The organism is Streptomyces sp. NPDC057474 (genome assembly GCF_042802555.1).
Lineage (GTDB): Bacteria > Actinomycetota > Actinomycetes > Streptomycetales > Streptomycetaceae > Streptomyces.
Map to the genome: position 1 here is coordinate 1 of NZ_JBHVDX010000043.1, position 53,134 is coordinate 53,134.

Below are 53,134 nucleotides of genomic sequence, written 5' to 3' on the forward strand. Positions count from 1 at the left end.
CACCAGCCCCTTCGGCCTGCTGGTCAGAGATACAGGCCCGTGGAGTCCTCCGACCCCTCGAACCGGTCCGCGGCCACGGCGTGCAGATCGCGCTCGCGCATCAGGACGTACGCCACGCCCCGGACCTCGACCTCCGCGCGGTCCTCGGGGTCGTAGAGGACTCGGTCACCGGGCTCGACGGTCCGGACGTTCTGGCCGACCGCGACGACCTCGGCCCAGGCGAGGCGCCGGCCGACTGCCGCCGTCGCGGGGATCAGGATGCCGCCGCCGGAACGCCGCTCGCCCTCGGCGGTGTCCTGCCGCACGAGCACACGGTCGTGCAGCATCCGGATGGGCAACTTGTCGTGCTGGGTCTTCTCGCTCACACCCCGAACCTACCTGTCTTCGTCCCTGTCCTCGTCCCTGTCCTCGTCCCTGTCCTCGTCCCTGTCCTGTCCCTGTCTGTCTGCGTCAGGCCCTACGACGCCGAGTGCCGAGGGCGAGGAGCCCTACGACACCGATGACCAGGAGGGCGACGGGCACGATGCGCTCGACCCTGGGCCCCCCGTTCTCGTCGACGAACTGGCCCCTGACGTCACTGACCACACGATTGACCGAGACGTACGCCTTGCCGAGGGTGTGGTCGATGTTGGAGACCACCTTGGCCTTGGCATCGCCCACGATGGTTTTCGGGTGCACGCGGACGCCGATCTCGTCGAGCGTCTCGGCGAGGTTGTCGCGGCGGCTCTTGATGTCCGCCTCGATCTCGGCCGGGGTCCTGGTGTCCGAGGTCTCCGCCACCGCGCTGCCTCCGTTGTCGGTGAAATCTCTTGTTTGCGGACAGTCTGTCAGCTCAACCCGGCGCCGCACCGCCAGGGCCCGCCATTACGCTGGAACGATGAGCGAGCGACTCCAGCCCGGGGACGTGGCCCCCGCCTTCACCCTCCCGGACGCCGACGGCAACGAGGTGTCCCTGTCCGACCACAAGGGCCGCAAGGTCATCGTCTACTTCTACCCGGCCGCCCTGACCCCCGGCTGCACCAAGCAGGCCTGCGACTTCACCGACAACCTGGAGCTCCTCGCGGACGCCGGGTACGACGTCATCGGCATCTCCCCCGACAAGCCCGAAAAACTCGCCAAGTTCCGCGAGAAGGAGTCCCTGAAGGTCACCCTTCTCGGCGACCCCGACAAGACGGTCCTCGACGCGTACGCCGCCTTCGGCGAGAAGAAGAACTACGGCAAGACCTACATGGGCGTCATCCGCTCCACGATCGTCGTGGACGAGGAGGGCAAGGTCGAACAGGCCCTCTACAACGTCCGCGCGACGGGCCACGTAGCGAAGATCATCAAGGACCTGGGCATCTGAGCCCCGCGCCAGCCGGCCACCCCCACGGCCCGTACCGGAACGATCCGGTACGGGCCGTTCCACCTGTACCGCTGCTCTGCACAACTGCCATGCGGTCACCCAGCACCTGGGGCAGGGGAGGCAGAGCCGGCGCACAACTCCCGGTACGATGGCAGGCGGCTAGCGGTGGTGGCGCAACAGGCGACGCAGCAGACTTAGGATCTGTGGCCCTTGATCGGGCTTGAGGGTTCGAATCCCTTCCGCCGCACGCAAACGGCCTGCGAATCGAAGGATTGACTCGCAGGCCGTTCTTGCGCTCACCTCAGCCCAGCAGCTCCCGCAGCACCGGCACCAGCCCCCGGAACGCCTTGCCCCGGTGGCTGATCGCGTTCTTCTCCTCGGCGGTCAGTTCGGCGCAGGTTCGGGTGTCACCCTCGGGCTGGAGGATGGGGTCGTAGCCGAAGCCGTTCGTGCCGGTGGGGGTGTGGCGGAGGGTGCCCCTCAGTCGGCCCTCGACCACGCGCTCCGTGCCGTCCGGCAGTGCCAGGGCCGCCGCGCAGTTGAAGTGGGCGCCCCGGTGTTCGTCGGCGATGTCGCCGAGCTGGGCCAGGAGCAGGTGCAGGTTGGCCTTGTCGTCGCCGTGGGTGCCGGCCCAGCGGGCGGAGAAGATGCCGGGGGCGCCGTTCAGGACGTCGACGCAGAGGCCGGAGTCGTCGGCGATGGCGGGGAAGCCGGTCGCCCCGGCGAGGGCGTGGGCCTTCAGCAGGGCGTTCTCGGCGAAGGTGACGCCGGTTTCCTTGACGTCGGGGATGTCGGGGTAGGCGTCCGCGCCGACGAGTTCATGGGCGAGGCCCGCGTCGGCGAGGATGGCCTTCAGCTCGGTGAGCTTGCCGGCGTTGCGGGTAGCGAGGATCAGGCGGGTCATGCCCTCCAGTATCGCGATCCCCGCCCACCCGGTTCGCATGGGTTACGACAGTTACGACGTGCAGACCTTCGTCAGCTCGCCCGCCGCGTCCGTGATGCCGCTGATGTCGGGGGTCGCGTCGCCGTTCTCCACGGCGGTGCGGGTGTCGGTGACGGCCTTCTGGAGGGAGTCGACGGCCTTGTTGACGTCGGTGTTGTCCGTCTTGTCGCCGATCTCGTCGAGGTTCTTGTCGATGGAGTCGAGGGACTCCTCCAGCTGCGTCGGGTCGTCCGCCGCGTTCTGCACGGCCTGCTGGAGGTCGCCCACGCTCTGGGCGATGGCCTCGGCGGTCTGGACGCAGTCCAGGGCCTTGCTCACGGCGTCGCAGCCGGTGGTGAGCCCGGCCGTGAGGGCGACGGCAGCTACGGCTCCGGCGATGGCGGTCATACGACGTCGGCGGCTCGCGGCCATGGAACGGTCCTCCTGGTGGATACAGGCCTGACGGCCCCCTGTGGTGGTGCATGAACGGCTACTGCTGTGTGGCCGGGCGCACGGTGGTGTGCCGTGCGCCCGTATGTGCAAGGACGCGGGCGGTGCCGCCGTGGTTGCCCTCGGCGGCCATCGCTCTTGGGGCGCCCTTTACCTTTCGAGGACCGTATCAAGTGCCTTGCGCTGCACGAGCGCCAGCTCCGTGCAACCGGAAACGGCGAGGTCCAGCAGCGAGTTGAGTTCCTCGCGGGCGAACGGCTCGGCCTCGGCGGTGCCCTGGACCTCGACGAAGCGGCCGTCGCCGGTGCAGACGACGTTCATGTCGGTGTCGGCCTTCACGTCCTCCTCGTAGCAGAGGTCGAGGAGGGGGATGCCGCCGACGATGCCCACCGACACCGCGGACACGGTTCCCGTCAGGGGCTGGCGGCCGGCCTTGATCAGTTTCCTGCCCCGGGCCCAGGAGACGGCGTCGGCCAGCGCGACGTACGCGCCGGTGATCGCCGCCGTACGCGTGCCGCCGTCGGCCTGCAGCACATCGCAGTCCAGGACGATCGTGTTCTCGCCGAGCGCCTTGTAGTCGATGACGGCGCGCAGGGAGCGGCCGATGAGGCGGGAGATCTCGTGGGTGCGGCCGCCGATCTTGCCACGTACGGACTCGCGGTCGCCGCGGGTGTTGGTGGCGCGGGGGAGCATGGAGTACTCGGCGGTGACCCAGCCCTCGCCGCTGCCCTTGCGCCAGCGGGGGACGCCTTCGGTGACGGAGGCGGTGCAGAAGACCTTCGTGTCGCCGAAGGAGACGAGGACGGAGCCCTCGGCGTGCTTGCTCCACCCGCGTTCGATGGTGACCGGGCGGAGCTGTTCGGGCGTGCGGCCGTCGATTCGAGACATGGCGCTGAGCCTAGCGGCACACACGGAGGGGGCCCCTCCCTCGGCGGGAAGGAGCCCCTGTCCAGGAGCGCGCGTGGCTCACATCATGTCTTCGATCTCCGCGGCGATGGGGTCGGCGTCCGTGCCGATGACGACCTGGATCGCGGTGCCCATCTTGACGACGCCGTGGGCGCCGGCGGCCTTGAGGGCGGCGTCGTCCACGAGGGAGGCGTCATGGACCTCGGTGCGCAGGCGCGTGATGCAGCCCTCGACTTCTTCGATGTTGTCGAGGCCGCCGAGCCCGGCGACGATCTTCTCAGCCTTGGTAGCCATGGCCACTCTCCCCTTTTTCCTTTTTTCCTGATCCAGGTTTCCCTGATCCGGCCGCTTGTCGCAGTAACCCACAGTTGGCCCAGCTTCGCGAGCATCGGTGCCGTTTGTACCGAATGATGACGTTCACGACAGCGGAACCGTACGCGGGACAGCTTGCGGGACTGTCCGCGACTGGTCTACACCACCGGACGAACGGTCGCCAAATGAACGCGAGCAGTGCGCTCCGGAGCAGGCATCTGTTCCAGGGCATGCAGAAGATGGGCCGCAGTCTGCAGCTGCCCATCGCCGTGCTGCCGGCCGCGGGCATCCTCAACCGTCTGGGTCAGCCGGACATGTTCGGCGACGAGGGGCTGGGGTGGACGGACGTCGCCAAGGTGATGGACGGCGCGGGCGGCGCGCTGCTGAGCAGTGAGCTGGGGCTGCCGCTGCTGTTCTGCGTGGGTGTGGCGATCGGCATGGCGCGGAAGTCGGACGGTACGACGGCGCTGGCGGCGGTCGCCGGGTTCCTCGTCTACTACAGCGTGTTGCGCGAGTTCCCCCAGGACTGCGCGGACGGTTCGAAGGTTGTCGACACGGGCTGTCAGGCGGCGGGCGGGGCTGTGACGGCGTTCTCGTACGAGAACCCGGGTGTCTTCGGCGGGATCGTGATCGGGCTGCTCACCGCGTTCTTCTGGCAGCGTTACCACCGTACGAAGCTGGTGGACTGGCTCGGGTTCTTCAACGGGCGGCGGCTGGTGCCGATCGTCATGGCGTTCGTGGCGATCGCGTTCGCCGCGCTGTGTCTGTGGATCTGGCCGCCGATCGGTGACGCGCTGGAGAGTTTCAGCGACTGGCTGAGCGATCTGGGCGCGTGGGGCGCGGGTGTGTTCGGCGTCGCGAACCGCGCGCTGCTCGTCATCGGGTTGCACCAGTTTTTGAACGTGCCCATGTGGTTCCAGTTCGGCAGTTACACGAAGCCGGACGGGGAGGTCGTGCACGGCGACATCAACATGTTCCTCGCCGGGGACCCGGACGCGGGGCAGTTCACCTCCGGGTTCTTCCCGATCATGATGTTCGCGCTGCCGGCCGCCGCGCTCGCCATCACGCACTGCGCGAAGCCGAGCCGTCGCAAGGAGGTCGGGGGGCTGATGACGTCGGTGGCGCTGACGTCGTTCGTCACGGGGATCACCGAACCCATCGAGTACTCGTTCCTGTTCATCGCGCCCGCGCTGTACGCGGTGCACGCGCTGCTGACGGGGGTGTCGATGGCGGTGACCTGGGGGCTCGGGGTGCACGACGGGTTCAGTTTCTCCGCCGGGCTCATCGACTACGTCATCAACTGGAACCTGGCCACGAAACCCTGGCTGATCATCCCGATCGGGTTGTGTTTCGCCGTCGTGTACTACGCGGTCTTCCGGTTCGCGATCACGAAGTTCGACCTGAAGACGCCGGGGCGGGAGCCGGAGGACGAGGTGGAGGACATGACGAAGCCGTAGTCCGGCGGCGGCCGGGCCTGGCCGGACACCCGTCCGGGACGGGTAATTCCGGTTGCCTCGCCCTACGGGGGGCGCGGTAGTCGTAGGGGGTTCCGCCGCACGCGGCGTACAGCGACGCCGTACGCGACCTTGTACGCGACGCCGTATGCGGCGGACGACAACGCCGTACGACGACCCGGAAGTTGATGACCATGAACACGCCCCCCACCGGCACCGGCCCCCAGACCGACGGCACCGACCACCGGCCCGGCGGCGAGGACCCGCCGCCGTCCTGCCGCGATCTGATCGGGATCCTCGCCCAGACCGACCGGCGGGACGCCTTCGCGGCGCTCGCGCTCGGTGCGACCTCCGTGGCTCAGGTGGCGGAGCGGGCGGGGCTGCGCCCGGCCGCTGCCGCCGTCGCGCTGCGGAAGCTCGTCGACGGGCGGATCGCCGCGTACGACGCCGACGCCCGCGCCTACCGGCTTCTCGACGACACATTCCGGCTGGCCGTCCAGGCGGAGGTACGGATCTCCGGGCGGGGCGGCGGTGACGGTGCGGGGGCCTACTTCCGCAAAGGACGGCTGACGTCGATCCCCGGCGGGGCGGAGGTCCGCGGCCGGGTGCTCGCTGTCGTGGCCGACTCCTTCGAGGCCGGTGTCATCTACTCCGAGGCCAAGGTCAACGCGCTCTGTGGCCAGTGGTTCGACGACTGGGTGACCCTGCGCCGGGCGCTCGTGGACGAGGAACTGCTGCGCCGCGACGAGTCGGGCACGCGGTACGTACGGGTGTGACCGTTTGGGCGCCCGTGCGCCGAAGTGCCGTACGGGCGTGCCGACTTCGCGCCGCGCACATCGATCGAGTCGCCGCGGACGTCCTCCGAACACTCGCCGAAGACCCTCCGGAGGATCACCGGACGATCACTGGACGCCCCCCGAACGCTCACCGGGCGCTCCGCGAGTCGTCCGGAATCCGGGTAGGAATCGAGGGTTCCTGATCCCCTCCCCCATCTGCTACAACAGGTCTACACCACTGAGTGGTGTAGACCACCACCCGATGGAGGAAGTCTATGAGCACCGCCACCGCGCCAACGGCGGCCCCCGCGAGGAAGTGGGGATCCGGTCTTTTCCAGGGCCTGCAGAAAGTCGGCCGCAGCCTGCAGTTGCCCATCGCCGTGTTGCCGGCGGCGGGCCTCCTGCTCCGTCTCGGCCAGGCCGACGTCCAGGAGAGGCTGAACCTGCCCGACAAGGTCACGGCGGTCTTCGCCACGGCCGGTGGCGCGATCTTCGACAACCTGCCGATGCTGTTCTGTATCGGTGTCGCGATCGGCTTCGCCAAGAAGTCGGACGGCTCCACCGCCCTGGCCGCACTGGTCGGGTTCCTGGTCTACAGCAATGTCCTGAAGGCCTTCCCGGTGACGGAGGCCAAGGTGCAGGCGGGCGCGGACATAGCCGCGACCTACAACAACCCGGGTGTCCTCGGCGGCATCCTCATGGGTCTGCTGTCCGCCGTGCTGTGGCAGCGCTACCACCGCAAGAAGCTGGTGGACTGGCTCGGCTTCTTCAACGGCCGTCGGCTCGTCCCGATCATCATGGCCTTCGTCGGAACCGCCATGGGCGTCTTCTTCGGTCTGGTCTGGGAACCGATCGGTGAGGTCATATCCGACGCCGGTGAGTGGATCACCGGCCTGGGCGCGGTGGGTGCGGGTCTGTTCGGCCTGATCAACCGTGCGCTGATCCCGATCGGCATGCACCAGTTCGTCAACACCGTCTCCTGGTTCCAGATCGGCGACTTCACCAACTCCGCCGGCACCGTCGTGCACGGTGACCTGAACCGCTTCTTCGCGGGTGACCCGACCGCCGGTCAGTTCATGTCGGGCTTCTTCCCGATCATGATGTTCGGTCTGCCGGCCGCCGCGATCGCGATCGCCCACTCCGCTCGCCCCGAGCGCCGCAAGGCCGTGATGGGCATGATGATCTCGCTCGCCCTGACCTCCTTCGTGACCGGTGTGACCGAGCCGATCGAGTTCTCGTTCATGTTCATCGCCCCGCTGCTGTACGTGATCCACGCGGTGCTCACGGCCCTCTCCATGGCGATCACCTGGGCGCTCGGTGTCCACGCGGGCTTCACCTTCTCCGCGGGCGCCATCGACTACGGCCTCAACTGGAGTCTGGCCACCAAGCCCTGGTTGATCATCCCGATCGGCCTGGTCTTCGCGGCGATCTACTACGTCGTCTTCCGCTTCGCCATCACCAAGTTCAACCTTCCCACCCCGGGCCGCGAACCCGAGGAGGAGGTCGAGGACCTCACGAAGGCGTGAGATCCGACCGTCGTACGGCATGACGAAGGCCCCGGGACCGGGAAGGTTCCGGGGCCTTCGCGTACACAGGAGGACTCAGATCTCGTACGACATCCGGGGCACCGCAAGTTCCACCGGGCCGTCGTACACCGCGCGGGCGTCGACGAGGTTGACCTGCGGGTCGGTCCACGGCGGGACGTGGGTGAGGACGAGACGGCGGGCGCCCGCCCGGGCGGCCGTCTCACCGGCCTCGCGACCGTTGAGATGGAGATCCGGGATGTTCTCCTTGCCGTGCGTGAAGGCGGCCTCGCACAGGAACAGGTCGGCGTCGCGGGCCAGTTCGTCCAGGGTGGGGGTGACGCCGGTGTCCCCGGAGTACGTCAGGACCCGGCCGCCGTGCTCGATACGGATGCCGTACGCCTCGACGGGGTGGGCGACCCGTTCCGTGTGGACGGTGAAGGGGCCGATCTCGAACGTGCTCGGCTTGACCGTGTGGAAGTCGAAGACCTCGCTCATGGAGGAGGCGGACGGGGTGTCGGCGTAGGCCGTGGTCAGGCGCTGCTCGGTGCCCTCCGGTCCGTAGACCGGGATGGGGTCGCAGCGGCCGCCGTCGTGGCGGTAGTAGCGTGCGACGAAGTACGCGCACATGTCGATGCAGTGGTCGGCGTGCAGATGGCTGAGGAAGATCGCGTCGAGGTCGTAGAGACCGCAGTGGCGCTGCAGCTCGCCGAGGGCACCGTTGCCCATGTCGAGGAGCAGCCGGAAGCCGTCGGCCTCTACGAGGTAGCTCGAGCAGGCCGATTCCGCGGACGGGAACGACCCCGAGCAGCCGACGACGGTGAGCTTCATGAGAGTCGGAACCTCCGCGCTGGCGTGAAGTCGTGACAGTCGTGTCAGTCGTGACGTGCAGACGGGTTGCGGATTGCAGAGTGCGTTACGGGGTGCGGAGTGCGGATTGCAGTTAGCGGGGGTTGCGAAGGACGGACATGGGTGCAACAAGAGTTGTGCGGTCCGTTGAGCGTAAGGCGCAAAAGGGTGGGTCGCTCCTCCGCCAGGGGCCGTTGTGGGCGAACTCACCTGTGCGGCGCTACCGTCCGGGCTACCTGGCGTTCAGCTGTTCGACCATGATCCGAGGGCACATCCAGGGCACATTCATGCCGCATCCGACAGGAATCCTTCGACCGCCGTACGGGTGTCCTCGTCCTCGTCGGGGAACAGGTGGCCGTACGTCTCCATGGCCACGGTGACCGTGTCGCCGAGGCGCGCGGCTATCGTCTTGGGGCCTTTCCCGTGCCTGATCAGGACTGACGCGTACGTGTGCCGTAGATCGTGAAGCCGAGTGCCCTTCGGGAGGCCAGCGGTCTTGATCGCAGGACGCCACACGTTGTCGCCGAAGTGATCAGCATTGACCGGCCCGGCGAACAGGAAGCCGTCAGGGCCCGCCGGGTACTTCTTCAGGTGAAGGGCGACGGCGTCGATGACGGCCTGAGGCACCGGCACCGCGCGGTAGGACCGCTTCGTCTTGGGCGGGCACACGACGACACCGGGATACGCCCTCTGCACCTGTTGCTCGACCTTCACGGTGCGCCGCAGGAAGTCGATGTGAGGGACCTGGAGGCCGAACAGCTCACCAGGGCGCAGACCGCTTCCCGCGCCGAGGACGAGCAGCAGCCGGTACCGGTCGGGCAGCGCCTTCGCGAGGGTGCGGATCTGCCCTGCAGTGAGCGGGGCGATCTCCTTGTGCGGGACCTCCGGCGCCTTGAGGCCGACGCAGGGGGAAGCAGGTATGCGCTGACTCCGCACTGCCGCGTTGAACACCGCCGAGACCTTCTGCAGCACCTTCCTGGCGGTACGAGGGGCCAGCCCATGGACCTTGACCAGCCCCGTAAGCCAGGATTGCAATTCGTCCGTGCGGATGGACGCAAGTCGCCGGTCACCGAACGCCGGGTACGCGTAGATCCGCAGGCAGGTCTCGACGTCCCGTGCGGTGGTCGGGCGATGCGGCTGCATCTTGCGCCACTGCTCGCCGTACTCGCGGAACGTGATCTTCTGGTCGCGGGGGTCCTGGTATTGACCCCGAGACAGGTCGGCGCCCAGCTCCGTAGCGCGCCGGTCAGCGTCCGGCCAGCGCGCGAAGTGCTCCTTACGCTGCGCTCCGGACGGGTCGCGGTAGCGGACCTGCCACCGCTTGCCCTTGCCGTGGTCGGCGCTCGGTGCGAGGTGCTTGGTCTTGGTGCTGTGCTGCGCACAGGCCCTCGCATCCGCCGGTGGCCGGGACCTGTGCCAGCGGTCAACTACCTGGGCCATCGTCATCACCTTCTGAGTACCAGTCGGGTTCGCCTTCTTTTAGAACCCAATCGGGGGTCAGCTCAGGCCGGCTGAATACTCTCCGCACCCGATCCGGGTTTTCCTCGTCCTCACTGAGCCGCTCATACTCGGCCCGATGCCCCTGCTGGCTGTCAGCCATAACCGTGAACTGGAACAAGTCGTCTTCCGGCGTCTCGGCAAGAAAATCCAACCGATTCATCCCATCCAGCGCGGACATGCCGCAGATGAACTGGCGGACGTCCGTCGCCATGAACCTTGTCTTGGGCGTGATCCAGTAGGTCGCCGTCAGTCGTGACGACGGTGGTACGAGCAGATGCACAGGCGCCACACCCAGAGCCACAGCCAGAGTCAGCAACTCGTCCACAGTCACGTTCCGGGTGCGCTGGCCGCTCTTCCTACGCCCTGTCTCGATGTTGCTGATCGTTGCCGCACTCAGGTGGGGCAACCCCAACTCCTCGCACCTCTGCGCTAGTTGCTGGGCCGTGAGGCCCCGCTTCTTACGCACCTCGACGATCCGCTGACCCACCACGTCACTCACCGACTCGCTCGTCATATCGTTGAGCGTACTTGCTCTATTGCGATGTGTCCACAACGTGCGTACCGTGAGGCGGGTGCGTTGATATGCAGTAGAAACTCAACGATTCGACAAGTTAATAGATCAAGGAGTGTCGGTGACCATCACGACAAAGCTCGCAGCCCCCGAAGAGGTGGCCGACTTTCTCGGCCTTCCCATTGCGACTCTCGCCCAGTGGCGCTACCTGGGTAAGGGGCCACGCTGGATCAAGGTCGGCCGCCACGTCCGGTACCGCGTGTCGGACGTCGAGCAGTGGCTCAGCCAGAACGCGTCCGGCGGCACCGCCACATAGAACAGGCGAGCCCCCGACGTCGAAGCCCTCGGCGGGCACCGAGGGCTTCGAACAAACGAATACACAAAAGAAGAGGAAACTAGAACATGTTTCACCAGTGTAGCACTGGAGCCGCCCCCGCCGGGGTGCGTCCCTGCGACTTCTGTGTCAAGCCGTCCGCGACTTGGGCGTACCCCTGCCAGCCCTTCGACCGCGAGGTCGCTGACGGCATCCACGTCGTCATCGCCGGACCCTGGAATGCCTGTACGCCCTGCCACCGGCTCATCGAGGCCGACCGATGGGCGGAGCTGCGGCAGCGGTCGCTGAGGCTCTACCGGTATGTGCACGGTCCCCTGGCACGCGCCGCGGACACCGCAATCGCCGCCGACCTAGCGCCGTTGTGGCTTCAGTTCCGGGCGAACCGCCCCGGCCCAGCCGAGCGGATCGGGGGCGCGTCGTGAGCCAGCCCTTCGGCCAGGCCGGCGCCGACGGTTTCGGCGGCAGCGACACCGCCCGCCCCGTGTGCCAGCAGCACTTCCAGTACGAGCCCTGCGGCCACAAGGGCCACTTCGCCCAGCAAGCGCAGCAGACGGCCGAAGAGCCTCACTGGGAGAAGGTTGGGATGACCCGCGAGGTGTGGGAGTCCTTCGCCTGGGCGTGCGCTCTGATGGACGTGCGTTCCGCTGACCCTCGCATTGCAGCCGTGTTCGGCCCCAACGAGGAGACGAATCCTCTGTGGGGGGCGAAGCAGTCGTTCATCAAGGGTAAGAACGACTTCGCCCGCGCCCTGAAGGACGATAAGGAGCTGAAGCAGAAGCAGTACGACGAGGAAGCCGCGATGCACCGGGCGGCGAAGGAGAAGGCTGACCGTGACGCCGCCCAGCGGACCATCGGCGGTGAGCTGACCCCGCAGGCCGAGCTCTTCCTGGAGAAGCTGAAGGCTGGGATGATGTCCGGCGACGCCCTGGACGAGCTGCCCGACCCGGCGCCCGTCGTGGACGGTTGGCTGTACGAGGACACCCTCAACTGGATCGCCGGTCCCTCGGGCACCTTCAAGTCGTTTGTCGCCCACGACCTGGCCGCCCGGTACGCCTCGCAGTCGATGTCGTACCACGGCTTCCCGATGGAGCACGGCAAGGCGCTGTACATCGTGGCCGAGGGTGCGGGCCTGTTCAAGTTCCGAAAGCGCGCCTGGGAGTCGTACAACGGCAAGGTGTCCGAGAACATCACCTACTACGCCGCCCCAGTCCAGATCTCCGACTTCGAGCAGCAGATGCCCGCCCTGATCGCCTTCGCCCGTGAGGGGGGCTACACCATGGTCATCTTCGACACGCAAGCGATGTGTACGGTCGGCGAGGACGAGAACCAGGCGAAGGACATGGGCGTCATCATCAACGCCTGTCACTCCCTGAGGATGGCGACCAAGGGGTGCATTATCTTGGTCCACCACTTCGACAAGGGCGGGAACGGCATGCGTGGTTCCGGTGCCCAGTTCGGTGCTGCCTCCACCATCGTCTCGACGAAGCGCGACAAGGACGAGGAGTGGGTGACCCTCTCCACCAAGAAGGCCGACGGCGGCAAGGCGAAGGACGATGAGGGCCGAGCCGACTTGAAGCTGAAGCTGGAGCGGTACGAGCCCGCGGACGGCTCCCGTGGGTCCCTATGCCCCCTCCGTGACGACCCCTACACCCTGAAGGCGAAGCCGGTGTACCCGACCTTCGACGACTCGCGTACGGACCTGCTGAAGCGGATCGCGATGTTCGAGGACATGGGCGGCATGTCCCCCTCGGCCGTCAAGGAGTTCCTGAACGAGGCCCACCCGAAGACCGACGAGAACAGTCTCCCGACCGGCGACAAGTACACGACGTCCGGCGCGGAGATGCGCGTCAAGATGCTGGTCACCGCGAAGGTCGTGGAGAAGAGGTCGTCGAAGTACTGGGTCACCGACTTCGGCCGCGACACCGTGGCGGCCCTGGCAGCGTCCCCGGATGACGCTCAGGACGACGACTGAGCATCCCCCAAGGCTGGAGGGAGGGTTGTAGCTCCCGACTGAGGCCCGCACAGAGCCCCGGCCACCGTTCTCCCGGCCGGGGGTCTCCGTGTGCCCCGAACCAAATCAAACGCCGCGCAAGTGATCGCCTTCATCCTCGCCGGGCCGACGTCGGCGCCGGCGGCCTGGTACGGCCGCAAGGCCCTGGCCGAAGCTGTCAGGCGTCGTGACGGGAACCCGACCAGGTCGCACAGGTTGGGGTGTCATACGACCGCCGACCAGCCAGGGAGTCATAAGTCGACCTATGACTCGATCTTGGAAATCATGCGTCCCGGAGCCGATGAGTCATACCACTCAGTCATACCCTATGACCCCCTCTGACCTGGGGAGTCATAAGCGAGTCATAGATGGGTCGCACCGCCCAGTCATAGAGTCATAAGCCCTGCCCCCGTCTACTTGTAGACGGGTGGCCTATGACAAGACCGATGACACTGAAGGGATGAGTATGAGACGAACCAGGGCCAGGAGAAGGAGGCCGTCACATGAACCTTAACAAGGTCAACAAGCCGGGGCGGAAACGTCTGGGCCGCCCCTGAGCGAGGTTCGCTAGCGCCTACCGGTGCGGCCACTGCTACTCGCTGGTCGCCTTCGGCCGTCGCAAGAGGAGGTCCTCCCGCTCGGCTTGAGCGCCGCCGAGAAATGGGCTCCAGTTGGTGTGCAGTGAGTACGCTCGGCACGCCGTATCCTGGCCCGCCCGTGGCGCCGTACCGCACCCGCCGCTGAATACATCCTCTTAATGTGCGAGGCGGAAGCGAGAGGTAACAATAGTCGACCCCATTTCTCATCACATCTGAACGCATCTGCCCCAACAACATTGCCACGTACTCACCGTTGAGTAGCGGCTGCCACGCGTCACTGCATTTCGCCTTCAAATTCTGCTTTGGGCGCGAGCGTACACAGCCTACTCGTTGTTGGTGATGAGTACCTGCCCTAGCACCGACAGCGCCAGCACCATCCACTGACACACAAGCGAGTGCCGAAGCTACTCCGATTCTTTACCATTACTCTCATTGCACTCAAATGCTAATTTTACTTTTGAGTTCGCTACCTACAGCCGAGAAGAAACTTCAGCCTTCGTTGCTCGTGAACCGAATTTATTGTTGAAGTTCATGTCTTTCGTAAGCTACTGAAGATGATTCAGATTCGTTCCATCAGTACTATATTTCACGTTCTAAGCCAAATGCGCCTTGCTCCTCTGCATGGATGTCCCCAAACATCAAATTCGCTACTGATGGCTTCCCAAATGGCGATCACGGAAGTGATGGTGAGTGACCGGCTCGGGTCTGTGGATGCGAGACCGAGTATCGAAGAAGCCGAAGGCGGTGAGCTGACCCGGCGTGGGTCTCTCGGATTATGATCCTCGATAGTAAAAGAAATCACCAGCGATCCTGCAAGGCCAATCAGCCCGTCTCTGGGTGGCAGAAAGTAAACCTCCGTGCGTGACCCGTTACCTGTTCGCGATGGGGAGCATCTTCTCAACTCACAGAAGACAAACATTTCTTGCAGCGGCCTCACCAAGGCCCGCGCACGAGGGCCGACGGAACCGTCAATCCGTCCTGTAGTCCAGGTCGATCGTTGGTTGCCCCAGCGGGATCTTGGTGCGGTATCAAGGTGGCCCTTTACCTCACCCAAGGGAGGGGGGCGGGTTCTCGACGTAATCATAGGTCGGCGGTCTACCCCCGCCTCTCGACCGCATTTCTCCCCGCAAAATAATTTCGTACGGGTGGAGGCTGGAAAGCCTCCGGAAAGGGGGGCCAGACCGGTCGGTCAGTTACGTGTCCGTGACTTCGACACTGCGTCGACCCGAGATCGCGCGCCCATCGTCGGTGCCAAGAAGTTCATCGCGCCAGAAGGCGATGCCCATGTTCCGGGGCAGCAGAGCCCAGCGTGGATCAGCACGGAGCCAATCGACGGTTGCTGATATGCCTTCCTTCAGCGGTGTGGACGTGATCGTCGGGAAGAGCACTCGCAGGCGTGTGCCGTCAGCGTGTGAGTGGGGGACGTCACCGACACGGTGGGCGGTGTGCTCCCAGAGAGCGCGGAACCCGGTTGCGGCCTCGATCTCTGGAATCAGGTCCAGCAGGGGCGTGCGTGTCCCGAACGCCAGATTGATCGGCCGCGGTCCGACGACTCGGCGCAGGAGGGAGTCAGCGAGGATCCGGGAGACCGTGCCCACATACGTGAAGTCCCGTGTCTGGGTGCCGTCCCCGTGCACGGTCAGGGGTCGTCCGTCGAGCGTGGCGCTGATCCACTTCGGGATGACCGCGGCGTAGGGATGGTCAGCCCGCTGACCGGGCCCGTAGACGTTGAATAAGCGGAAGGGCAGGACCGGCAGGTCGAAGCTGTGGTGGTACGCCCCCAGATACGCCTCCGTGGCGAGCTTGGTGACCGCGTACGGACTCATCGGGGCGGGCGTGAGGTCTTCGTGCTTCGGGAGGTGAGGGTTCGCCCCGTACACGGAGGACGAAGAGGCGGCGATCACGTGCAGGTTGCCGGCTCGGCGGGCGGCTTCGAGCACCTGGAGGGTGCCGGTCGCATTGGCGTGGTGGCTGGCCAGGGGGTCTTTCACGGAACGCGGTACAGAGGGCAGGGCGGCCAGGTGGACGATGGCGTCCGCGCCGTGGAATGCCCGGTCCAGGAGGGCGGGGTCCTGGACGTCGCCCTCGAAGAAGTCGAGGGCGAGGCCCGCGATGTTCTCCTTGTAGCCGGTGGAGAGGTTGTCGATCACCCGGATGTGGCTGATCTCGCGGTGCTCTATCAAGGTGCGGGCGAGGTTGCTGCCGATGAACCCGGCGCCGCCGGTGATCACGATCTTCACGTGGCTTCCCTTCAGAGAGAGTCGACGTGTGCGCCGGCGAGCCGGTGGCGGCAGTCGAGGATGTAGGGGGCGTGGGCGGTGATCAGGGGGTAGTCGAAGGCGTCGTGGTCGGCGAGCAGGACGACGGCGTCGGCAGTCGCGAGGCAGTCGGGGGTTACTTCGACCCGCTGGAGGTTCTCCAGACCGGCTGCACGTGGGTGAGCGTCGTCGGTGACGTGGGGGTCGGCCGCCTGGACCTCGGCGCCCATGTCCGTGAGCAGTTCGGCGATGCGTGCTGCCGGGGTCTCGCGGGCGTCCCCGATGTTGGCCTTGTAGGCAAGGCCGAGCAGCAGAATCCGGGAACCGTTGAGGGACTGCCTGCGCTCGTTGAGGCCCTCGACGAGGCGGCGGACTACGTAGTCGGGCATGTGGTTGTTGACGTCGTTCGCCAGCTCGACGAAGCGGAAGTTGCGCCCCAGGGTGCGCTGGACGCGCCAGGACAGATACGACGGATCTATGGGCAGGCAGTGGCCTCCCACGCCCGGCCCCGGGGTGAAGCGCATGAACCCGAACGGCTTGGTGGAGGCCGCGTTGATCGCCGACCAGACGTCGATGCCCAGTTCGTGGGCGAAGATCGCCAGCTCGTTGGCGAGCGCGATGTTCACGTGCCGGAAGGTGTTCTCCAGCAGCTTGGCCAGCTCTGCCTCCTTGCAGCTGGCGACCGGGACGACCGTGTCGACGAGGGATGCGTAGAAGCGGCGGACGGCCTCCTTGGAGGCGGGGCCGATACCGGAGATGACCTTGGGGGTGTTCTCCAGCTTCCAAGTGGGGTTGCCGGGGTCTATGCGCTCAGGGCTGTAACCGATGTGGAAGTCGTGGCCGGCGGTCAGGCCGGAGGTGCGTTCGAGGAGCGGGCCGAAGACTTCCTCGGTCGTGCCGGGGTACGTGGTGGACTCTAGGACGAGGGTCGCCCCGCGCTTGAGGCGGCGGCCGAGCATCCGCGCTGCGTCCTCGACGTGGGACAGGTCTGGCACCCCGTCTCGGAGTGGCGTGGGGACCGTGACGATCGCAACGTCGAAATCCACGCAGTCGGACGAGTCGAGGGTCGGTCGATATGCGCCGGTAGACAGGAGTGGTGCCAGCCGTGCGTGGGGGATGTCCTCGACGTATGACTCTCCGAGTACGAGCCGCTTGACGCGCTGCGCGTCCACGTCGAAGCCGACGACCTGGTGCCCGACCTCGGCCGCTCTGACGGCGAGCGGGAGTCCGACGTACCCCTGCCCGACCACGACGACACGGAGCTGCTGGAACTCGCGATGCTTGATCATGCTGTCCACCTCGTTGGCTTCGGGTGAAGGCAGGGGCGGTGCATGCGGAACTGCGGCTGTGCAGGGGCTCTAAGATGGGAAGTGCCTCGGCCGTACGAGACTCGCTTGGCCGCCTGTCTCGGACGGCCGAGCGCCTTCTCGGCTCTGTGCGGGCGGCGGGTCACAAAACCCACAGGAAGGGCAAACCGCTGGTTCGATACGATGGCGGTGGCCTGCAGACCCATACCGTCACCGTGCGTGACGTCTGAACGCGATCCGAGTGATCGAAACGGCTGCAGCATCCCGACTTGGGCCCGCCGTGGCACTGCCACCGGCGCCGTACGTACGAAATGGAGCATCCAAGGATGGCTCGACACCTGGTCACCAGCGCGCTTCCCTACATCAACGGGATCAAGCACCTGGGCAACATGGTCGGGTCGATGCTTCCGGCGGATGTGTACTCCCGGTACCTCCGCCAGCGCGGTCACGACGTCCTCTACATCTGTGCCACCGACGAGCACGGCACGCCGGCCGAGCTGGCCGCCAAGGAAGCCGGGCTCTCTGTTGCCGAGTTCTGCGCTCAGGCACACGACGCGCAGAAGGCCGTCTACGACGGGTTCGAGCTGGCCTTCGACTACTTCGGACGCAGCTCCTCGCAGCAGAACGTCGAGATCACTCAGCACTTCGCACGCAGGCTGAACGAGAACGGCTTCATCGAGGAGCGTGCCATCCGGCAGGTGTACTCGCCGGTCGACGGCCGTTTCCTGCCGGACCGGTACGTCGAGGGCGCCTGCCCTCACTGCGGCTACGACAAGGCCCGCGGTGACCAGTGCGAGAACTGCACCCGCGTCCTCGACCCGACCGACCTGATCAACCCGCGTTCGGCGATCAGCGGCTCCACGGAGCTGGAGGTCCGCGAGACCAAGCACCTCTTCCTGCTGCAGTCCAAGCTCCAGCACGAGGTCGAAGCGTGGATCGACGCGGTGAGTGAGGAGTGGCCGCAGCTGTCCTCGTCCATCGCCCGCAAGTGGCTGACCGAGGGCCTGCACGACCGGGCGATCACCCGCGACCTCGACTGGGGCGTTCCGGTCCCGGCCGACACCTGGCCCGATCTCGCGGCCGAGGGCAAGGTCTTCTACGTCTGGTTCGACGCCCCGATCGAGTACATCGGCGCGACGAAGGAGTGGGCGGACGCCGCCAAGGACGGCGAGACCCGTGACTGGAAGTCGTGGTGGTACGAGGCCGACGACACCGTCCGCTACACCCAGTTCATGGCGAAGGACAACGTCCCCTTCCACACGGTGATGTTCCCGGCCACCGAGTTGGGTGTGCGCGAGCCGTGGAAGAAAGTCGACTTCGTCAAGGGCTTCAACTGGCTGACGTACTACGGCGGCAAGTTCTCCACGTCCCAGAAGCGTGGCGTCTTCACGGACGCCGCCCTGGAGACCCTTCCCGGTGACTACTGGCGCTACTTCCTGATCGCCAACGCCCCGGAGTCGGACGACTCGTCGTTTACCTGGGAGCACTTCACCGCCACGGTCAACAAGGACCTGGCCGACACCCTGGGGAACTTCGTCAACCGCGTGCTGTCCTTCTCCCGTAAGCGGTTCGGCGACGAGGTGCCGGCGGGCCACTCGGGCGGCGAGGCTGAGGCGAAGCTGGGTGACGAGATCGCGCGGCTCCTCGCCGAGTACGAAGAGCAGATGGAGGCCCTCCAGTTCCGCAAGGCCGCTGCCGCTCTGCGCGCCCTGTGGTCCGCGGGCAACTCCTACCTGGAGGAGAAGGCCCCCTGGCTGGAGATCAAGACCGACCCGGACGGCGCCGCGCTGACCCTGCGCACCGCGATGAACCTGATCCACCTGTACGCGGTTGTCTCCGAGCCGTTCATCCCGGCCACTGCTGCTGCCATGCGCGGAGCCTTCGCGCTGGAGGGCGACACCGCGACCTGGGTGACCGCCGAACAGGCCAAGACCCTGGGCGCCGTCTCGGCCGGGACGGCGTTCACCGTTCCGCCGGTGCTGTTCGCGAAGATCACTGACGAGGACCTGGAGTCCTACCGCGTGCGCTTCGGCGGTGCCGAGGACGCCTGACCGTTGCTTTCGCACCCGTACCGCTCCCGCTCTCATCGGGCGGTACGGGGGCTGAGGCGGCCGGGCAGTTCTGCGGCTGGCACGTTCATCAGCCGGATTCGAGGGGCCTTGTCGTCGACCTCGACCCATGTGACGCCTGCGGATCCGGGGACGTGATCCAGGTAGCGGTCGAAGCCGTTTCCCGTCAGCCGCAGCAGCAGGCAGGCGATGCCGCCGCCATGGCCGATGAGGATGGTCGTACGGTGCGGCCCTGCACAGACTTCGTCCCAGAGGTGCACATAGCGGCTTTGGACATCTTCGGATGACTCGCCGCCCGGTGTGCGGAGCTGGTGGATGGGGACACCCTGGCGGGTGGCTTCGGTTGCTGCGAGCTCCCTGGGCCGGCCACCGAGATGGCCGCTGTTCTTGGCGGCCAGGCGCTCGTTAACGCGCACGTCGGCAGGAGCGAGCGTGGCGGTCAGCAGTGCAGCCGACTCACGGCAACGGGACATAGGGCTGACGAGCATCTGGTCCACGGTGACCCTGGCCATAGCGAGGCTGTCGCCAGCCTTGCGGATGTCGTCGCTCCCACGCTTGCTGAGCCTGCCGCCGACTGCCTGGCCCTGGTGGATGCCCCGCAGGTTCTCTTCGGTCTCGCCGTGCTTGATCAGGTAGATGTGCTTTGAGTGCATGGCGTGTGTCCCCTTCCTCGGGTCAGTCCCAGTCGCGGACGTCGACGCAGGCGGATACCGCGTTGGCAACCTGGTCGTGGTCGGCTCGGCTCATGGCGGGGAAGCGGTCGAAGTGCCACTCGATGTACAGGACGGAGACGAGGTTGATCGTCCCGTCGGCGAGCAGCTTGGTGAGCACGGGGTACTCGGCACCCTCGATGTCCATCTTTACGACGACGTGATCGTCCGCAGTGACGGTCCGGCGCAGCCAGGAGCTGAAGTCGGTCGCGGGTACGGAGACCGGTGCGCTGTAGTCGATTTGCTGGTCGTACATCGGCGGCACGCGCTTGCCGGGCATCACGGTTGAGCTCTCGTGGTGGCCGAGGAAGAGGTCGATCGTCCCGTCGTGGGTCCATACCGCGCTGTGGGAGATCTCGACGCGGGGCGAGTGAGCGGCCTGTTCGACTTGCCGGCGGATGGAAGGCATCAGGTTCTCGTTGGGCTCGAACGCGTAGAAGTCGTGGTCGGGGAGCTCGTGGATGAAGCGGTTCAGCACGATTCCGAGGTTCGTGCCGCAGTCGACGAAGACTTTGCGCATGGAGTACTCCCGTGGTCGGCGCTGGGTGCCAGGAGGTCGATCTCCTGCACTGTGCGGTTGGTGAGCTGGACGAAGTCGCCGGTGGCTGGGCGGTAGCAGCGTTCCTCGTAGCGGATCGTGATGCGGCGGACAGGTTCCTCACCGCGGTAGGGAGGAAGATCGCCCCATCTGTAGAGCTGGCCGCCCGGGGCTTTGAGGTGGCGCAGAGGCTGGGGCAAAGGGCTTTTCCGAGCACCGGCGTTGAGGCGGGTGAACATTTCGGTCAGGAAGGCGATGTGCTCGCGCGCCTGCTGCTTGTCGGCCTGCACATGCCCGTAGGTCTGCTTGAGCGTGTGCAGCTGACCACGGTCGCCGTCCGCCTGGACCAGAAGATCGCGGAGTTCCCGGTCCCAGACGATGCCGAGATGTCCGTGGAGGACGGGTTCGTCGGTGAGGAAGTAGCCCAGGACACGACCGTACTCACGCTCGTACGGGCACATGAAGTCGTTGTAGAGACCGAGCCTCGCTCCGGAGACGGTCTCCACCTGCCAATGGACGCGTGCCGTGAATGGGGAGTCCCACCAGCCCAGGTGCCAGGGCTGCCACAACAGGTCGGCGGTGCTGAGCAAGAGCACGGCGAGGGCGATCAGTGCGGCGGGCCAGCCGAACGCCGTGTCGTACTCCGCACCGGGAAGCAGCATGATCGCAATCCCGAGGGCGATGCTGGTGCAGATGTTCTCCCAGAAGAGGATGCCGGAGGCGATCGCGACGATGACGTTGAAGAGGGCGGTCGCCAACAGGGCGGCGATCAGGAGCCGACGGTCGAGGAAGGCGATGAGCCCAGCGGCCTCGACGGCCATCGCGAGGAAGTTGACCGGACGATCGAGGGTGCGCGCACGGCGCAGCACGCGGGACGCGGTGTCGGTCGGAAGGAAGCGTGCCCAGCCCCAGGAGTACGCGGAGGCCATGAGGTAGTGGGTGCGGTTGTGCCAGGCCCATGACCAGGGGTACGGCCCGAGACGGGCCTTGCTCCAGGCCGGTTTGACGTAGTGGGAGAGCGAGACACAGCCGAGCACCAGCAGAAGTACCGTTGCGGAACACGAGGCGCCGAGGGACATTGCCACGAAGAACCAGGCGAGGTACGCCTTGAGCAGACGCAGGGGCATCATCGCGTGGTGCTTCCAGCCGCGCAGCCTGCCGCAGTACACGGCCATCCATGGCAGCAGGGCCGCCGGCCAGAGGCATGAGGCGGCTGCGAGGAGGAGCAGCAGCCGCTTGTCGAGGCGCTGGGCCTCGACGGGCTCCGTGACGTCGTAGTCGCTGGTCGCCCCCTGCCAGGTGAGCAGCGCGATCAGGAAGATGACGAACCAGCGCAGTGGGCCTGGCTCGGGCAACGGCCGGAAGACGGCCAATACGATGGGGGTTACGCCCGCGATCACGGCCAGCAGGATCGAGCGCCGGCGAGCGAGGGCTCGTACGGCCGGAGAGACCGCGAAGCGATAGCAGACCACTACGGCGGCCACGGATACCCCGACGTCCACGTATGCGGGGAGTGGAGGAGTCGCCATGACCGTCTACCGCGCGGATCGTGTGAGGGGTCGCTGACTGGCTGCCGGCAGACTCTCCAGGTAGGAGGCGATCCGCTCCCGGGGGTCGGCCACGAGGTGCTGATCTCGATGGCGCACGACGTTGTTGCGAAGTTCCCGGCTCCGGTCGAGGAAGTCAAGTACCGCTCCGCGGTTGATGTGCGGAGCTGCGGTGCCCAGTTCCGCTTCATCGACGACCCTGGCGCACCAGTGCTGGTCGTAGGTGGGCAGCGGAATCAGATGGACCGGTTTACCGAGGACGAAGGCTTCGCTGATGAGGTTGAAGCCGGCATTGGAGAAGACCGCCTCGGATCGTGCCATGTCGGCGATGAACGCCTCGCGGTCGAAGGTGCAGACCTCGATCTTGCCGTCGGTGTACTGGCGCAGGTTCCCGATCTCTGCCGCCTGCGCGTAGATACGCAGGGAGCGACCCGGGACGTGGTTGCAGAAGACCTCGACGAGGTTGCGGACGGACTCCTCCGGGCCGTGGTCGAAGTAGCGCGAGAAGTAGGCCGTGGCGAGAGGCTCGGTGGTGACCGGTGCGGAGCGGACCACTTCCGGGACCACAGGGGCGATGAACTCCACCTGTCCGTCGCCGCCCTCCAACGGGACGTAGGAGCAGATGAAGGACCAGTCGACATGGGGTGCGAAGTAGCGCAGTCGCTGCTCGTCGGCGGTACGGGCGTACCGTCCAACAGGGGGCAGGTCGAGGTGCCGGTATTTGCTCTGCTGGTCGACGGATATCAGCGGTTTGCTGAAGTGGTAGGCCAGGCGAGGGGTGTTGGGCTCGTAGTCGGTGACGAACACGTCCGGGATACCGGTGTCCCGGATGGTCCGGCGAAGCCGCAGGTGCTTGGCGACGCCGACGGGTCCCTGCCAGATGTTGGCGCGTACGGCGTCGCTCGCGTGTATGCGGTCACCCCGGGCCAGGAGGGTCGGCATCCACCCGTCCCACGCGGGGAAGCCGAGGTCCCGGAAGTACTCCACGCGGGCCGAACCGTTGGTGATGATCCGCACTTGGTGTCCGCGGTCGCGGAGGTACTGGGCGATCACACTCTGCCTGACGGAGTGCCCCATGCCGATGCCGTTGACGCCGATGACCACGCTGAGCGGACGTGTGTACCCAGACATGTTGATCCCTTCGTCAGGAGAGCCGAGTGATGACGTTGCGGGTGATGGAGGCGACCTGGGGGTCGGTGGCGAGCAGACGAGCCCAGTCGGTGGTCGCGGCAGTGAAGACGGTGCCGGCTGCGGAGTAGACGCCGAGAGTGGCCGCGCGGGGGCTGACCATCGGCTCCCGGGCCGCGAAGTTCCAGTCGGAGGGCAGCTGCGCGATGCCGAGGATCTGGAAGTCCTTCGGCGTTCCGTCCTGGCCTGTTGGACGGGGCCGGCCGACCGTGTCGAGCTCGTACGCTGCCCCGTCGCATTCGTAGCCGATCAGGGCAGCCCCGCCTCCGAGGATGTCGCCGGTCTTCAACCCGGTGCCGGAGAAGATCCAGTGGTTCCCGTCGACCACGGTGAACCCGAGTGGTGCCCGCGGGCCGTCCCAGTGGCCACCGCCGTTGCGGTAACTCACCCCGAGCAGAGCGTTCTCGGGCTCCGACTCCCACCAGTGGTCCGGGCAGCCGTACGAGCTGTCCGGGTCCGTGCCGACGGAGGCTCCGGGAGGAAACTTGGCGCAGCTCAGCCCGGCGCCGCCCGGGGCGACATCCACCCGCCACCAGCACGTATTGGCACCGAAGTTGGCGATGTTGCCGCCGGCGTCCCGGAAAGCGGTGATGTTCCGGCGAGCGTCGGTGCTCCAGTACTCGTCATGCCCGGCGGAGACCAGAAGGCGGTGTCCGTCGTCCAGGTACCGGCCTTCGTGGAGGTCCAGGTCGGTGCAGAAGTCGCTCTCTATCCCGTTCTCCTCCATCCACGCGATGAACGGGGCGTCCCAGTGCGCGAACGTCTGCCGGAGAGAAGCGGAGTCGTAAGGGTCTGGCAGTCCCTTGACTGGACCTCCGACACCGCCTCCGGGGCGACGCATTGTCACGTGGGAGGCGCTGTACAGGCTGCCGCCGCCTGCCGTGTTGTACGCCTGGTAGGTGAAGGTCGGGATCTTGTAAAGGACCTTGCGGCCCGAGGAGGTGGCGGGTGTGACGACCAACAGGATCCGCGCCTCGCGAGAATCCATCGTCGGCGTGGAGGAATTGGGCTCCGTGCTCAGGACCGCGATGTAGACCCCGGACCGCCAGTCCTGCGGTACAGGGAATTCGTAGGCAGGCCACTGCCAGTCCCTGTCGAACGTTCCGGGATCGGTGGCGCGGCCCGGCCACTCGGCGGGCCCTGCGTACTGAGGAGTCGCGCCCCAGCGATAGAAGTCGACGCGGAACCGAGGGGCCGATGTGGCGATATGCAGCTGGATTACCTCGCCGGCGCGGACGCTCGGTCGAGCGGGGTAGCCGTTGATGCTGGTCATTCGCTCCCCCGGGGACGGGCAATGCCAGCGAAGTGATACGCATCGATCGGCTCGATGTGGGCCTCCCAGCCCAGGTCATTCAGTTGCGAGGTGAGGCCGGGGGCGTCATACAGCACCTTCACGGCGAGATGTTGAGATCCGTCAGCGAGCTTGCGACGCACAGTCGGCACCCGCGCCTCGGCGACAGGTTCTTCGATCTCCGCCTTCGCGGTTGAGTCATCGAGGAAGGCAATGCAGCCGCCCGGCTTCAGCGCCCGTCGCATCAGGTTCCAGAAGGCTTCCATCGCCATGGGCGGCACGTGGCTGAGCCAGAAGGCGAAGAAGACTGTGTCGTACTGGCGGTCCGGCTCCCAGGTGAAGATGTCCGCTTCGATGAAGCGAGTCGTCGTGCCCCGCATCCGGGCCTGGGCGATACGGAGCATCTCCGGTGCGGCGTCCAGCGCGGTCAGGCTGCGTGCACGGTCGACGAGCAGCTGGGTCCACTGGGCCGTACCGCAGGCCATCTCCAGGACATCGCCGCTGACGGGCAGCTTGTCGAGAACTTGCATGAGCCGGGGCGTGGACATGCGCTCGTCGTATGTGTCGTCGTACTCCGCGGCCCGGGTCCGGTAGTAGTCGATCTGGCGCTGTGACCAGTCGGGGTGCTCCGGGGCCTGCGCTCTCGTGTCGGGCACGGTCGCCTCTCATTCCACGTCGCGGTGCCGTTGCCCTGTTCGCCGCTCCGGGCGCACAGGGCGATCGAGACTCGGGAAAACGCCGTCCGAGCTCGTAGGACAATGGGCATCGAGGCGGCTGGACGACCACCGCGTCGGTGCATCAATGACACCGGCAGAGCAGGGTGGGGAGTATCACAAGCAGTTGTCGTTGCTGCTCATCGGCGGGCGACCTGACTTTTCAACATCTGCTTACACATGGGTTCATGGGCGGCAGACTTAGCCTCCGGATCATGACTAGAGATGGGCAGGCGATAGCAGACGTGGGCAGGAACCGTCCGGGGTGGCGGCCGGAGAAGCTGAAGGAACAGCGGGAAGCACACGGCCTGACCCTCGAAGGTGCGGGCGAGCGGCTGCGCGAGGTGGCCGGGGCCGCCGGACTCGCTGCGCCGGCGGCCAACTTCCAGACCCTGTGGCAGCACGAGCAGGGTGAGGTCTATCCCGGCCCGCACTACCGCCGGGCGTACTGCCTGCTGTACCGCGCCACCGAGCCTGAACTGGGCTTCCGCAGCCCGCTCCCCGGCGAGGCGACGCGGCTTACCTTCACGGCGTCCAGTGAGCTGCACAACGGGACACAGGTCTTGGCCGTCGAACGCGCGCTGCACCAGCTGACGCCCGCGACGGAGGAGGTCGACGGACTGGGTGTACAGCAGCAAATCCTCGACGCCTGGAAGCGCAGGCACACCGGCGGCGACCCGAACCGGCCCACGCTGCTGATGGTCGGCGGCTACGCGGGAAGCGGCAAGTCGGAGTTCGCGCGCTTCCTCTCACAGCTCACCGGATGGCCCGTACTCGACAAGGACCCGATCACCAGGCCGCTCGTCGAACGCCTCCTCGTGGAGATGGGCAGCGACCCCAACGACCGCCACACGGACGTGTACCGGGAGAAGGTGCGCCCGCTGGAGTACCAGTGCCTCCTGGAGACCGCGTACGCGAATGTCGACTGCGCCATCAGCACCGTCCTTTCGGCGCCGTTCGTCGCCGAGGCGACCGACGAGCGGTGGATGCGACGCCTGATCAACCGATGTGAGGCGCGCGGAGTCACCGTCGCGGTGGTGTGGATGCTGTGCGACCTCGACACCATGCACGAGTACATCGGCTTCCGATCCGCCGCCCGGGACAGCTGGAAACTCCAGAACTGGGACGCGTACGCGGCCGGCCTCGACCTCGACCTGCGCCCCGTAGTGCCGCACCTCGTCGTCGACAACCGGCTGGGCGCGGCCATATCCCTCACGGACCAAGTGCGACAGGTCTTGGGGACGGTGTTCCAGTGACCGCTCCCACGCCTGCCTCCCAGAACCGCGGGATCCTGCTGTACGGACCGCCCGCATCGGGCAAGGACACAGTCACTGCAGCGCTCGCGGAACTCGACTCCCGTTATTTCCCCTTTGCCCGCCTCAAGATCGGAAGCGGCCGGACGAAGGGCTACCGGATGGGCATCCAGGAGCAGCTGGCCGAACTGGAGGCGCGCGGCGACGTCATCTACCGCAACGACCGGTACGGCAACATCTACGTCGTCGACCGGCCCGGCCTGGAGCACGCCATGGAAGGCGGCAGGGTCCCCGTCGTCCACATCGGCCAGATGGCGGGCATCGAGCAGGTCACCGCCCGATTTCCGGCGCACTGGGCCCGCGTACTTCTGTGGTGCCCCAGGGAGACCACTGCAAGGCGCTCACTCCTGAGGGGCGACACCGACACCGATGCCCGGCTGGCTGCCTGGGACGCCACACAGGCCGATCTTGCGGCCCATCGGCACGCCGAGTGGGACGTGCGCGTGGATACCGAGGAGACGACGCCCCGTGAGGCAGCGAAGAGGATCCACGATGTGGTGTGCGCTGCGGGGCGTTCGGCCTGAGAGCGGGACGCGACAGGTGTCGTGGATGGAAGCCGATCAGCTTGCCTGATCCGGATCCCCTTCCGTTCGCAGGGCATTCAGTGCTTCGGCGATATCCAGGTGCTTGTCCCTGCTGGCGTCCCACCGGGCGAGCGTTTCAGCGGCGGCGTGCATGAGGGCGTCCGGTAGCCGGGCGTCGGCCAGCAGCGCTGCCGTGTCTTCCAGCTCCGGTCCCCAACGCCAGGCGCGGGCCGCGGTCTTGGGGATGTAGTTGGTCTCCACGAGGTAGCTGCGGGTGCGCTCAGCCGCTATCGTCAGCAACTCGTCTGAGACGCCGTATGCGTCGGCCGCTCCGTACGCCACGGCAGCCAGGACACGGGAGACCTTCTGGTAGCTGGAGTACGCCAGCTTGAGCGCGGAGGCTTTGCCGATCTCCTCGCCGAGGAAGTGCGTTCGCACGGTGGTGTCCGTAAAGAGGGCCTCCACCTTGGCGGCTTCCTCGCCTGGGCCGGACACGTACAGCGTCGGGGACTTTCCGTCGACGGGCGGCGAGCCGACCACGGCTGCGTCGAGGACCACGCTCTGTGGAAGGCATTCGGCGATGCGGCGCATGCGCTCCGGAGCGATGGCGTTCGCCTCCACGTACGTCTTGCCTGCGAAGCCCTGCTCCGAGACCTGCGCTGCGATGTCCTCTGCTGCAGCCGGAGGACACAAGGCCAGGAGCACGTCCGCGCGGGCCACGAGCGAGGGAAGGGTGTCGGCTTCGAGTCCTGCCTGCTCGGCCCGCCGGGCGGAAGCGTTGCTTCGGCCTTGCGGGCACCACAGCACAGTGATGCCACAGGCACGCAGCTGGCCGCCGAACGCGGCTCCCATGCTGCCGGGGTGCAGCAGCCCAACTACGGCTGTCACGTGGTACTCCTCGTAGCGCTGTCGGACAGGAGCAGTTCAATGGCCGCACGGGTGTGCTGGACCCGGTGATCAGGCTCGGGAAGGTCCGCCGGCCAGCGAGAACCATTGGCGATCCAAATGGTGCCGAGCCCTGCAGCCCGGCCGCCGCCGACGTCGTTCACCGGGTTGTCACCGACCATCCAGCCGCCCGCGCTCAATGTGGTGCCACAGCGCGCAGCGGCCCGGGTGAAGTGCTCTCGCTCCGGCTTACGGGCGGCGACCTCCTCAGAGATGCAGATGCCCTCCACACGAGAGTGAATGCCGGTGGCCCGCAGCTTGGCCGTCTGGATGTCCGTGGCGCCGTTGGTCGCAATCCCGATGCGCCAGCCGTGCCTCCGTAGCTCGTCCAGGCCGGTAAGGACGTCGGCTGGACAGGACACCATGGCGGCGATGTCGGCGCAGTACGACCGCCACAAGTCGTCCGTCGTGCTGGTCAGCCGGTACCGGGTGCGGATCTCCTCGAAGCTCGACGGGTAGGCACGCTCGCCGAGCAGGGCAAGCAGCTCCTGTCGCGCCTCGTCGCCCAGCCGGTGGCGGGCGACGAAGACCCCAACCCAGTCCGTGAGCGTACCGCGCCGGTCCACGAGTGTGTTGTCGAGGTCCCAGAGTACGAAGCGCTGCACACGGCGCACTCTAGCGACCCCTGAATCCTGGTCCAGACACCAGGCACGGAGTACTCGGCCGGTCGCGAACGCTCGATGTCGGCGGCCATGCGACGTGTACCCGGCCTGCTGCAGGAAACGCCTGCATATGAAGATGCTGTGATGAGATCATCAGGCCATGCACGCCTTTATGTCCCACAATGAGGTTCCCCCGGCGTGCGGGAGGTGCTGATCAGCTGGTCAGGGCGGGTTGACGGGGTTTCAGGTTCGTTCGTTCGGCCGTTGCCTGGTCGGCGTAGTGCTTCTCCTCGAACTCGATCGGGCTGAGGTAGCCGAGCCGCTTCTGGATGCGCCGGGAGTTATAGAAGCCGTCGATGTACTCGAACAGCGCGAGGTTCGCCTCGGCCCGGGTGGCGAAGACGCGGCCGCGGATGCACTCCGTCTTGATGATCATCCACAGGTTCTCCGCGAGAGCGTTGTCGTAGCTGTCCCCGACCGAGCCCATGGATGCTCCAACTCCCGCTCGCAGCAGCCGAGTTGTGAGCTTCACGGATGTGTATTGACAGCCGTGATCCGCATGGTGGATCAGCTTGCCCGGTTCGACTTCCCGGCTCGCGAGCGCGTACTCGAGGGTGGTCAGGACCAGGTCGGCGTCCGCGCGGGCGGAGGTCTCCCAGGCGACCACCCGGCGGGAGAACGCGTCCCGGATCGCCGAGAGCCACAAGGGCCCCTCACCGGTGGTGATCATGGTGAGGTCGGTGGCCCACAGCCGGTTCGGCGCGGGTGCGGTGAAGTCCCGCTCGACCAGGTCCGGGGCGAGTGTGGCCTTGGGATCTCGGCGCGTGAAGACGGCCCCGGCGTGGGCTGATCCCTGCGATCTCGGCCTCGTGCATCAACCGCTCGACCCGTTTGCGGCCCACGTGGACGCCCTCGCGCTTGAGCACGGCGTGCACGCGTGGCGAGCCGTAGATCCCGCCCGAGCCGGCGTGGATCTCCTTGATCTGCTCGGTGAGTTCCACGTCGCGGCGCCGGCGTTCGCACGGCTCGCGCTCGGCGCGACGCCAGCGGTAGTACGTCGAGGAGGCGATGGAGAGTTCCCGGAGTACGCACTCGACCCCCAGGTGCGGGTGCTCGTCAACGAGCGCCGTCACCTGGGCCGGGTCGGGTCGAGCTGCGCCGCGAAAAAAGCCGAGGCCGTCCGCAGGACCTCGTTCGCCCGTTTGAGCTGGACGTTCTCCTTGCGCAGCGCGGCGAGCTCGGCGCGCTCGTCGGTGGTCAGCCGGTCATCGCGCTCGCCGGCGTCCGCCTCGGCCTGGCGGATCCAGCCGCGCAGGGCCTCCAGATGCACGCCGAGGTCGACGGCGAGCTTCTTGATCTGCGGCTTCGGCTCGGCGGTGCGGTACATCCGTACCGCACGCTCACGCAACTCCAGCGAGTACTTTCTGGGAGCAGCCATGGTCGATGTTCCTCTCATGAGTCCCATCTGACCCTCTGTCAACACACTCCGCATCTCGGGGGAACCTCACAACCACCGGGACAAGCCGCATGTGACTCCCTTCGCCGCCCGGATGAAGCTGGCCGGTGCGACGTCTGACTGGACGAATGGGAGATCCACCCGGGTGATTCCATCGTCGGCAAGGTCAACCAGGCCCTGGATCTCGTCGACACGGTGCTGCTGTTCTGGTCGAAGAACGCGGCGGAGTCCATGTGGGTGAACACCGAGATGGAGACCGCCCTCACACGCAAGCTCAGCGACAGCTCCGTACGCATCATCCCAAAACGTCTCGACGAGGCCCCTCTGCCTGCGCTTCTACGTCCACTGATGCACGTCTCCCTCGAAGACGGCGTCAACGTCAACGAGGCCGTGCGCAGAATCCTCGGTATCGGCTCGCAGACCGAGCTGATCAAGGCCATGCAACAGACAATCTGGGATGCCGGGATGCAGTTCCGGGACTTCGGCGGCATGGGAGCGATGATCGACTGCCCGAAGTGCGGCGCTCCGGCATCAGCCCTCGAGGGCACTCGCGAAGTGGACTACGAGCGAGACGACATTTACATGATCGTCAAGTGCACCAAGTGCGGATGGCAGGATGGCTGCGAGGACCTCTGGTAGCCGACCACTCTCCAGGCTTTGTGAGTGACGGAGCGCCAATCGCGGGCTAGTGGGCATGGGCCGTCAGCTTGAACAGCATCTCGGCCCCCCGGGAAAAGCTCAACGGGATCTGACTCCCGAAGTCCGCAGCCATCCCTACCGTTCGAACCGGAATCCGAAGAGCCCGCCCTCGTCGTAAGCATCCGTCAACAGTGGCTCTATGACGTAGGGCGTCGAATCGAAGCCGAGACTACGGGTCTGGGCGAGCTTGTCTTCGTTGATCGTGACGATGTATTGCATGCCTTCCGCCTCGGTAATATCCACTGCAGCTTCGAGCGCTCGCGTCACCTGTCGGTCGTCGACTCCATCAAAGATGTGACTGTCGTGGACCAGGAAGTCAGGAGCCCGACCCTCACGATGGCCGATTACGGCCATCGTGAGGTCGAAGCAGAAGATCGACATCTTGTTGATCCCCTGGCTCACATCACTGCTGATCTTTGGAGTGATCTTTAGGCTGCTCTTCCCGGCCTCGACCGAGAGGTAGGCCGGCCGATCGTTGCCGTACAACCTGCTGGCAAGCTCGTGGAACAAAACGGTTGCCTGACTGATCTGCTGCTGCCTCTCCCGTAGATCAGTATCGACTTCCCGAACGAGGTCGATGCGCGTCGCCTCAATTTCCCGGCTGCTCGCCTCCACCGTCTGAGCGACTTCCAATCGGTGCTGCAGCGCCCCGAGCTGAGCCTCTTCCTGAGCAAGGATCTTCTGCAGTGCCGTAAGACGGTCGAGCGCCCCACCTTCGCTGAGGTCCTTCAGCACAGCACTCAGCTCTGTGTCGAGTCGGGCCCGTTCGGATTTCCGGGCCTCGAGATTGCGGCGGGTCGCCTCGATCTCCTCGCCGAGGTACGTACGCCGGTTCCTTACCACCGCGGTGTGGAAGGCTCGTACGTCCTCGAACCGCCGTAGAGCTTGCCCAGGCAGTATGAGGCCCAGTTCGCCGTAGACCTGCTCCAGGTACTGCACCTCGGGATCGACTGCCTCGGCCACCGCCTTTTCGAGGTGGTCGAGATTGCGCCGGTCAATCACATCTTGCGTGCCAAGATCTTGGATCCGCCGACTCAGCTCGTCGGCGCGTTCCTTGAGCTCCTCGTACTGGGGAACGACGCGGAACGCGCCGATTTCTCTGTGGAGTTCATCGATCTTCGACTTCCGAACGGCAATCTCACCTCGAAGATCAGCCGTCTTGCCGATCACCTTGCCCCAGACGGGGTCGTCAACAGCCTTCTTCAGCTGGTCTCTCGTGGCCTTCTTCGCCGCGATGTCCTGGTACCGGGACGCAAGGGCGGAATCGAGGCCGAGCAAGTAGGCCAGATTCGGCGTCGACTTCGCTTCCGACTGGCGCGAGAAGCTACGCACAGCTTCATTGAAGCCATGGTCGCCAACGCGGCGGATGAGGAAGGAGAGCAGTGCTCGACCGCTGACCCCAGGGTGCTCCCCGGTGAGGCCGAAGAGCCCCTTCTCGATCAGCGCCTGCCACTCAGCGAGTGGAACCTTCTGGCCCTCATTGGTTCCAAACAGAGATGACCTGGATGAACCACTCAAATCTGGTTGGCCCAGGAGAGTCGGACGCAGCGTGACGTGCTTGACGTCAGTGCCGGACCGGCTGACGCTCAGCTCCTGGCTCAGGCCAGGCCAGTCCAAGCTGAGCGTGAAGGCCATCTGGCGCAGCTCTTTGCGGGCCGCCAGGTGCTTGTTGTCCGCTCGTGCGCCCAGCAGAAAGTGCAGCAGCTCGATCATGCTCGACTTACCTGAGCCGTTCCGGCTGTCGGTTGATCGAGAGCCTGCGGTGGCCTCCGCTACAACGAGGTTGAGGCCCGACTGGAAGGTGACCGTCTTGAACCGCTCACTGTCAGCGCTGAGCTGGCGCAGCATGGGCGGCCTTTCTGGTGAGGAGGTCGTCTCTCAGGTCAACTAGATCAAGGGCGTGCAGTAGGTCCAAGGCCAGAACGAACCAGCCAAAGGAGACAGGCGCCGGATGATCGTGTGCTCGCCGCCACTCGCGGAGACGGGCCCAAGACTGGCTGACGGTGAGGGGACGGTCTAACTGCATGATGATCTGGGCGCCGACAGCCAATAGCGCCCGGTCGGGAGCGATCCCCTTGGTTGGAGTGATCATGCTGCGCCTCCGTCCGCTACGTGCATCGGTCTCCAGCCCGGTGGGGGGACCTCGAAGATGTCACATTCGTCGAAGAAGTACGCAAGGACAGCCTTTGCAGCTTCATCACGGTCCCACCGCGGAGCCTCCTGGCCCAGCACGAAGCGTTGCATCTGCCAGAGGATCTCGTCCGTGTCGTCGCCATACTCGTGCCGCATCCGTCCGTAGTACGCCTGGAATCCGGCAGCTGTCTCGTCCCGCTCCATCTGGTCGAGCAGGTCTCGGTAGTACTGGTCAACGAGATGGACGTAGGGTCGACCGGCCTGGAGTACCGCCCGAGCCTGCTCCGAGAGGCCGTTGAAGTCGACCTTGTACGTGGTGGGCAACGGAACGGAGGCGGCAGGAACACGCTGACGCCCCTCGGAGAGGTGCTTCAACAGCGGCTCGATCTCGGCGAGCCCGATGCTGTAGACGACCCGCTCCACGGGGATCGTCTCCCCGAGCAGGCTCTCCATCTGTAAGCGATCAAGATACATCGCTTCGTTCCAGAGCTTCTGGGGTCCCATCTGCTGGAAAGTGATGCGAGGGAACCTCTGACCAGCGTCCATGAGCAGCCCCGATATGACGGGGTGGATGCCTCCGCGCTGGTCGTTGTGGACAAAGACGAAGGTGTCGAACTGCTCCGGACGCTGGATGATGGCGCTCTCCACGTCGCCGTGAAACTTACCCTTGACGGAAAACACGTCAAAGGTCTCTGGCGCGTAGCAGGCGTACAGCGTTCGGCACGACGTTCGCAGGCCGTCTCCGCCAAGGTCACCGATACTGCCGGCGGTCCGGATCGGGACGTAGTCGCCGTGGCGTAGCTCCATCAGGAGATGGAAGAGCTTCTCGAACTCGTTGCCCGAACTGCCCGCGACCATCGTCCGGAACTTGCTGTGTGCGTACTGCCTTTGGTGCGGGAGCACCGGCGCCTCCCCCGTGCTGTTCTCTCTCCACGCACCGTAACGGCTAACCAGCACACTGAGTAGCCCGTTTCCCAGACAACTCATGGCTGAGCAGCCTACTTTGAGGAACTCACAGGTTCCGGGAGCCACAGGAGCGCGCCAAACTGATCAAGCTGCTCTCTCCTCTCGCGATAGTCCGGAAGGGCCCGGCCGACGAGGCTCCAGAACTCTGGCGAGTGGTCACGCTTGTGCAGGTGGGCAAGCTCATGCACCAGGACGTAGTCGATCAACCTCGGAGGAAGCTGCATGGCGGCCCAGTGGATATTGACTCCACCCTCTCGATTGCATGAGCCCCACCGGTAGCCGAGGCGGCGTACTGCAATGTTCTGGAATGGCGCGCGCATCCGCTGTGCCCAGGGCTCCGCGCGGGCCGGCAACCAGACGTTCCCCCGGCGGCGGTACCAGGTGATGAGCTCATCCTGGGCGTGATCCAGACAGTCTCGCCGCAGGAGCAGCCGTCCACGCACCAAGCCCACAGGCACGGGAGTCTCATCCATGATCTTCAGTCGGTAGCTACGGCCGAGGTAGTGGAAGCCTTCTCCCGTGACGAACTCTTTGTCCGGACGCAGCGCCGCTTCCTCTGTCCGTTCGTCGAGCTTGTCGTAAATCCATCGTCGCCGACTCCGCACCACCGCGATCAGCCGAGCAGTGTCCAATCCAGCCGGGACAGTCGCGGTGATTCGTGCGTCGCGCTCTACCGTCAGCTTCACACCGCCACGGTCCGGTACGACAACGACATCAATCTCCAGGCGGCCGACCTGCAGCGGGCCCGAGCGAACCGGGCCCAGCTGCTCCTTCACCACCGCGACCGCAGCCACTTCAGCTACTCCTCTGAAGGGAATGGCGGTGGTGGCCGAGGATGTCGAGCAAGCTGTCAGCGAGGTGGTCGACCTGCGAGGGGTCCGCCGCCCCGAGATCGATCACGAGACGGAAGACGGCCGCACGCAGGTCTCCCTGGGCCACGGGGTTGGACCAGAAGTTCTTCTTACGCACGTGCTTCACCGCCTCATCTTCGATCTTCTCTGCCACAAGGACGAGACGGTCATGAACCTCCTGCGCCAGGACGCCGTCTGTGATCGTCTCAGACGCCATCTCACCGTAAAGCGCCCGCTCCAGCGGAGTCAGCGCCGCCAGTCTCTGATCCCCATGGTTGCTGGTTCCCTCATGGACAGCGATGACCTTGCTGGTTAGATCTTTGAAGAGCAGTACTTGCTGGTCCCACTGGTCAGCGTAGTCCCGCAGGATCTCTTCCAACCGCTCCCGTAGCTTGGTGTACTCGGCGGGGTCCTCTCCAAGGTGCACCTCGATGTGGCGGCGGATGGCGTGCTCCATCGTCGACGCTTGAGCTTGGGCGCCGGGCAGCGCCTCGACCTTGTCGCGGAAGTCGCCCGCCGCGAGCTGCCGCGGCGGTATGACCTGCTTCACCCCGAGAGCGGTGATGTGCTGGTCGATGAGTTCGCGGACCTTCTCGCCGTAGAGGGACGCGTCGAAGTCACCAGCGTCCTGATAGCGGGATCGCGCCCATGTGCCGATGTGCGCATAAAGCCGGGCATCGGCGAGGTAATCTTTCACCTCCTGCCGCGGCATCACTGTCTCAACGGTGGTGAGGAACTTCCGCAGCGCGCTGTCGAACTGGCTGCGGCGCTCGTCGTCCTCGAGGAGCTGGACACACTCCTCGATCGTCTGCCTGTCGCCGGCCGGGGTGACACCATGCTCTGCGAACAGCATCTGCAGGCGGTTGCGTCGCGGCTCCAGTCTGGCGATCTCGGAGCTGAAGTCGGCGGGTGCGCCTTCGGCGTCTTCGGCAGCGTAAGCGTCCATGGCCGCCTGGAGGTGCTTGGAGATGCCCGCATAGTCCACGACGAATCCGGCGGCCTTGCCGTCAAAGGTTCGGTTGACCCGGGCGATGGCTTGGAGCAGATCTGCTTCCTTGATCCGCCGGTCCAGGTACATGACCTGCTCGATCGGAGCGTCGAAGCCGGTCAGCAACATGGTACGAACGATGAGGAATGCGACGGGCTTTTCCCCAGGGGCTGGCTCGTCGGGGAATGCCTTGAGGAATCGTTCGACGACGTCCTCGTGTGCTTTCTCATCGGTCCACTGGGCCGTGTCCTCTTTGTCGTTGTTGTCGCTAGAGATCACCGGCACGAAATCGATGGCTCTGAGCAGCGCCATCTGTCTGTGCGCGGCAACCGCGATGGCTTGCTTGGCGGTGAGTCGCTCGGCGGGTTTTTCCAAGAGTACCGGCGACAGCTTCTCGGCCTCGGCGACCAGTTCGTTCCGTGCTTGAAGCAACGCGTCCCGGTACCGTACGGCGACCTTGCGAGAGTAGGCGACGACCTGGCCCTTGAAGCCGTTCGGCATCACGTTGGAGACGTAGTGGGCCATCATGTCCCGGGCCTTCTTCAGGATCAGGCTGTCGGCACTCAGTACGTCGCTGGTCGTGGCGTACCGCTGCTGGAGCTTGTCGTATTCCTCGTCGGTCAGTTCGGGGAAGTACGAGGCGAACGCGTCATCGAGATCCTCGGCGTCCGCTATCGCGGCCTTGGCGATCCTGCCCTCGTAGATGATCGGGACGATCGCCCCGTCTTCCTCAGCGTCGGCGAGCCGGTACTGATCGATGAACGTGCCGAAGATGTCCGTAGTGCGGTTCTTCGCGCGCATGATGATCGGCGTCCCCGTGAAGCCAATCCGAACGGCGTTCGGAAGAGATTCCATGAGGTTTTGGTGCAGCTTCGAGCCATGGGAACGGTGGGCCTCATCCACCAAAATCAACACCGACTCACTGTCGTTGAGTTGCCCCCAGCCGACCGCCCGGTCGTGGGTGAGGGCGTCCGCGTCAGCGGCCTGCCTCACCTTGGCGGCATCCACCTGCTTTTGGAGCATGATGAAGGCCAGGCCAGCGCCTCGCTTGCGCAGAGTGGCCGGCACACCTGCCGAGCGCTTCACCACGTCAGGCTTCTCGCCGGTGAGTACCGCGGTCTTCGACAGCTGGGTCTGCAACTGCGTCCGGTCCGTGACCAGCACGATCTTGAACTGGCTCAGCCCAGGCGTCGACCTCATCTTGCGCACCAGGAACACCATGGTCAGCGACTTTCCGGACCCCTGGGTGTGCCAGACAATCCCACCCCGGCGGTCGTCCTTGCCGTCCTGTTGCTTGGTCTTGCCGGTCAGTAGGCGCCGCACGGCGCGGTTCACAGCCCGGTACTGCTGATAGCGGGGGGCGATCTTTACCCGGCGGGTACCGCCCCCGTCAGTGGCAACGTCCATGAAAATGACGAAGTTCTTGACGATGTCGAGCAGCTGGGCCGGTCGCAATACGCCAGCAGCAAGGATCTCCTGTGCCCAAAGGGCGTCTTTGCTCTTGCCGCGCTCAGAGGCAAGTTCCGCCTTGGACAAGGGGTAAGGATCACGCCACACGGAGTAGTGATCGGCGTGCGAGGTGTACGTGCCGAGCATGGCCTTGTCACCCGTGGTCGCCACGGTGAGCTGGACCGTCCGGAAGAGCGGTTCGCTGCCCTCTCTGTGCGTCTTGGCGCCGCGCTGGTTGGCGTAGCGGCGCAACTGGTCGATCGCCGTGGAGAGAGAACCGCCGTGCATGGCAGGTTTCTTGCACTCGATGACCACGAGTGGGATGCCGTTGACGAACAGCACCAGATCCGGAACAACGGACTTCTGACCCGACGTCCCGGGCACGTCCATACGGAACTGAGAGACGACGAGGAAGTCGTTCCGCTCCGGGTGCGTCCAGTCGACGTACTGCACACGCTGGTCGCGGCCGCTGTCCCAGCCAGGCAGTCCATCGACAGTGGTACCGGTCACGAGGAGGTCGGTCGAGACCGTATTAGCGTCCAGCAGGGTGGTCGAGGAGAGTCGCGTCAGTGCACTAACTGCCTGCGAAATGCGTTCCTTGTCCAGCCACTCGCTACCGCGCGCGTCAAGATTCAGCTGCCGAAGCTTGCGCCGCAGGAGTCGTTCCAGAACCGGCTCCGCGAAGGACCCCCGGAGCGATGCCCCCGGATCCTTCGGCTCCACGGCACCGGGCGTGCTTCCACGCTCGTGTCGCCACCCCATCGCCACAAGCTGCGCGATGAGCGGCTCCTCGACGAGTACATACTCCAACCCCGACTCCGACACGATGCTCTCCGTCCCCCCCTGCGCGTCACCTGATCAAACGAGGCTACCGCTCAGCGCTGACAGGCACCCGTACACGCCCAGACAACAAATCATTCACCAGCGCCTGTTTCAACGAAACATATTTACCTTCAATTTCCCTCTCTTTCCCCAGCTCTGCATCAAAAGATTCCAGGTGGGTTGAAATCTTGCGCTGCTCACCCACCGCTGGAACCGGAATTTTAATTCCCCCAACCATGGATGCATTAAGGTTCGTCTGGTGTGATCCGTGACCGATCCCGCGAATATCCTCATATTTATCCTCTAGGGAGTAATAAAGATACGCAGAGTCAAGACTCGCAGGGTCGGGGACGATAGCGGCGGCCGCCTGATTCGTCGTTGCATCAACCCCCAAGATCGCACATCTTCCTCGCGTCGCGCCTTCGCCATACATAGCGATCAAGACCGACCCCTTGGGGAAGATCCGAAGTCCTGTTTCAGTTACGGCGACAGGTGTCACTCTCTCCCGCGTATCAGTAATCACGGAATAGTTAATCTCGGATGTCGTCACCCACGGCACAGTTCCCGATTTCCAGTAGTCATCTCGTGCGCGCGAGGGTGTGCTTCCAGACCGAATTGTAGAAATCTCACTCAAGGGCACCTTGCCGTACCCTCCTTCTCGCACAAGACGCCTCAGGAGATGGCGCCGCACGATGCGACGTTTTTCAATGACGCGTCGCATCGTAGCGATCTGGCTATCAATCTCGTCAAGAATCTCAACGACTCGCCGTTGCTCTCCCAGCCCAGGAATATTCAGCTTTAGCGAAAAGAAGTCTTCTACTTTAACATTGAGGAGTCCATGATTCCGGACACCCTCCTGGGCGATATCAAGGATCACATCATTCAAGATCCCTGACTCAAAGTAATGCAACAAGAAATTTGGATCAACCAGGCCGCGATCCACGCGAAAGCAGATATAGAGAGGCGAGACCACTCCGGAGTCATAAAGCTCGAGCTTTCGCACCACTCCGGCCGGATACCCGGCGGAGTAGCTCTTATTGTAGGCGAAGTCTCCCCGCTCAATCCGGAAGTACTGTGAAAGATCCGCGCTAGCTACTTGCCGATTGAAGAAGCCTTCTTGACTCACAAGACCGTGTCTGGCTGAGATTGTCAGGACATTCCGGTTATCGCCAAGGTTTCGCTGCGTGATACGCGACGCGATATTACCAAGACTGCAAGTAATCCATTGTTCCGCCTCAGCAGGGACCGTCTGCTCACGCATAACCCAGCTCCTTCAGAAACTTCGCCAGTCGCTCAGCAGCAACGTCACGTTGCCGCTCTAGACTCACGAGCGTCATCGCGTACTTGCTACCCCAACCTCGGTATGCGGCGACCAGTTCCCGGCGACCTGTTGCCACAAAGCGATCCATTCTTGCCCGCAGGTCGTCGTCCAAGAAGGACAAAACTGTCTGCTGTGCTTCCTCCGCCGAGAGCCTCGCTGCCGCCTTCTTCAATTCGTCGACGAAGACGGACCGTAGTTCCTTCACCCTTGCCTTTGCGGTCTTCAAATCGGCCCTAAGCTTCCGGATCTCCGCCGCGCTAAGGATCTCTTCCGGATCCTGTCCTTGCCCGTCGCCCTCGTCATCGCCAGTGACGGCCTTCTTCGGCGTACCGGCCTTGATCTTGACGTCCAGCTCGGCGACCAACTCCTCCGCCGCCTCCAGTTGCTCCACATATTCGGGGATCAAAGCGGGCACCAGCCGGTGGCTCCTCGCCTTGCGCTGGTCGGCTCGCAGCCGCGTCAACGTCTTGCTATCGGCGTCTTCCGGTTCCTCGAAGGCCGACTCGATGTTGGCCACCCAGCGCTCGATGACTCCTTGGAATCCTTGTCCAATCAGGCTTTTGAGGTCGTACTGAACCTCAAACCACCAGGCCGCGATCACACCGGAGAGCTGGAAGCGGTTGAGTACACCCACAGGCAGTAGATCCCGGGTGAAGGTCGTCAGCAGCTCCTCACGCGTCCTCGTCAGTTCGCCGCTCTTGTCCGACACGAGATCAGATTCCCTCCCCAGAGCTACAAGGTGCTTCGCATGCGCATCCCACCATTCGTCGTATACCTCCGCGAGCTTGCGCTCGTATGGCGCAGCCAGCGCTGGGATACCTATGGCGGTCGCTTCAAATCCCGCATCAGGGAAGTCATAGTATTCAGCATCCCGCTCCTTGAAGAGCTTCGCCGCATCAATGCCGTATGCCTTGAACAGTTCGGCCTTGGCCGCAACCTCTGCCTTCGGCACACCACCATGCAAGTGTGCCCGTACGTCCTGTGGTTCGGGCGGCGGGGTGTTGTCGACGTATCGGCGGATGTTGAGGTTGTAGCCGTTGTCCTTCAGTTCCGTGAATGGGACTACTCGCGCAAAGCCGTCAATGTTCTTCCGTTCCCGGAAGGCGGTGACGATTTTCTCGTCGTGCTGCGGGTCGACGGTGTTCTGGGCGCGCCCCGCCGTGAACTCGCGGTCGGCGTTGATGAAGAGCACACCGTCCTGCTTGTCGTCAGGCAGGCCGTCTGAACCGCGCAAAACCAGGATGCAGGCAGGGATACCTGTGCCGTAGAAGATGTTCGGGCCGACGCCGATCACCGCTTCGAGGCGTCGCTTCTCGACCATCTGCTCCCGGATCTTGGCTTCTTCACCGCCTCGGAAGAGCACGCCATGTGGCATGACGGAAGCCGCGACGCCATCTGGCTCCAGCACTGTCAGTACGTGCTGGATGAACATCAGGTCAGCCTTCTTGCCCGACTCCGGTGCCCAACCATAGGACATGCGCTCGGGGTGGGGCATGCCCTTGCGCTTGTAGTTCTGAGCGAAGGGGGGGTTGGTGAGGACGCGGTCGAAGCGGAGTAGTTCGCCCTGCGCATCCTCATGTTTGGGATCGGCGAGGGTGTCACCGTGCGCGATGCCTTCACCAGTCATGCCATGAAGGAGCATGTTCATCCGGGCCATAGCCCAGGCGCTCCCGTTCTCCTCCTGCCCGTACACCGCGAGCGTTGAAGCGTCCTGGCCGTGCTCCTCAACGTACTCCTTGGCGAGGATCAGCATGCCACCGGAGCCGCAGCACGGGTCATAAACCGACTGGCCCTCCTGGGGCTCCACAAGGCGAACCATCATGCGGATCACAGAGCGAGGCGTATAGAACTGTCCGCCCTTCTTGCCGCCCTCATCGGCGAACTCTCCGATGAGGTACTCGTAAGCGTGGCCGAGCAGGTCGGGGAACTCGAAGTCCTCGTTGCGTAGCTGGTAACGACCGAAATGGTCAATCAGGTCCCGCACTGCAGTAGCACTGAGCGGGGAGTTCCCGACCTTGCGAGTGAAGTCGATGTGGTCCAATACACCACCGAGGGCGAGCGAGTTGTGGTCCTCCAGCTCGCCAAGTGCCTTGTTAAGCAGATCACCTGGGCTCGCCTCGCGGGCGTGGTCAGCGATGTAGGACCAGCGAGCGCGCTCGGGCACGAAGAACTGATTGCTGGGGTAGTACCCCTTCGCCTCAGCTACCGTCTTCGCCCGGCTTTGGGAGTCGCCGGCGCGCAGCCGTTGCTCGATGACTTGGGCGCGGACGACATCAAACTGATCGGAGGCGCGCTTCAAGAAGAGCATCCCGAAGATGTACTCCTGGTATTGCGCCGCATCCATCTTGCCCCGCAGGATGTCCGCCGCCGCGAAAAGGTGCCGTTCCAACTGGGGCAGGGTCAATCGCGCCACCCGCGCCTACCTTTCATAGATCGAGCCACATGACCCGAAGGCTGTCGGCCTAAGGATCGTGTGCTCTACGTCGTCTCATCTGTCTTACCGCATCGCCCTGACAACAACGGGACTTATACTCCCGTAGATGGACCGTCGAATGCGTCACTGAGCAAGTCTGTCAGCAGACCCAGCTGAAATGCTTCGTACTTGGCAATCAGCCGTCTCTGCGCGCTGATCTGGGCACCGGCATTCTTCATCGCGCTGACGACTACTCGCTGCCGTTCGAGATCTGGCAAGAAGACCATAGTTGTAGCCAGCGTCCGGGACGTGAGGGTCTCGACAGCCTGCCCACGATTCGCCTGCGAGGTGATCCACTCATGGATCAGCGGATGCCCAAGGTAGTGGAGGAGATACTCAGGCAAGATCGCGCCTGTCCGGGGCCTGATCCTCAGACAAGCGGCACCGAACAGCCAGCTAGCTTCGGTCGGGCCGACTACGGCCCGGCGCCCCAGCGCTCCCTGCCGCACGTAGATCATGTCACCTTGCTGCAGCTGGAAACGCGCAAGGTTGGCTGCGGTCCCTGGGGGGACTCGCTTGATATTGCGTGCATCAACGCTGTGTTCGGTAGTGAGGTCTGACGCCGAGACTACGGGAACGCCATCGTTGGCAGTGGAAAGGCCCTCCAACTGCTGCCCTGACGGACCGGAAATGATCTCGCACAGGTCGGCCAGCTGTTGCGTTTGCGGCATGGTCACGTCAGCTCTCCTCCCGCTAGGCCGGACGACTCCGCAAGCAGAGCAATGAAGGCTGGGCGATTGGACTAGCCACCGACGATCTCGCGGATCTGGCGGAGCTGTTCCTGAGCCCCCGCGTCACCGATGCTACGCAGAGCCTCATCGCCCTTTGGTGTGGGGCTAAGCACCGCCTTGACGACGTCGGCGATCGGACTCCCAACGAGGTACAGGCGGACCTGATCGTGCTGGCTGGAAGGCAGCTCTCCAGGGAAGTGGCCCATGCCGTGCGATTCCAGACTGCGCGAGATGGCCTCGCGAACCTGAATGCCCAGGCGGCCAGCGCCTTCAATGTCGCGCAGGATACCCATCGCGACAGTTCGCAGCCCCTTGCTTGCCGTGAGCGACTCGCGAAGTTCCTCGTAGTTGACGTCCACCCCTACCCCCTCCGCATGCCTTCAAGGCACAGGAATACCGTGGCGGCGGGGGGACCCGGCCTCTCGCGCGCCTCGTCTGAACTCGGCAGCACGTTAGTACCGCCGCTCTCAATGGTGCAACTTCATAGGGCCCTATGAAGGCGACTGCAGTCGGCGGCGAGGTGAGCACCTTCCACCTCTGGTCACACCAATTGGGTGGCAAAGTGACCTCCGTGATGACCCACCATGGAGGACGCGACGCTCAGTCCCTGAGATAGGGCCGGTGCCAGTAACGTTCGCTGAGGACCTTGGTCCGCTCTGCGGCGAGCCGTTCCCGCCTGTCGTCAGGCAGCTCGTCCAGGGGGCGGAGACTCTCGGTGATCTTTACGACCTCCTGCGGGTCGCGCCGGACGGGCAGACCGAGGTAATGGGCGATGGTCCGGAGAGTCATCGTGATCAGCTTCTCTTCTCGGAGTCTATTCCAGTGTTCGCCCCGCGCCGGGCATCCAGCCGAGGGCACTTCGAGGGCACATCGGTGCGGGAAACGCCGCGAAACCGTGAGATCCGCTGAGAGGCGTTTTCGCACGTCAGCGGCCCTTTTCCGGCATCCACGCAGCTCACAAAGGTGCCCAAATCAGTTGTGGGCGAACTCACCTGTGGTGTCACCGGTTCGGCTGGTCATGGGGCCGTTGAGGCGCGCGTGGGCCGGGGTGAGGTGGTGTCGAAGAGCGCGGGAGCGTGCGACAGGGCGGGCGTGGCGCAGTGTGCGCCGGTACCGTCGTGGCTATGGACACGTCCTGGTGGTTGGCGCTCGCGGCGGTGGTGTTGCTGGCGCTGGTCGCGACGGTCGTCGACGGGTGGGGGCGGTCGCGTCGGCCGCCGCGGCGATCGGGGCGGCCTGGTGGGCGGACGAGGCCGCCGGGGCGTTCCGAGCGTGCGCGCGGGCCGGTGCCGGGGCCCCGGCCCGCCGAGATCTGGTGGGCGAGTGTCCCCTTCGAGGACGGGCCCGGTGGCAAGGACCGGCCCTGTCTCGTCCTGGCCGTGCGGGGGGATCGTGCTCGCGTCGCCAAGATCACCAGCCGGTACCGCGACGAACGGCCCGGGGTCATCCCGCTGCCGCCGGGTACCGTCGGTGACGGTCGGGGGCGGCCCAGCTTTCTGGAGACGGGTGAGCTGCGTGACGTCCCGGTCCGGGACTTCCGCCGCAAGGCGGGCGTGGCGGACCCGATCCTCTGGGACCAGGTCCGCCACCTGTCGAACTGACGGGACTTTTTCGCCCCCGCCGAAAGAACCCGCCTGCCCCTACGCCCAGAGCTGGCCCTGCAGTGTTTCGATGGCCTCTTCTGTCGTCGCTGCCGTGTAGACGCCCGTGGAGAGGTACTTCCAGCCGCCGTCGGCCACGACGAAGACGATGTCGGCCGACTCGCCGGACTTCACCGCCTTGTTGCCGACCCCGATCGCGGCGTGCAGCGCGGCCCCCGTGGAGACGCCCGCGAAGATGCCCTCCTGTTGGAGCAGCTCGCGGGTGCGGGTCACCGCGTCGGCGGAGCCGACGGAGAAGCGGGTGGTGAGGACGGACGCGTCGTAGAGCTCGGGGACGAAGCCCTCGTCGAGGTTGCGGAGGCCGTAGACGAGGTCGTCGTAGCGGGGCTCCGCGGCGACGATCTTGACGTCCGGCTTCTGCTCGCGCAGGAAGCGGCCGACGCCCATCAGGGTTCCGGTGGTGCCGAGACCGGCGACGAAGTGGGTGATGGAGGGGAGGTCCGCGAGGATCTCGGGACCCGTCGTCGCGTAGTGGGCGCCCGCGTTGTCGGGGTTGCCGTACTGGTAGAGCATCACCCAGTCGGGGTGCTCGGCGGACAGCTCCTTGGCGACGCGTACGGCCGTGTTGGAGCCGCCTGCCGCCGGGGACGGGATGATCTCGGCGCCCCACATGTTGAGCAGGTCACGCCGTTCCTGGGAGGTGTTCTCGGGCATGACGCAGACCATGCGGTAGCCCTTGAGCTTCGCCGCCATGGCCAGGGAGATGCCCGTGTTGCCCGAGGTGGGCTCCAGGATCGTGCAGCCGGGCGTCAGACGGCCGTCCTTCTCCGCCTGTTCGATCATGTGCAGGGCGGGACGGTCCTTGACCGAACCCGTCGGATTGCGGTCCTCCAGCTTCGCCCAGATGCGGACGTCGGCGGACGGCGACAGCCGCGGCAGGCACACCAGAGGGGTGTTGCCCACCGCGGCCAGCGGGGAGTCGTAGCGCATGGGTGATCAGGCCATGCCGCCGGCCACCGCCGGCAGGATGGTCACGTTGTCGCCGTCGGACAGCTTGGTGTTGATGCCCTCCAGGAAGCGGACGTCCTCGTCGTTCAGATACACGTTGACGAAGCGGCGCAGTTCACCGCCGTCCACGATGCGGGCGTGGATGCCCGCGTGACGGCTTTCGAGATCGGTGAACAGGTCGGCGAGGGTGGCACCGGCTCCCTCCACCGCCTTCTGACCGTCGGTGTACTGGCGGAGGATGGTGGGGATGCGGACCTCGATGGCCATGGTGTGCGGCTCCTGTCGGGAGTGGTCGGGTCGAAGGGCGCGCGGCAGCGCGGAGTGCGTGGTCACACAGGTTGTGGCGCCGCGGCTCACGGCCGTACGGCGGCAGGGGTCGGCGTCAACAGATGGCGCTGGCAAGCCTGCACAGGTCGACGTGCAGCCGCGCCACGAGCAGTGCGCCCGGCGTCTTCTCGCTCACGTCGTCAAGAACCATGCGCTCATCGTATCGATTCCCGGTCCGGGTCCCGGAAGGTGATCCCACATGTCGGACGGATTCGGGCCGGGGAGTGAGACCGCGCACCTCGGCGGCGGGTCGTGCGGGCCGCGGCGGCACGTGCGGGGCGACCGCCGCGGCACAGTCGGACAGAGGCCCGCAGAGCGTTCAGGCCGATTCCCGTACGACCAGCCGTGTGGGCGTGACCACCGACGACAGCGGGCCGGCCGCCGCCGCCCCGGGGCCCGGCGGGTCTTCCGTGCGGCTGAAGAGCAGCCGGGCCATCAGCCGGCCCATCCCCTCGATGTCCTGGTGGACGGTGGTCAGCGGCGGGTCGGTGTGCTCGGCGATGGGCGCGAGGTCGTCGAAGCCGACGACGGCCACGTCGTCCGGTACCCGGCGCCCGCGCTCGCGCAGCACCTGGAGCGCGCCGGAGGCCATGAGGTCGGAGGCGACGAAGACGGCGTCCAGGTCGGGGCAGCGGTCGAGGAGCGCGGCCATGGCGTCGACACCGCCCTGCCGGGTGTAGTCGGAGTGTTCGACCAGGAGGGGCGAGGCGTCCGGCAGGACGTCCCGGTAGCCGTCGAGGCGGTCGAAGGCGGAGGCCTCCCGGTCGACCGGGCCGGTGATCGTCGCGACGCGTTCCCGGCCCAGCGAGACCAGATGGCGGACGGCCTCGCGGGCCCCGCCCCGGTTGTCGGCGTCGACGTACACGTGGTCGTGTACGGGCTCGCCCTCGCGGACCAGCGGCCGGCCGCCGAAGACGGCGGGCAGGCCGAGCTTGTCGATCATGCCGGGCAGCGGGTCGTCGGAGCGCAGGGAGAAGAGCAGGGCGCCGTCGACATGGCCGCCGCCCAGGAAGTCGCCGACGCGCGGGTACTCCTCGGGCTCCTCCAGGAAGAGCAGGACGGGCTGGGCGCCGTGGGCGACCAGTTCCTTGCGGATGCCGCGGAGGTGGAGGTCGAAGAAGGGGTCGATGAAGAGCCGGTTCTGCGGCTGGCTCGCGACGACGGCGATGGCGTTGTTACGGCGGGTGACCAGCTGGCGGGCGGCGGAGTTCGGCACGTAGCCCAGTTCGGCGATGACCTCCCGGACCCGTTCGACGACCGCCGCGCGCACCTTGTCCTCGCCGTTGATCACCCGCGACACGGTGGACTTGGACACCCCCGAGCCGCGTGCGACGTCGTCGAGTGTGGGGCGCCGGCTGTGCGGTCGTCGCGTCTGTTGTGTCAACACCGTCTCCGTCGCGGGCTGTTGTGTGCGTGCGCGTGCGTACGAACACCGTAGCCGCGAATTCCGCTCACCGTCGGTTCAGTACTCACCGTCGATTCAGTAAGCGTCGACGATCTCCACTTCCTCCTCGGCCACCTCGCCCTCGACGATCTTGAAGGAGCGGAACTGGAACTCGCCGAGGCCGTCGGTGTCGGCGGTCGAGACGAGGACGTAGTGGGCGCCGGGCTCGTTGGCGTAGGAGATGTCGGTGCGGGAGGGGCGGGCCTCGGTGGCGGTGTGGGAGTGGTAGATGACCACGGGCTCCTCGTCGCGGTCGTCCATCTCGCGGTAGAGCTTGAGCAGGTCGCCCGAGTCGAACTCGTAGAACGTGGGCGACATGGCCGCGTTCAGCATCGGGATGAAGCGCTCGGGGCGGTCCGAACCCTCCGGTCCCGCGATGACGCCGCACGCCTCGTCGGGGTGGTCCTTGCGCGCGTGGGCGACGATCTGGTCGACGAGGGCCTGGGTGATGGTCAGCATGCTGGCCAGGATAAACAGAGGGGCTGTTCCGTACCGAGGGGTGGTACGGAACAGCCCGCATGCTGAGCGAAAGGCCTCAGCCGACCTTCTCGAACTCCGTCTCGCGGCGGTCCGTGACCTCCGGGCGGCGGGACTTCAGTACGGCCCAGCCGATGCCGAGGGCCGCCGCCCAGCCGGCCATGACGTAGAGGCTGACGCGGGCCTCGTGGTCGTAGGCGATGAGGCAGGTGACGAAGAGCAGGAAGACGATGGCGATCCAGCTGCCCACCGAGCCGCCCGGTGCCGGGAAGGAGGAGGCGGGCAGTCGGCCGGCGTCGACCGCGCGACGGTAGCGGACGTGGCTGAACAGGATCATCAGCCAGGTCCAGATACCGGCGCCGGTGGCGACGGAGACGACGTAACCGAAGGCCTTCTCCGGGACGATGTAGTTCAGGACCACGCCGATGCCCATGAAGAGCACGGACACGGCGATGGCGAAGGCCGGCGTCTTGGTGACCGACAGCTTGTTGAAGGCCTTGGGTGCCTCACCGCTGTCGGCCAGGGTGCGCAGCATGCGGCCCGTCGAGTACATGCCGGAGTTGCAGGAGGACAGGGCCGCCGTCAGGACCACGAAGTTGACGATCGCGGCGCCCGCCGGGATGCCGATCTTCGCGAACGCCGCGACGAAGGGGCTGACCCCGGGCGCGAACTCGGTCCACTTCACCACGCACAGGATGACGGTGAGGGCACCGACGTAGAACAGGCCGATGCGCCAGGGCAGGGTGTTGATCGCCTTGGGGAGGGTCTTCTCCGGGTTCTCGGACTCGCCGGCCGTGACGCCGACCAGCTCGACGGCGAGGTACGCGAACATCACGCCCTGCAAGGTCATCAGGGAGGAGCCGATGCCCTTGGGGAAGAAGCCGTCGAAGGCCCAGAGGTTCGACACCGCTGCCGTGTCACCGGCGGCGCTGAAGCCGAAGGTGAGGACGCCGAGGCCGATCACGATCATGCCGATGAGGGCGGTGACCTTGATCATCGAGAACCAGAACTCGATCTCGCCGAACAGCTTCACCGAGATCAGGTTGGCCACGAACAGGACGACCAGGAAGACCAGGGCCGTCACCCACTGCGGGACGGACGGGAACCAGTAGTTGATGTAGATCGCGGCGGCGGTCAGCTCCGCCATGCCGGTCACGACCCACAGCAGCCAGTACGTCCAGCCGGTGAAATAGCCGAAGAACGGGCCGAGGAACTCGCGGGAGTACTCCGCGAAGGAGCCCGAGACGGGGCGGTAGAGCAGCAGCTCGCCGAGCGCCCGCATGATGAAGAAGATGATGACGCCGGCGACGGCGTACATCAGGATGAGGCTCGGTCCCGCCTTGGCGATGTTCGTGCCGGCGTTGAGGAAGAGGCCGACGCCGATGGCGCCGCCGATCGCGATCATCTGGACCTGGCGGCTGCCGAGCCCGCGCTCGTACCCCTCTTCGGGTGCGTCGCCACGCACGGCTTCGTCGCCGTTCTTGTTGACCTGAGCGGAGGTCATGTGTTGTGCGCCTTTCTCCACGCTGGCCGATCCGCGCCGTTCGTCGACCCCGGATCGGGTTCCGATCCCCCCCGGATGAGATGGAGCTGAGCGGGCTTCGCGGGCCCGCTCGTTGCCTGGTCGGCGATGGCCGACTCGGTGGCGCACCCGGCGGGACAAGGGTGGTGTCCGTCGGGCGTCGTGAAGATTTATCACGGTCGCCATATTGATCCACTGGCCGCTTTGTGGCGTACAACACAGGAAGAAGCGGACAAAGAACACCCGCGAGGGCATCCCTCGCGGGCGCGGTGACGCGATCGTTATCCGGATTTGAGTGTCCTCTGAGCGAACGCGAAGCGTCCGTGGAGGAAACATGGAGCGAACGTGCGGCGGGTGTGCGGCGGGTGTGCGGCAGTCGTGCGGCGGACATGGAGAGGCCGGAAGGGAACGCCGGATTCCGGCCTCACGGCATCACGGCATCACGGCATCACGGCATCAGCGTCGTGACGAGCGAGTCCTGAAGGCCGCCCAGCCAGAGGTAGGCCATCACCATCGGCTTGCGGGGGTCCTCGTCCGGGAGGCGGTAGAGGAGGTCGGTGTCCTCCTCGTCGATGACGTCGAGCCGGGAGCCGATGGCGAGACGCAGGTCGTTGAGGCAGCCGAGCCACTGCCGGGAGTTGTCCGCCGACAGTTTCAGCACGGCGCCGCCCTCACCGGTCGCCGCCAGCGCGTCCAGGGAGTGGATCACCGCGAGGGCCTTCTCGCGCTTGCCGGTCCGCAGATCGTTCTCGGTGAAGCGGCGGAACTCCGAGGAGTGCGCCCGCTGCTCCTCCGCCTCCCGGGCCGTCGGGGTGCCCTCGGGATCGCTGTAGGCGTCCGGGAACAGCCGCAGCAGGACGGGGTCCTTGGGCGGCTCGCTCGGGCCCTCGGCGAAGAGTTCGGCGAGCGGGTCGTCGCCGGCGTCCTCGGCGGGGCCCGGGCCGATCAGCTCCAGGAGCTGCACCGCCAGCGAGCGGATGATGGAGATCTCGACCTCGTCGAGGGCGACGGCCGCGCCGCCGCCGGGGAGCGATTCGAATTGTCCTGGCATCAGGTGCGTCGCTACTTCCGGTCCTGCTGGAGGGTGGCCCACAGACCGTAGCCGTGCATGGCCTGTACGTCGCGTTCCATCTCCTCGCGTGTTCCGCTGGAGACGACCGCGCGGCCCTTGTGGTGGACGTCGAGCATGAGCTTGGTGGCTTTGTCCTTCGAGTACCCGAAGTACGACTGGAAGACATACGTCACATAGCTCATGAGGTTGACCGGGTCGTTGTGGACGATGGTCAGCCACGGTACGTCGGGCTCGGGTACGGCGAAGACCTCCTCCGCCGACTCGGTCTTCTCGATCTCGATGGGTGCGGCTGCCGTCACACGGCCCATGCTGCCACCACAGGGGGGTGTCCGCACAAATGCAGCCCCGCGACCAGGGTCCGTCAAAAACGATTGCCAAACGATCGCCCAGAAATCGTCAGATTGACGAGATGGGAGTACGATCCCTTGCCATGAACACAGCGGACCTTGGTTTGCCGGTCGACGTCCCCTCGACCGCGCTCTTCACGGACCACTACGAACTCACGATGCTGCAGGCCGCGTTGAAGGCGGGTACGGCCGAGCGGCGTTCGGTGTTCGAGGTCTTCACACGGCGGTTGCCGGAGGGACGTAGGTACGGCGTGGTGGCCGGCACCGGGCGGGTGCTGGACGCCGTGGAGAACTTCCGTTTCGACCCGGGCGTCCTCGGCTTCCTGCGCGAGCGCTCCATCGTCAACGCGGAGACCCTCGACTGGCTCGCCGGCTACCGCTTCAGCGGAGACGTGTGGGGCTACCAGGAGGGCGAGGTGTACTTCCCGGGCTCGCCGATCATTCGGGTCGAGGGCACCTTCGCCGAGTGCGTCCTCCTGGAGACCGTGATCCTTTCCATCCTCAACCACGACTCGGCGATCGCGGCCGCAGCCTCCCGGATGTCGAGCGCCGCCGGGGGGCGCCCGCTGATCGAGATGGGCGCCCGGCGCACGCACGAGCTGGCCGCCGTGGCCGCCTCGCGCGCGGCGTACGTCGGCGGCTTCACCTCCACCTCGGACCTGGCCGCCGGCTTCCGCTACGGCATCCCGACGGTCGGCACCAGCGCCCACGCCTTCACCCTGCTCCACGACCGCGAGCGGGACGCCTTCCAGGCCCAGGTGGACTCGCTGGGCCGGAACACCACGCTGCTCGTCGACACGTACGACGTCGCCGAGGCCGTACGGACCGCCGTGGAGATCGCCGGGCCCCAGCTCGGCGCCGTGCGCATCGACTCCGGTGATCTGCTCCTCGTCGCCCACCGGGTGCGGCAGCAGCTGGACGAGCTGGGCGCGACCGACACGCGGATCATCGTGACCTCGGACCTCGACGAGTACGCCATCGCCTCGCTGGCGGCGGCGCCGGTGGACGCGTACGGCGTCGGAACGCAGCTGGTGACCGGCTCCGGCCACCCCACCTGCTCGATGGTCTACAAACTCGTCGCACGGGCGGAGTCCGCGGACCCCACGGACCCGCTGGTGCCCGTGGCGAAGAAGTCCAGCGGCGGGAAGACGTCCGTGGGGGGCCGCAAGTGGGCGGCCCGGCGGCTGGACGAGCACGGCGTCGCCGAGGCCGAGGTCGTCGGCACCGGGCCCGTTCCCGAGGCGCTCCAGGACCGGCAGCTCCTGGTCCAGCTGATCGAGGACGGCCGGGTCCTCTCCCGGGAGCCGCTGGACGTCGTACGCGAGCGGCATACGGCCGTACTGGCGAAGCTGCCGCTGTCGGCCACGCAGCTGTCGCGCGGGGAAGCGGTCATTCCGACGGAATACGTCTGAGGGCGCTCGGGTGAGTGCGGGGCGCAGAGCGGGGGCACGCCGGGGGGTGGGCCGGAGTGAACGTGTCCGGCTGCTCTGCCGCGAGCCCCCGAGCGCCCGCGCGTTCGGCCTGTGCTCCGGTCCGCGCACCGACCGAGCGCCGGATGCCCCCTCCCGAACGGCCCTCGAAGTCTCTAGGCTCGGAAGTTCGTAGTTTCGAAGTCCAGCGTTTCGTGGCTCAGCGTTTCGCAGTGCAGCAGCTCGGCCGATCCCACCCACCCCGAAGAACCGAAGAGTCTAAGGACACCGACACCATGCGCCGCGCCTTGATCGTCGTCGATGTACAGAACGACTTCTGCGAAGGGGGCAGCCTCGCGGTGGCCGGCGGTGCCGATGTGGCCGCCGCCGTCACCGAGCTGATCGGCCAGGCGGCCGGCCCCGGCTACCAGCACGTGGTGGCCACCCGCGACCACCACATCGCGCCCGGTGGCCACTTCTCCGACAACCCCGACTACGTCCACTCCTGGCCCGCCCACTGTGTCGCCGGCACGGAGGGGGTCGGGTTCCACCCCAACTTCGCGCCCGCGGTCGCCTCCGGGGCGGTCGACGCCGTCTTCGACAAGGGGGCGTACTCCGCGGCCTACAGCGGATTCGAGGGCGCCGACGAGAACGGCGTGCCCCTCGCGGACTGGCTCCGCGCCCGCGACATCACCGAGATCGACGTCGTCGGCATCGCCACGGACCACTGCGTACGCGCCACCGCCCTGGACGCCGCGCGAGAGGGCTTCCGCACCCAGGTGTTGCTGGACCTGACCGCCGGGGTGTCCGAGGAGACCACCGGGCGGGCGTTGGAGGAGCTTCGCGAGGCGGGCGTCGAGTTGTCGGGCAAGCCGGTGGTGTAGGCCTCCTGGGGGCGTGCGAGCGCGGGTTGCGGCAGCTCGGCGCCGCCGGAATCCACCGGGTGCCGATCACCGCTGCGGCGGAAATGGGGGCCGGAGGACGTTGGGGGTCACACCCGTACCGTCGGCCTCCTCAGCAGCGCTCTGATCGGGTGCCACAGCTCCGGTGTCGTGGAGGCCGTGCAGGCCGGTGAGGTGCGCCATATGAGGCCGTCGGGGTGGTGGAGGACGGCGGTGATCTCGTCCGGGGTCGGGGGCGCCGCGTTGCCGCGGAGGTAGATCGCTCGCATGCCCAGGTTGCGGAGCCGGGTGAGGGCCCGGGCCCGGTTCGCGGCGAGGACGAGGACACGTACGGACCCGTCTCCCGGCACGGCCCCGGCCGGCACGCCGGCCATGCCCCCGGGCCGGGCGCCGGGCACCGCGCCGGGCGCCGCCGGAACACCGGACACAGCCCCGGGCAGCGGGCGCCTCGGCGTCGCCCCCGGCAGGTTCAGGGCGACGACGACATTGCCGTCCGGCAGTTTGCAGAAACCTCCTGCGGCCATGCAGGTCACACCCCCGTGCGCGTCAGTGTCAATAAGAAGGCCACACCACGCACCTAAACACGTCCGGGCGCGCCCCCCCACCGGGGTCGCGGCCGAACAAGCTCTGACCTGCGGAAAAGCTGGTTAATTAACCCCG

55 protein-coding genes and 1 tRNA gene are annotated in these 53,134 nt (G+C 65.9%); 15 read left to right on the plus strand and 41 right to left on the minus strand.

Annotation, left to right across the window (positions count from 1 at the left end; genetic code table 11):
* Positions 1–23: 23 nt before the first annotated feature.
* Together ACFU53_RS15245 and ACFU53_RS15250 are read right to left on the minus strand one after the other, a co-directional pair.
* The gene (locus ACFU53_RS15245; RefSeq protein WP_033525031.1) at positions 24–365 is read right to left on the minus strand and encodes a co-chaperone GroES; all 342 of its coding nucleotides are present in this window, start codon (positions 363–365) and stop codon (positions 24–26) included.
* An 85-nt stretch (positions 366–450) separates the two neighbouring features.
* Positions 451–780, minus strand: a complete 330-nt coding sequence (locus tag ACFU53_RS15250; RefSeq protein WP_383991258.1) for a DUF3618 domain-containing protein — start codon at positions 778–780, stop codon at positions 451–453.
* Between the two features lie 97 nt (positions 781–877).
* Here ACFU53_RS15250 and bcp point away from each other — a divergent pair, with 97 nt between their 5' ends.
* Together bcp and ACFU53_RS15260 are read left to right on the plus strand one after the other, a co-directional pair.
* Positions 878–1,345 (plus strand): thioredoxin-dependent thiol peroxidase, encoded by a 468-nt coding sequence (gene bcp, locus ACFU53_RS15255; protein ID WP_383991261.1) that lies wholly within the window; start codon positions 878–880, stop codon positions 1,343–1,345.
* Positions 1,346–1,507: 162 nt separating this feature from the next.
* Positions 1,508–1,592: transfer RNA gene (locus ACFU53_RS15260), tRNA-Leu, on the plus strand.
* Between the two features lie 54 nt (positions 1,593–1,646).
* Here ACFU53_RS15260 and rdgB read toward each other — a convergent pair.
* The 4 genes from rdgB to ACFU53_RS15280 all read right to left on the minus strand — a co-directional run bounded on the left by rdgB (position 1,647) and on the right by ACFU53_RS15280 (position 3,989).
* The gene (gene rdgB / locus ACFU53_RS15265; RefSeq protein WP_383991264.1) at positions 1,647–2,249 is read right to left on the minus strand and encodes an RdgB/HAM1 family non-canonical purine NTP pyrophosphatase; all 603 of its coding nucleotides are present in this window, start codon (positions 2,247–2,249) and stop codon (positions 1,647–1,649) included.
* 51 nt (positions 2,250–2,300) lie between these two features.
* Complete coding sequence (locus ACFU53_RS15270; protein WP_383991267.1) at positions 2,301–2,699, minus strand: hypothetical protein; 399 nt, start codon at positions 2,697–2,699, stop codon at positions 2,301–2,303.
* Positions 2,700–2,867: 168 nt separating this feature from the next.
* Positions 2,868–3,605 carry a ribonuclease PH gene (gene rph / locus ACFU53_RS15275; RefSeq protein WP_383991270.1) on the minus strand — a complete coding sequence of 246 codons (738 nt, stop codon included), beginning with the start codon at positions 3,603–3,605 and terminating at the stop codon, positions 2,868–2,870.
* A gap of 78 nt (positions 3,606–3,683) precedes the next feature.
* Positions 3,684–3,989: a glucose PTS transporter subunit EIIB gene (locus tag ACFU53_RS15280; RefSeq protein WP_383991273.1), complete on the minus strand. Its 306-nt coding sequence runs from the start codon at positions 3,987–3,989 to the stop codon at positions 3,684–3,686.
* Positions 3,990–4,120: 131 nt separating this feature from the next.
* Here ACFU53_RS15280 and ACFU53_RS15285 point away from each other — a divergent pair, with 131 nt between their 5' ends.
* From ACFU53_RS15285 to ACFU53_RS15295, 3 genes are all read left to right on the plus strand, one after another.
* Entirely contained in the window at positions 4,121–5,392 is a 1,272-nt protein-coding gene (locus tag ACFU53_RS15285; protein ID WP_383991275.1) for a PTS transporter subunit EIIC, read from the plus strand.
* A 191-nt stretch (positions 5,393–5,583) separates the two neighbouring features.
* A complete protein-coding gene (locus tag ACFU53_RS15290; protein ID WP_383991278.1) occupies positions 5,584–6,165 on the plus strand; it encodes a DUF2087 domain-containing protein in 582 nt (193 codons plus the stop codon).
* Between the two features lie 275 nt (positions 6,166–6,440).
* Entirely contained in the window at positions 6,441–7,691 is a 1,251-nt protein-coding gene (locus ACFU53_RS15295) for a PTS transporter subunit EIIC (protein WP_383991282.1), read from the plus strand.
* A 75-nt stretch (positions 7,692–7,766) separates the two neighbouring features.
* Here ACFU53_RS15295 and ACFU53_RS15300 read toward each other — a convergent pair whose 3' ends face one another.
* The 3 genes from ACFU53_RS15300 to ACFU53_RS15310 form a co-directional block, all read right to left on the minus strand.
* On the minus strand, positions 7,767–8,519 hold the full coding sequence (locus ACFU53_RS15300) for an MBL fold metallo-hydrolase (RefSeq protein WP_383991285.1): 753 nt from the start codon (positions 8,517–8,519) through the stop codon (positions 7,767–7,769).
* 303 nt (positions 8,520–8,822) lie between these two features.
* Positions 8,823–9,977 (minus strand): tyrosine-type recombinase/integrase, encoded by a 1,155-nt coding sequence (locus ACFU53_RS15305; protein ID WP_383991288.1) that lies wholly within the window; start codon positions 9,975–9,977, stop codon positions 8,823–8,825.
* On the minus strand, positions 9,961–10,551 hold the full coding sequence (locus ACFU53_RS15310) for a helix-turn-helix domain-containing protein (RefSeq protein WP_383991291.1): 591 nt from the start codon (positions 10,549–10,551) through the stop codon (positions 9,961–9,963). The genes ACFU53_RS15305 and ACFU53_RS15310 overlap by 17 nt, the downstream gene beginning before the upstream one ends.
* A gap of 118 nt (positions 10,552–10,669) precedes the next feature.
* Between ACFU53_RS15310 and ACFU53_RS15315 the strand changes: the two genes are divergently transcribed.
* The 3 genes from ACFU53_RS15315 to ACFU53_RS15325 all read left to right on the plus strand — a co-directional run bounded on the left by ACFU53_RS15315 (position 10,670) and on the right by ACFU53_RS15325 (position 12,854).
* Positions 10,670–10,864 (plus strand): helix-turn-helix transcriptional regulator, encoded by a 195-nt coding sequence (locus ACFU53_RS15315; protein WP_383991294.1) that lies wholly within the window; start codon positions 10,670–10,672, stop codon positions 10,862–10,864.
* A gap of 86 nt (positions 10,865–10,950) precedes the next feature.
* The gene (locus ACFU53_RS15320) at positions 10,951–11,304 is read left to right on the plus strand and encodes a hypothetical protein (RefSeq protein ID WP_383991297.1); all 354 of its coding nucleotides are present in this window, start codon (positions 10,951–10,953) and stop codon (positions 11,302–11,304) included.
* Positions 11,301–12,854: an AAA family ATPase gene (locus tag ACFU53_RS15325; protein ID WP_383991300.1), complete on the plus strand. Its 1,554-nt coding sequence runs from the start codon at positions 11,301–11,303 to the stop codon at positions 12,852–12,854. The genes ACFU53_RS15320 and ACFU53_RS15325 overlap by 4 nt, the downstream gene beginning before the upstream one ends.
* A gap of 1,810 nt (positions 12,855–14,664) precedes the next feature.
* Here ACFU53_RS15325 and ACFU53_RS15330 read toward each other — a convergent pair.
* Both ACFU53_RS15330 and ACFU53_RS15335 read right to left on the minus strand, forming a co-directional pair.
* Positions 14,665–15,711 (minus strand): NAD-dependent epimerase/dehydratase family protein, encoded by a 1,047-nt coding sequence (locus ACFU53_RS15330; RefSeq protein WP_383991303.1) that lies wholly within the window; start codon positions 15,709–15,711, stop codon positions 14,665–14,667.
* A gap of 11 nt (positions 15,712–15,722) precedes the next feature.
* On the minus strand, positions 15,723–17,018 hold the full coding sequence (locus ACFU53_RS15335) for a nucleotide sugar dehydrogenase (protein ID WP_383991306.1): 1,296 nt from the start codon (positions 17,016–17,018) through the stop codon (positions 15,723–15,725).
* A gap of 344 nt (positions 17,019–17,362) precedes the next feature.
* On the opposite strand from ACFU53_RS15335, the gene metG reads away from it, so the two are divergent.
* A complete protein-coding gene (metG, locus tag ACFU53_RS15340; protein WP_383991309.1) occupies positions 17,363–19,087 on the plus strand; it encodes a methionine--tRNA ligase in 1,725 nt (574 codons plus the stop codon).
* 32 nt (positions 19,088–19,119) lie between these two features.
* On the opposite strand, the gene ACFU53_RS15345 is transcribed toward metG, so the two are convergent.
* Genes ACFU53_RS15345 through ACFU53_RS15370 form a run of 6 tightly spaced genes read right to left on the minus strand, consistent with a single transcriptional unit; the run spans position 19,120 to position 24,927 of the window.
* Entirely contained in the window at positions 19,120–19,758 is a 639-nt protein-coding gene (locus ACFU53_RS15345) for a histidine phosphatase family protein (RefSeq protein ID WP_383991311.1), read from the minus strand.
* Positions 19,759–19,780: 22 nt separating this feature from the next.
* Positions 19,781–20,335, minus strand: a complete 555-nt coding sequence (locus ACFU53_RS15350; protein WP_383991314.1) for an FkbM family methyltransferase — start codon at positions 20,333–20,335, stop codon at positions 19,781–19,783.
* Complete coding sequence (locus tag ACFU53_RS15355; RefSeq protein WP_383991317.1) at positions 20,287–21,882, minus strand: hypothetical protein; 1,596 nt, start codon at positions 21,880–21,882, stop codon at positions 20,287–20,289. The genes ACFU53_RS15350 and ACFU53_RS15355 overlap by 49 nt, the downstream gene beginning before the upstream one ends.
* Before the next feature lie 6 nt (positions 21,883–21,888).
* Positions 21,889–23,031, minus strand: coding sequence for a glycosyltransferase family protein (locus ACFU53_RS15360; RefSeq protein WP_383991320.1), 1,143 nt, complete (start codon positions 23,029–23,031; stop codon positions 21,889–21,891).
* Between the two features lie 13 nt (positions 23,032–23,044).
* Positions 23,045–24,361: a N,N-dimethylformamidase beta subunit family domain-containing protein gene (locus ACFU53_RS15365; RefSeq protein ID WP_383991323.1), complete on the minus strand. Its 1,317-nt coding sequence runs from the start codon at positions 24,359–24,361 to the stop codon at positions 23,045–23,047.
* Positions 24,358–24,927: a class I SAM-dependent methyltransferase gene (locus ACFU53_RS15370; protein ID WP_383991326.1), complete on the minus strand. Its 570-nt coding sequence runs from the start codon at positions 24,925–24,927 to the stop codon at positions 24,358–24,360. The genes ACFU53_RS15365 and ACFU53_RS15370 overlap by 4 nt, the downstream gene beginning before the upstream one ends.
* Before the next feature lie 380 nt (positions 24,928–25,307).
* On the opposite strand from ACFU53_RS15370, the gene ACFU53_RS15375 reads away from it, so the two are divergent.
* Together ACFU53_RS15375 and ACFU53_RS15380 are read left to right on the plus strand one after the other, a co-directional pair.
* Positions 25,308–26,348, plus strand: coding sequence for an AAA family ATPase (locus ACFU53_RS15375; protein ID WP_383991329.1), 1,041 nt, complete (start codon positions 25,308–25,310; stop codon positions 26,346–26,348).
* Positions 26,345–26,929: a guanylate kinase gene (locus ACFU53_RS15380; RefSeq protein ID WP_383991332.1), complete on the plus strand. Its 585-nt coding sequence runs from the start codon at positions 26,345–26,347 to the stop codon at positions 26,927–26,929. Before ACFU53_RS15375 ends, ACFU53_RS15380 begins: the two co-directional genes overlap by 4 nt.
* A 36-nt stretch (positions 26,930–26,965) precedes the next feature.
* Here the strand turns inward: ACFU53_RS15380 and ACFU53_RS15385 are convergent, their stop codons facing one another.
* From ACFU53_RS15385 to ACFU53_RS15405, 5 genes are all read right to left on the minus strand, one after another.
* The gene (locus tag ACFU53_RS15385; protein WP_383991335.1) at positions 26,966–27,817 is read right to left on the minus strand and encodes a DUF1932 domain-containing protein; all 852 of its coding nucleotides are present in this window, start codon (positions 27,815–27,817) and stop codon (positions 26,966–26,968) included.
* Positions 27,814–28,479, minus strand: a complete 666-nt coding sequence (locus ACFU53_RS15390; protein WP_383991337.1) for an HAD family hydrolase — start codon at positions 28,477–28,479, stop codon at positions 27,814–27,816. The genes ACFU53_RS15385 and ACFU53_RS15390 overlap by 4 nt, the downstream gene beginning before the upstream one ends.
* A gap of 211 nt (positions 28,480–28,690) precedes the next feature.
* Positions 28,691–29,266 carry an IS3 family transposase gene (locus ACFU53_RS15395; RefSeq protein ID WP_383991402.1) on the minus strand — a complete coding sequence of 192 codons (576 nt, stop codon included), beginning with the start codon at positions 29,264–29,266 and terminating at the stop codon, positions 28,691–28,693.
* Positions 29,190–29,609 carry an IS3 family transposase gene (locus ACFU53_RS15400; RefSeq protein ID WP_383991340.1) on the minus strand — a complete coding sequence of 140 codons (420 nt, stop codon included), beginning with the start codon at positions 29,607–29,609 and terminating at the stop codon, positions 29,190–29,192. The genes ACFU53_RS15395 and ACFU53_RS15400 overlap by 77 nt, the downstream gene beginning before the upstream one ends.
* A complete protein-coding gene (locus ACFU53_RS15405; RefSeq protein ID WP_383991343.1) occupies positions 29,606–29,914 on the minus strand; it encodes a transposase in 309 nt (102 codons plus the stop codon). Before ACFU53_RS15405 ends, ACFU53_RS15400 begins: the two co-directional genes overlap by 4 nt.
* A gap of 138 nt (positions 29,915–30,052) precedes the next feature.
* Here ACFU53_RS15405 and ACFU53_RS15410 point away from each other — a divergent pair, with 138 nt between their 5' ends.
* Positions 30,053–30,571, plus strand: coding sequence for a toll/interleukin-1 receptor domain-containing protein (locus tag ACFU53_RS15410; RefSeq protein ID WP_383991404.1), 519 nt, complete (start codon positions 30,053–30,055; stop codon positions 30,569–30,571).
* 135 nt (positions 30,572–30,706) lie between these two features.
* Here the strand turns inward: ACFU53_RS15410 and ACFU53_RS15415 are convergent, their stop codons facing one another.
* The 10 genes from ACFU53_RS15415 to ACFU53_RS15460 form a co-directional block, all read right to left on the minus strand.
* Complete coding sequence (locus ACFU53_RS15415; protein WP_383991346.1) at positions 30,707–32,479, minus strand: ABC-three component system protein; 1,773 nt, start codon at positions 32,477–32,479, stop codon at positions 30,707–30,709.
* Entirely contained in the window at positions 32,457–32,723 is a 267-nt protein-coding gene (locus tag ACFU53_RS15420) for an ABC-three component system middle component 6 (protein ID WP_383991349.1), read from the minus strand. Before ACFU53_RS15420 ends, ACFU53_RS15415 begins: the two co-directional genes overlap by 23 nt.
* Entirely contained in the window at positions 32,720–33,667 is a 948-nt protein-coding gene (locus ACFU53_RS15425) for an ABC-three component system protein (protein ID WP_383991352.1), read from the minus strand. Before ACFU53_RS15425 ends, ACFU53_RS15420 begins: the two co-directional genes overlap by 4 nt.
* Positions 33,668–33,762: 95 nt before the next feature.
* Positions 33,763–34,524 carry a M48 family metallopeptidase gene (locus tag ACFU53_RS15430; protein ID WP_383991355.1) on the minus strand — a complete coding sequence of 254 codons (762 nt, stop codon included), beginning with the start codon at positions 34,522–34,524 and terminating at the stop codon, positions 33,763–33,765.
* 1 nt (position 34,525) lies between these two features.
* Positions 34,526–37,843, minus strand: coding sequence for a type I restriction endonuclease subunit R (locus tag ACFU53_RS15435; RefSeq protein WP_383991357.1), 3,318 nt, complete (start codon positions 37,841–37,843; stop codon positions 34,526–34,528).
* Positions 37,844–37,886: 43 nt separating this feature from the next.
* Positions 37,887–39,101 (minus strand): restriction endonuclease subunit S, encoded by a 1,215-nt coding sequence (locus ACFU53_RS15440; protein WP_383991360.1) that lies wholly within the window; start codon positions 39,099–39,101, stop codon positions 37,887–37,889.
* A complete protein-coding gene (locus tag ACFU53_RS15445; RefSeq protein WP_383991363.1) occupies positions 39,094–41,574 on the minus strand; it encodes an N-6 DNA methylase in 2,481 nt (826 codons plus the stop codon). The genes ACFU53_RS15440 and ACFU53_RS15445 overlap by 8 nt, the downstream gene beginning before the upstream one ends.
* Before the next feature lie 113 nt (positions 41,575–41,687).
* Entirely contained in the window at positions 41,688–42,305 is a 618-nt protein-coding gene (locus ACFU53_RS15450; RefSeq protein ID WP_383991407.1) for a restriction endonuclease subunit S, read from the minus strand.
* Between the two features lie 71 nt (positions 42,306–42,376).
* Positions 42,377–42,724: a hypothetical protein gene (locus ACFU53_RS15455; protein WP_383991366.1), complete on the minus strand. Its 348-nt coding sequence runs from the start codon at positions 42,722–42,724 to the stop codon at positions 42,377–42,379.
* Between the two features lie 241 nt (positions 42,725–42,965).
* Positions 42,966–43,154 carry a hypothetical protein gene (locus tag ACFU53_RS15460; protein WP_383991369.1) on the minus strand — a complete coding sequence of 63 codons (189 nt, stop codon included), beginning with the start codon at positions 43,152–43,154 and terminating at the stop codon, positions 42,966–42,968.
* A 335-nt stretch (positions 43,155–43,489) separates the two neighbouring features.
* Between ACFU53_RS15460 and ACFU53_RS15465 the strand changes: the two genes are divergently transcribed.
* Positions 43,490–43,966 carry a type II toxin-antitoxin system PemK/MazF family toxin gene (locus tag ACFU53_RS15465; protein WP_383991372.1) on the plus strand — a complete coding sequence of 159 codons (477 nt, stop codon included), beginning with the start codon at positions 43,490–43,492 and terminating at the stop codon, positions 43,964–43,966.
* A gap of 39 nt (positions 43,967–44,005) precedes the next feature.
* Here ACFU53_RS15465 and ACFU53_RS15470 read toward each other — a convergent pair whose 3' ends face one another.
* The 8 genes from ACFU53_RS15470 to clpS all read right to left on the minus strand — a co-directional run bounded on the left by ACFU53_RS15470 (position 44,006) and on the right by clpS (position 50,124).
* On the minus strand, positions 44,006–44,956 hold the full coding sequence (locus ACFU53_RS15470; RefSeq protein WP_383991375.1) for a PLP-dependent cysteine synthase family protein: 951 nt from the start codon (positions 44,954–44,956) through the stop codon (positions 44,006–44,008).
* A 6-nt stretch (positions 44,957–44,962) separates the two neighbouring features.
* Positions 44,963–45,241 carry a MoaD/ThiS family protein gene (locus ACFU53_RS15475; protein WP_383991378.1) on the minus strand — a complete coding sequence of 93 codons (279 nt, stop codon included), beginning with the start codon at positions 45,239–45,241 and terminating at the stop codon, positions 44,963–44,965.
* A 115-nt stretch (positions 45,242–45,356) separates the two neighbouring features.
* Positions 45,357–45,452 carry a putative leader peptide gene (locus ACFU53_RS15480; protein WP_309474684.1) on the minus strand — a complete coding sequence of 32 codons (96 nt, stop codon included), beginning with the start codon at positions 45,450–45,452 and terminating at the stop codon, positions 45,357–45,359.
* 168 nt (positions 45,453–45,620) lie between these two features.
* Positions 45,621–46,685 (minus strand): LacI family DNA-binding transcriptional regulator, encoded by a 1,065-nt coding sequence (locus tag ACFU53_RS15485; protein WP_383991381.1) that lies wholly within the window; start codon positions 46,683–46,685, stop codon positions 45,621–45,623.
* 96 nt (positions 46,686–46,781) lie between these two features.
* Positions 46,782–47,204: a Mov34/MPN/PAD-1 family protein gene (locus tag ACFU53_RS15490; protein ID WP_383991384.1), complete on the minus strand. Its 423-nt coding sequence runs from the start codon at positions 47,202–47,204 to the stop codon at positions 46,782–46,784.
* Between the two features lie 76 nt (positions 47,205–47,280).
* Positions 47,281–48,726, minus strand: coding sequence for an amino acid permease (locus ACFU53_RS15495; RefSeq protein WP_383991387.1), 1,446 nt, complete (start codon positions 48,724–48,726; stop codon positions 47,281–47,283).
* Between the two features lie 466 nt (positions 48,727–49,192).
* A complete protein-coding gene (locus tag ACFU53_RS15500) occupies positions 49,193–49,795 on the minus strand; it encodes a DUF2017 domain-containing protein (RefSeq protein ID WP_383991390.1) in 603 nt (200 codons plus the stop codon).
* Positions 49,796–49,806: 11 nt separating this feature from the next.
* Positions 49,807–50,124 carry an ATP-dependent Clp protease adapter ClpS gene (gene clpS / locus ACFU53_RS15505; protein WP_257564756.1) on the minus strand — a complete coding sequence of 106 codons (318 nt, stop codon included), beginning with the start codon at positions 50,122–50,124 and terminating at the stop codon, positions 49,807–49,809.
* A gap of 122 nt (positions 50,125–50,246) precedes the next feature.
* On the opposite strand from clpS, the gene ACFU53_RS15510 reads away from it, so the two are divergent.
* Both ACFU53_RS15510 and ACFU53_RS15515 read left to right on the plus strand, forming a co-directional pair.
* Positions 50,247–51,575 carry a nicotinate phosphoribosyltransferase gene (locus ACFU53_RS15510; protein WP_383991393.1) on the plus strand — a complete coding sequence of 443 codons (1,329 nt, stop codon included), beginning with the start codon at positions 50,247–50,249 and terminating at the stop codon, positions 51,573–51,575.
* 293 nt (positions 51,576–51,868) lie between these two features.
* Positions 51,869–52,456, plus strand: a complete 588-nt coding sequence (locus ACFU53_RS15515) for an isochorismatase family protein (RefSeq protein ID WP_383991396.1) — start codon at positions 51,869–51,871, stop codon at positions 52,454–52,456.
* A gap of 107 nt (positions 52,457–52,563) precedes the next feature.
* Here ACFU53_RS15515 and ACFU53_RS15520 read toward each other — a convergent pair whose 3' ends face one another.
* The gene (locus tag ACFU53_RS15520) at positions 52,564–52,998 is read right to left on the minus strand and encodes a hypothetical protein (RefSeq protein ID WP_383991399.1); all 435 of its coding nucleotides are present in this window, start codon (positions 52,996–52,998) and stop codon (positions 52,564–52,566) included.
* Positions 52,999–53,134 lie beyond the last annotated feature (136 nt).

Coding starts and splice junctions, on each gene's coding strand:
- bcp (WP_383991261.1), top strand. CDS start 878: ATGAGCGAGCGACTCCAGCCCGGGGACGTGGCCCCCGCCTTCACCCTC.
- rdgB (WP_383991264.1), bottom strand. CDS start 2,249: ATGACCCGCCTGATCCTCGCTACCCGCAACGCCGGCAAGCTCACCGAG.
- ACFU53_RS15270 (WP_383991267.1), bottom strand. CDS start 2,699: ATGGCCGCGAGCCGCCGACGTCGTATGACCGCCATCGCCGGAGCCGTA.
- rph (WP_383991270.1), bottom strand. CDS start 3,605: ATGTCTCGAATCGACGGCCGCACGCCCGAACAGCTCCGCCCGGTCACC.
- ACFU53_RS15285 (WP_383991275.1), top strand. CDS start 4,121: ATGAACGCGAGCAGTGCGCTCCGGAGCAGGCATCTGTTCCAGGGCATG.
- ACFU53_RS15290 (WP_383991278.1), top strand. CDS start 5,584: ATGAACACGCCCCCCACCGGCACCGGCCCCCAGACCGACGGCACCGAC.
- ACFU53_RS15295 (WP_383991282.1), top strand. CDS start 6,441: ATGAGCACCGCCACCGCGCCAACGGCGGCCCCCGCGAGGAAGTGGGGA.
- ACFU53_RS15300 (WP_383991285.1), bottom strand. CDS start 8,519: ATGAAGCTCACCGTCGTCGGCTGCTCGGGGTCGTTCCCGTCCGCGGAA.
- ACFU53_RS15305 (WP_383991288.1), bottom strand. CDS start 9,977: ATGGCCCAGGTAGTTGACCGCTGGCACAGGTCCCGGCCACCGGCGGAT.
- ACFU53_RS15310 (WP_383991291.1), bottom strand. CDS start 10,551: ATGACGAGCGAGTCGGTGAGTGACGTGGTGGGTCAGCGGATCGTCGAG.
- ACFU53_RS15320 (WP_383991297.1), top strand. CDS start 10,951: ATGTTTCACCAGTGTAGCACTGGAGCCGCCCCCGCCGGGGTGCGTCCC.
- ACFU53_RS15335 (WP_383991306.1), bottom strand. CDS start 17,018: ATGATCAAGCATCGCGAGTTCCAGCAGCTCCGTGTCGTCGTGGTCGGG.
- metG (WP_383991309.1), top strand. CDS start 17,363: ATGGCTCGACACCTGGTCACCAGCGCGCTTCCCTACATCAACGGGATC.
- ACFU53_RS15345 (WP_383991311.1), bottom strand. CDS start 19,758: ATGCACTCAAAGCACATCTACCTGATCAAGCACGGCGAGACCGAAGAG.
- ACFU53_RS15350 (WP_383991314.1), bottom strand. CDS start 20,335: ATGCGCAAAGTCTTCGTCGACTGCGGCACGAACCTCGGAATCGTGCTG.
- ACFU53_RS15355 (WP_383991317.1), bottom strand. CDS start 21,882: ATGGCGACTCCTCCACTCCCCGCATACGTGGACGTCGGGGTATCCGTG.
- ACFU53_RS15360 (WP_383991320.1), bottom strand. CDS start 23,031: ATGTCTGGGTACACACGTCCGCTCAGCGTGGTCATCGGCGTCAACGGC.
- ACFU53_RS15365 (WP_383991323.1), bottom strand. CDS start 24,361: ATGACCAGCATCAACGGCTACCCCGCTCGACCGAGCGTCCGCGCCGGC.
- ACFU53_RS15370 (WP_383991326.1), bottom strand. CDS start 24,927: ATGTCCACGCCCCGGCTCATGCAAGTTCTCGACAAGCTGCCCGTCAGC.
- ACFU53_RS15375 (WP_383991329.1), top strand. CDS start 25,308: ATGACTAGAGATGGGCAGGCGATAGCAGACGTGGGCAGGAACCGTCCG.
- ACFU53_RS15405 (WP_383991343.1), bottom strand. CDS start 29,914: ATGGCTGCTCCCAGAAAGTACTCGCTGGAGTTGCGTGAGCGTGCGGTA.
- ACFU53_RS15415 (WP_383991346.1), bottom strand. CDS start 32,479: ATGCTGCGCCAGCTCAGCGCTGACAGTGAGCGGTTCAAGACGGTCACC.
- ACFU53_RS15420 (WP_383991349.1), bottom strand. CDS start 32,723: ATGATCACTCCAACCAAGGGGATCGCTCCCGACCGGGCGCTATTGGCT.
- ACFU53_RS15440 (WP_383991360.1), bottom strand. CDS start 39,101: ATGCGTGAGCAGACGGTCCCTGCTGAGGCGGAACAATGGATTACTTGC.
- ACFU53_RS15450 (WP_383991407.1), bottom strand. CDS start 42,305: ATGCCGCAAACGCAACAGCTGGCCGACCTGTGCGAGATCATTTCCGGT.
- ACFU53_RS15460 (WP_383991369.1), bottom strand. CDS start 43,154: ATGACTCTCCGGACCATCGCCCATTACCTCGGTCTGCCCGTCCGGCGC.
- ACFU53_RS15465 (WP_383991372.1), top strand. CDS start 43,490: ATGGACACGTCCTGGTGGTTGGCGCTCGCGGCGGTGGTGTTGCTGGCG.
- ACFU53_RS15470 (WP_383991375.1), bottom strand. CDS start 44,956: ATGCGCTACGACTCCCCGCTGGCCGCGGTGGGCAACACCCCTCTGGTG.
- ACFU53_RS15475 (WP_383991378.1), bottom strand. CDS start 45,241: ATGGCCATCGAGGTCCGCATCCCCACCATCCTCCGCCAGTACACCGAC.
- ACFU53_RS15480 (WP_309474684.1), bottom strand. CDS start 45,452: ATGGTTCTTGACGACGTGAGCGAGAAGACGCCGGGCGCACTGCTCGTG.
- ACFU53_RS15490 (WP_383991384.1), bottom strand. CDS start 47,204: ATGCTGACCATCACCCAGGCCCTCGTCGACCAGATCGTCGCCCACGCG.
- ACFU53_RS15495 (WP_383991387.1), bottom strand. CDS start 48,726: ATGACCTCCGCTCAGGTCAACAAGAACGGCGACGAAGCCGTGCGTGGC.
- ACFU53_RS15500 (WP_383991390.1), bottom strand. CDS start 49,795: ATGCCAGGACAATTCGAATCGCTCCCCGGCGGCGGCGCGGCCGTCGCC.
- clpS (WP_257564756.1), bottom strand. CDS start 50,124: ATGGGCCGTGTGACGGCAGCCGCACCCATCGAGATCGAGAAGACCGAG.
- ACFU53_RS15510 (WP_383991393.1), top strand. CDS start 50,247: ATGAACACAGCGGACCTTGGTTTGCCGGTCGACGTCCCCTCGACCGCG.
- ACFU53_RS15515 (WP_383991396.1), top strand. CDS start 51,869: ATGCGCCGCGCCTTGATCGTCGTCGATGTACAGAACGACTTCTGCGAA.
- ACFU53_RS15520 (WP_383991399.1), bottom strand. CDS start 52,998: ATGGCCGCAGGAGGTTTCTGCAAACTGCCGGACGGCAATGTCGTCGTC.